Here is a 57,671-nt window from a genome sequence, read left to right as displayed (position 1 = left end):
TTGGAAAACCATTTAATTTAGTGTCTAACAATGGTTCAAAAATACAATCCGACCCTGTTGTAATGTTAGGTGACAGGATGCTGAATGGAGCTGCTCATGTTGGGCTTGGTGGCGCCGCAATGTTCCCTTTAACTAACTCAGTACTGGATACCACTCTAAACATTAGCGTACGAAATAACGGACTTAAGTCTGCCGAAGTATACACTGGCACACTTAATCTTGTTATTGAAACGGCTGCTTAATTTAGTAAAAATATCATAGTTTCCTTATTTTTTACACATACAGTCAGGGGGTAAACTCCTGGCTGCATGCTCCTTTGAATCAAAAATATAACGTAATGGTATAGCTATAACCATAAAAATACATTGGTCAAATGGAAGGAGCATCTCGCCATAGTTAACAGTGGAATGGAATCCTATGACAGATAATTCAATAATTAATAAGGCCACTTTACTTTTGTTATTACTGGCTACAATTACTTCAGCACCGGCAGAAGAGATAACGATCGAACACTTAGTGCCTGCCGGTTTTTCCGCGGCGGAAGAAAACGACACACTACAATTATTGGGCATATTAGAGGGTAAAACATTACCCCGCCCATTTTTTTTCTCGGAAAAAAAACAGCAGTTAAGTTTTGATCAACAACAATATCGCAATAACCACATTGATGAAAAATCAATTATTTTATTAGAAAACATTTTACCCCAAATACCTTATTTGCAATGCAAGAATGGCTGCGATTATATCTTATCTAACCATCGCGTCACCGTAGATAAGGTCAATAATGTAGTAACGATAACCAATAACAGCAACCGTTATTTAATGCCCGTCACTACTTGGGGATTGGTCCATAATCAATCCTTTGACCTGCGTATGACCGCAGAAAATTACCGCGCTATTTCAGGCCGTGGGCAAGGATATATTGGTCTACCCTTGCAATCTTTTGGCTTTGCCAATTGGTTTTATAACACCACCCGTTCAAAGAGCAACTATCACACCACACATCAGGCTCAATATCAGCAGCAAACTCAAATGGGTATCGATAGTTGGTACTTGCAAAAGAACTTCCAGGCACTCTACCTACGGGCAGGTAGACAAAATAATCTGGATAACAGTGCTGGCAGCATTCATACCCTGATTAACCCTGCTTTAGACCAATTCGTGACGCTGGGCAGCCAAAGTTATTTAGCTATTGATAAGCCCTCCGCGGGCAGCTTAGTGCTATATGCCACCAGCGATGGCGATTTCGAAATCTATCGCGATAACCAACTTATCCGCCGAATCCCTGCTCAACTGGGCCGTAATGAAATTGATTACAACCAACTTCCCGGCGGCTATTACAACGTTGAGATCCGGTTAGTCGACCGTACAGGGAAAGTCGTCAGTCAGGAAAGCCAAACCATCAGTAATATCAGCACTCAAACCAATAATGGCTGGTTCCTGACTATGGGTAAAGGAATGGCGCGTAACCGTAGCTCTCCCCACCTGATGCAGTTTGGTCGCAGTATGAACCTGCAAAGCGTGCAAACGAATATCACGCTACTCAAAGATAGCGCTAGCCACTGGGCAGCAGAAGGGAGTATTTCGCGCCCCTACATTTTTTCTGATCTCGATCTTACCCCAACTCTGGGCGTGATGTCTGGCGAAAAACGTGATGGAGGCTATCTGCGCATCGCCGGTGGAAGTACCGCCCTGGGATATGCAGCGGTATCGCGCTATCAAACGCCAGATGTGTCTATATATGCACCAAACGCGGGTAGCACATCAGCTTCTTATAGTCGCCAATTGGGGCCAGTCCAACTTAGCTATCAATTCAATCAATTTAACACCAGCCAGCAACATCGTATCCAAGGCCGCTGGGATTGGCGTCGGCCACAATACAACCTTGCACTGTCCCTGGGTGTACAAAAAGGTGGGCAATGGAGCAACCAAAATAATTACGGTGTATTTTTGAATACCACGCTCTCATTTATCAAAAGCAGTGCCAGTATCAACAGTGCCTATGATCAGCAGCAGTTAGTTACCAGTGCCAGTTATCAAAAAGAGTTTAACGATAACTATGGCACCAGCACCTTGGGTGTTGATGGCAGTACCAGTGGGAAAACGTCCAGTATCGGCAGCTTTGCTTATCGCAGTGGCAGCCGTGGTGATGTATCGGCACGAATGGGAGTTGATAACAAGATAGCCAATGGCAGCATCAGTTATAGCGGCATGCTGGCTATCAGCCCGCAAGGTATGGCATTAGGTCGCAGCAGCTACAGCGGAACCGCATTACTGATAGAGACACCGGACTTGGCTGGCACGCCATATAGCTTCAATGCGGAAGGCCATCCGATAACCGGCGCGGGTACTTACGCTATACCGATTCCACGGTATCAGGACCGTTTCTTTGTGCAAACACATACCGAACGCAATGATCTGGATATGAATATTCAGCTACCCGTCAATATTGCTCGCGCCCATCCTGGGCAAGTATTTTCCAGTAAGGCCGATATCACATTGAACCTGCTTTACAGCGGTTTCCTCAAGGATGAGCACGGACAACCTGTTAGCGGGGTTATTCAGGAAACTGGTGATACCGTCCACCCCAATGGACTATTTTCTATTCACTCTCGTGCCAAGCTGAAAAATATTCAGGTTCAAAACAACTTAGCCCGTTACCGCTGCAATATGAGCCAGCAACGCGATCATATTTATCTTTGTCACTTGGATTAATACCAACAGGAATTGTTATGAAATATGCTTATTTACTCTTCACTCTCGCCTTCTTGTTGGCGCCGATTACCGCTACTTATGCGCAGTTAGTGGCTATCCCTACCCGTACCACAGTGGAATCACTGGACCAACACCGGACAATCCAGGTCTATAACAGCGGTGATAAGCCACTGTATCTGGATATCACACTACAACGAGTAGATAACCCCGGGGTGCATCCTGAACAGAAAACACTGATAAGTGATATCTCGCAGCCTGAAATGATTTTTAACCCCAACCGGATTACTTTAGGACCGAAACAGAAGCGTGATATTAAACTATTGCCCTTAAAATCTCCGACGCAGGAAACGCTGTATCGGCTGTATATCAACCCGGTAGTCGATATCAAAGCGGTCGGTCAGCATGAGGACAAAAGCAAAATCCATGCTCCTATGACCATCAGTATTGGTTATGGTGTGTTGATTCATCATGTGCCCCCTTTAACTGCACAGGTTCGTCACTGGCAGCATCAATGCTTGCCGGGCGGTCATCTCATGCTTACCTCCAGCGGCACAGTTCATAGCAAATTTGAGCAACTGAACTCCGGCGACAAGACAGATAGCCTGAATCTATATCCCGGAACCCCCATCACCCTGTCAACCAAACAACTCAGCGGTAAGGTAGATAATGAAACGTTTACTGTTCATTGCGGCTAGCCTCCTGCCGCCCTCGGTTTTCAGTGCCATAGATATTCAGCCACATGTGCTGGAAATAGAGCAGGAAAGTACGGTGGTGACAGTAACTAATTACGGTTTAGACCCTGAGTACGTGACAGTTCAACTGTACCAGCTTAATAACCCAGGCGAGTCGCCAGAACAAGAATCACTAACCTCGGTAGGCGAACAGCGACATCCCGCACTGTTTGCATTCCCAGCAAAACTGACTCTGGGACCAAAACAGAGTGGGAGAATATTTCTTAAAGCACTTAGCACGCCGGATAAAGAGCAGGTATATCGACTCGCAGTAGCACCGGTTAATAACCTGCAAGTTACCGGTGGCCATACTGCCGTGTTGGGGGTGCAGTTAAGTTATATGGGATTGGTCAGGCATCTGGCTGCATCACCGCAACCCCAGTGGGCACACCGCTGTCTTGACGGGGGGATAGTGTTGGAGAATACCGGTAACACCCGCCTACAGTGGCGTCAGTTGAAAACCCAGGAACAGGATATAGAGGACTTTAATCTCTATCCCGACCAGCATCGGCAGCTGGCGGTCAGTGATGTACGAGGAATGATCGAGGATAAGCCCTTCAACTTGCGATGTATCGCAGGGTAAAGATAAGGAACATTATGAATATCATAAAAATCGTCGCCCTATCCCTATTACTCCCCTCACAGGCAAGGGCAGATTCAATTCCTCTGGGGAATATCGATGTCAGATTAGAAGTGACAGCACACCCCAGGATCGAGGTTGAAAAGCCACAAGGGGGTTGGTATAGCAGTATAAAACTGGAAAGTAGCCCCGAAAATCACTTGCTGTATCAAAAGGAACTCCCAGTAGTCGTCAAGCTACGCAGGCAAGAAGGATTTCGAATTTCGGTGAAAAATCCACTGATACTGACTCGTCACTCTACTGTATTGACGGGAGCAGATCAGGCATTCTCCCCCGCGCAAGTGCGCTGGGGCACGGATCGCGCCAACCTGCGCGTGTTATCAGCCATCCCTGAGACATTCAACATAACCCAGGGTAGAACCCGCCAAACCAGTACCGACTATATATTACATATTTCAGCATTAGCGCCCAGTGGGCCAAATTCCGCAGGGAAATATCACGGGCAGCTAACATTAATATTTGAAACGAATAGCTGAAATAAATAACTGATAGTCATGGAGAGATAATCAAGTGAATGTTAAATACAGACTATTCCTTATGGGGCTATTATTGCTAATAATTCAGCCTATAGCTATGGCAAACCTCTATTTTTATCCCTACACCCAACAATACTCTAATTGCAAAATCAAACTAAACGCTGATGACAGCGTGGAGGTTTATTTTCGGGCGATGCTGAAAGATTTATATTCCTCATCAGGAACAATGGTAAATGGAAAACATATATTAGCCTGGGGAAAATTACTAAATATCCCAACTGATGAGATGAAAAATATCGGGTTACCTAACCGGCGTGCGCTCCTGTCACTTTATTTCTATAAAGCTGATGGCTCACGAGATTTCAGTATTCAATTTAATGATATCACTAATCTTTCGCTCAATGGCGAAGCGCCCTCAGATTCGAATGATAATACTCAGGAAATACTGTTCAACCGTGATCTCAAATCATCACCCTTTGACAAGAAGTATTACTATGTTTCATTCAAAGTTGCCGCACATGTCCTCAAGGATATCAGAATCGGTGCAACTGTAGGTGGTGCGATCCATTACAAAGGGCAATATCACTCATTGATGTCATCTACTGGCGTTTCCTTTGGTCAGAATGGCAAACAATGCACACTCTTTAATCCTCAGGCGAACGTGGCACCAGAAGCCTTTAAAATTGATCCTAAATTCCGTATGGACGCGAAAACATGGCAATTGAAGTCTTTCGATTTAGATGAATTACTTGAGAAAATTGGGCGCAGCGCTAAAGGGAAAAGCGTACACGCGCCATTGATTAATCCAGCAGGTAACCGTTTTTGTATCCGCTATCGCGCCACCGGGATTCAACGGACGCGTTATATGATTAGCGCCACCAACCGAAATGGATTAGCAGCAAACACTGCACATTTTCAGTTAAAGGAAGCTGAGAGTGATAAGACCATCGGTTATACCGTGGAATTTCAAAACCAAGCAGGTAATACGAAAAACTTTTTACTGCCAAAAGAGAAAAAGTTTATTCAGTTGAGAAATGATAATAACGGTGAGATGTGCTGGTCACCACGCATACGGCTTTATAATACCAAGACAACCGATAAAGGAAGTTATAGCGATACACTCAATTTCACTATTACACCACAGGCATGATGCCGAACAGCTAGAAGATAGCTTTATGATTAGCTAATAACTAAGGCCCGGAAACGGGCCTTCATAGATAATGAAAAACGACGATTTAACCGCCCAGATAAGCTGAACGCACGGCTTCATTAGCTAACAACGCAGCCCCCGTGTCTTCCAGAACAATACGACCATTCTCTAGTACATACCCACGATCTGCTAACTTCAAAGCCTGATTCGCATTCTGCTCAACGAGGAAAATAGTCATCCCTTCTTCTCGTAATTGTTGAATAGTATCAAATATTTGCAGAATAATTATCGGTGCTAATCCTAATGAAGGTTCATCCAGTAACAGTAATTTTGGCTGGCTCATCAGGGCACGGCCTATCGCCAACATCTGTTGCTCGCCACCAGACATGGTTCCTGCTCGCTGAGCCCGACGTTCAAATAATCGCGGGAACAAGTCGTAAACCCGTTCAATACGTTGCTGATATTGCTGACGATCAGCGAAAAATCCCCCCATCGCCAGATTTTCTTCAACCGTCATTCGGGAAAATACCCGTCGGCCTTCAGGAACAATCGCAATCGCCTCACGCATAATGCGTGCGGTCTGCCAATCCGTAATATTCTGCTCACCAAAAACAATACTGCCCTCGGTCGCACGCGGCTCACCACACAATGTCCCCAACAGTGTGGTTTTACCCGCACCGTTAGCACCAATCAGTGTAACGATCTCACCTTGTTGAATATGCAGGCTAACCTGATGCAATGCCTGAATTTTGCCGTAATGGGCAGAAACGTTATTAAATGACAACATGTTATGTTTATGCCTCGCCCACTTTTTATTTACCCAAAAATACTTTTACTTAAAAATAAGTTATTCGCCCAAATAGGCCCGGATCACATCTGGGTTATTACGGATTTCGCTGGGTGTGCCTTGTGCTAACGGCGTTCCCTGATTGACCACATAAATGCGATCAGAAATTCCCATCACCAGTTTCATATCATGTTCGATTAACAATACCGAGACTTGGTGTTGGTCACGTAACTCCATAATCAACTGATTCAGTTCATCAGTCTCTTTGGGGTTCAATCCCGCAGCGGGCTCATCTAACATCAATAGCTCAGGCCGAGTCACCATGCAGCGGGCAATTTCCAGACGACGCTGCTGGCCATAGGCCAAATTCCCCGCCTGTCGGTTTGCCAGCTCTAATAGGCCGACACGCTCCAACCAAGTGGCTGCACGCTCCAACGCGTCGGCCTCTGCTCGCCGAAAACCGGGGGTTTTCAGCAAACCGGCAAAAACCCCACTTTTAAGGTGCTGATGCTGAGCCACCAGCAGGTTCTCTACCACCGTCATTTCACGGAACAGACGCACATGCTGGAAAGTACGAATCACCCCCATTCGGGCAATCATCTGGCCGGGTAGCCCTTCAAGATGACGATCACGTAACTTAATCGTGCCGCCGGTCGGGCGGTAAAAACCGGTTAGGCAGTTAAAAATTGTGGTCTTACCTGCCCCATTAGGGCCAATCAGCGAGACAATCTCACCCTGATTGAGGGTCAGACCCACATTGTTCACCGCCAGTAACCCACCAAAACGCATGGACAGCCCTTCAACTGCTAACAAAGGTTGCGTATTCATATCTGCTCCCCTTTTTTAGCTTTTATCTCTGCGACTTTTAGCTTTAGCTGTGGCCGTTTCATTGGCAGCAACCCTTGTGGACGCCAAATCATCATCAGTACCATCAATGCACCTAACAGCAACATACTGTAAGCATTGAGGTCACGCATTAATTCCCGCGAAACCACCAGCAATACCGCCGCCAGGATGACCGCGAACTGCGACCCCATGCCACCTAACACCACAATCGCTAGCACGAAAGCCGATTCAACAAAGGTGAAGGATTCAGGACTAACGAAACCCTGTCGGGCGGCAAACAAAGTACCGGCAAAACCAGCAAACGCGGCACTGATAGTAAATGCAGTCAGCTTGATTTTGGTTGGGCTAAGGCCCAATGAGCGGCAGGCGATTTCATCTTCACGCAATGCTTCCCATGCTCGGCCCAGCGGCATACGCAGCAGTCGATTGATCACAAACAAGGTCAGGATCACTAATAACAACGCCACCATATACAAGAAAATGATACGGTCACTAGGATCATAAGTCAGGCCAAAGAAGTTGTGGAAAGTATCCCAACCGCCATCCTTCGCAGTGCGGCTGAACTCTAAACCAAACAGTGTTGGTTTTGGAATTTGGCTAATCCCATTCGGCCCACCAGTGATTTCCGTATTATTGAGCAGCAAAATACGCACAATTTCACCGAAACCCAAAGTGACAATCGCCAGGTAATCCCCCCGCAAGCGTAATACCGGGAAGCCCAACAAGAAGCCAGACAGTGCTGCGACTATGCCAGCCAGCGGTAAACTCTCCCAAAAACCTAAACCGTAATAGTGATTCAACAGCGCATAGGTATAGGCACCAATGGCATAGAATCCACCGTAGCCTAGTACCAACAGGCCAGACAGCCCCACGACAACGTTCAATCCCAACCCCAACATGACATAAATCAACGTCAGGGTCGCAATATCCACTGAACCTCTGGAGACCAGGAACGGCCAGGCGATTGCGGCGATAATAATTGCTGCGGCTAATAGTTTTTGACGGGGGGTGGTGCCATCAAAACTAGGCAATACCCATGCCGGACCAGAGACTTTTTTAATACCTTGCTGGATGTACGGGCGCACCAGTTGGAAGAAAAACACCACGATACAACCCGCGCCAATCCACAGCCAGCGGACTTCTGCCGCCCCTTGCACAATGAGTTTGGTGCCGTCTAACTGCAACTGCAAACCCATTACAAACGAGGCGAGGACGAAGAGCACAAAACTGGAAATAATGGCATTAACAAAGTTGAGTTGTTTCATACTTTTTCAACCTCTGGACGGCCTAAGATCCCAGTAGGCATAACAAGCAGCACCACAATCAGCAATGCGAATGAAACTGCATCTTTGTATTCAGTGCTTAGATAAGCAGAAGTTAATGCTTCAGCCACACCCAGAATCAAGCCACCGATCATCGCGCCAGGAATACTACCAATGCCACCTAATACGGCTGCGGTGAAGGCTTTCATACCGGCCATAAAACCAATATATGGGTTGATAACCCCATAGAACTGGCCAAGTAATACCCCTGCCACGGCGGCCATCAATGCCCCGATAACAAAGGTCAGCGAGATAACCCGGTCAGTATTAATACCCAGCAGGCTCGCCATTTTTAAGTCTTCAGCACAGGCACGGCAGGCACGCCCCATACGGGAATAGCGGATAAATAAGGTTAATGCCAGCATCGCCAAGAAAGTAACTACCCAGATGGTCAGTTGCATGGTGCTTATGGTCGCGGCAAACCCATTGGTTTCTGCCAAAGTCCATTGCCCGGTAACCAAACTCGGTAGTGCTAAATCCCGTGAGCCTTGCGTCAAGCTGACGTAGTTTTGCAGGAAGATTGACATCCCAATCGCCGAGATCAGTGCAATCAAACGCTTGGAGCTACGAACCGGCTTATAGGCCACCCGTTCAATACTCCAGCCATAAGCACTGGCGATCACGATAGAGACGAGAAAAGCAGAGCCGATCAATAACCAGCTAGCGTCGATCCCCATCATCATCAATGCGGCGATCACGATAAACGAAACGTAGCTGCCGATCATATACACTTCGCCGTGAGCAAAGTTGATCATGCCGATAATGCCGTACACCATGGTATAACCAATGGCGATCAGCGCATACGTGCTGCCCAACGTAACACCGTTGAACATCTGTTGCAGAAAATAAAGAAACTGCTCTGACATACCCTAACCCTTTGATTCACTTGCCTGGCTGCCCTAGCCAACTGCGCCAAATCTACTGTGTGCAGAGAGGAAAATCCCCCCGAAACATGGGGGGATGCAGTTGGTAAAAGGGGCCGGGTTGCTGCGGGAGCAACCCTACAACTTGATGATTCTAATATTATTGTTATTTGACCGCAGTTGAAGAACCATCTGCGTGCCATTCAAAAATACCGAATTCAAACCCTTTCAAATCGCCTTTTTCATCCCAACTCAATGGCCCCATCACTGTTTCAACCGGCTTACCAGTTTTCAGATCTTTGACCAAATCAGCCGGCTCTTGGCTGCCGCTACGTTCCATTGCCGTGGTTAGCGATTGCAATGCAGCATAGGTTGTCCAAACAAACGGACCGGTTGGGTCAAGTTTCTTCGCTTTCAGCGCATCAACAATAGGCTGGTTAGTTGGCACCTGATCATAACGTTTCGGTAATGTCACCAGCATGCCTTCAGAAGCGTCACCAGCGATATTAGATAGTGAGGAGTTACCAACACCCTCTGGCCCCATAAAGCGAGCTGTCAGACCTGCTTGCTTCGCCTGACGCAGGATCTGACCCATCTCTGGGTAGTAACCACCAAAGTAGACGAAATCGACATTCTCTTTCTTCAGACGAGCCACCAACGTAGAGAAATCTTTATCACCCGCGGTCACGCCTTCAAACAGCACCACTTCGGTACCTTGCTTTTTCAAGCTGTCACGTACAGAACGCGCCAAGCCTTCACCGTACTGCTGCTTATCATGTACCACTGCAATACGTTTAGGCTTAATAGTCTCAATGATATATTTGGCAGCGGTTGGGCCTTGATCAGAATCCAAACCGGTGGTGCGCATGATCATTTTGTAACCACGCGTGGTCAGATCGGCATTGGTTGCAGCAGGAGTGATCATAATCACGCCTTCATCTTCATAAATGTCTGAGGCAGGCTGAGTTGAAGAAGAGCACAGATGGCCGATAACATAACGAATACCGTCGTTAATGACTTTGTTGGCAACGGCGACAGCTTGTTTCGGGTCGCAGGCATCATCGTATTCCACGCCAACCAGTTTATCGCCTTTGATTCCACCTTTGGCATTGATATCAGCAATAGCCTGACGTGCGCCGGTAAATTCCATGTCACCATATTGGGCAACCGGGCCTGACATCGCGCCAACAATGGCGACTTTAATGTCTTTAGCCAGTACAGAGTGGCTCATCACCATTGCTATACACCCAGCCAGCAACACTTTACCTTTTGTTAATTTCATCCGCGAATTCCCCATCTGTCATTGTGAACGTGCTTGTTGTGTCGGTCTTAACGTTTTATCGAATGTAACGTTTTATTCATAAGTAATAATGATTTAGTCTCAAAAGTAATAGATTTTTCTAATAAGACTTTATTTTTCATGTCATTAAACAGGAGTTTTATGCTGTAAATCAACTAAGACAAGCAGAAACAAGCGGTGTAAACAGCATAAAATTAGGATTAAATTGAATGGGTTTTACTCAAATGATAGTGGGTTGTGCTGGTTATGTGATCTTTTACTCCGGTAAAACTCGGAAAATGCAGTAGCGAAAAAACATTTTCCGCCGTGAACGTACAGAAAAACTTACACAACGCTCTGGTCTGTGATCTAGTACAATAAACCACAGCCCCATTACCCTTACTTTTTTGTGGTCTCTCGACGATGAAACTGACTATTGAACGATTAACAACCCTTACTCATCAGGATCTTATCGATTTAGCGAAGATCTGGCCTGAACAACAGCCAACGCTCTGGCAGCAGTGGATTAACGATGGTAAGCCGCTGTTTGGCGCGCGTTTTAACGAGCGTCTATTAGGTGCAGTCAAAATCACGGTGAATGGTCAGCAGGCTGAGTTTCAGGATTTGTATGTCAGAGAGGTGACTCGTCGCCGTGGCGTGGGATTATATTTGATTGAAGAAACGCAGCGTCAGTTACCGACAGTACAGCACTGGCAACTTAAGGATGAGCAGGTTATAGCCGAACAACATGAGGCGATGGATGGTTTTATGCACGCCTGTGGTTTTAGCCGTGGCACACAAGGCTGGCACAAATAGCCAGTATCAATAAAATAGCGATCTCAGCTCATTTGATTTTGCTAGATAAAACGGGTTTTGCTAAATAAATTTTGTTGATGGAGAGTGCCAAAAAAGCAAAAGGGCGACATTAATAAATAATATCGCCCTTCATGTTACGCCATATCCCGTTTATAGCTAACATCGCAGTAGTGTTTAACTGCAATGCTAATGGTTTTGGGTATATGTATTAGGCTTCAATCGCCATGCGTAATTTTTTCATCGCGTTCTTTTCAAGCTGACGCACACGTTCAGCAGATACACCGTACTGATCGGCCAGCTCCTGCAACGTTGACTTGTTGTCATCGTCCAACCAACGGGCGCGAATAATATGCTGGCTCCGCTCGTCCAATCCTTCCAACGCATAAGACAGTTTATCTGCCGCATGGTTATCCCAGTTATCCTCTTCAATGCCATCAGCAAAATCAGAGGTTTTATCCTGTAAATACAGGACCGGCGCCATAGATTGGCCATCACGTGCTTCGTCATCTGGAGATGGATCAAATGTCATATCCTGTGCGGACATGCGTGATTCCATCTCGCGAACATCTTTACTGGTCACACCCAGTTCTTTGGCAACCAGCTCGACTTCATCCTGATTAAACCAACCCAGACGCTGCTTGGTTTTACGCAGGTTGAAGAACAATTTACGCTGAGCTTTAGTGGTTGCGACTTTGACAATTCGCCAGTTACGCAGAACATATTCGTGAATTTCTGCTTTGATCCAATGTACCGCAAAGGACACCAGACGTACCCCGACTTCAGGGTTAAAACGGCGAACTGCTTTCATCAAGCCAATATTACCTTCCTGAATAAGGTCAGCCTGCGGCAAACCATACCCGGAATAGTTGCGGGCAACATGAGCGACAAAGCGCAGGTGAGACAGGATAAGCTGTTTAGCCGCTCCCAGATCGCCCTGGTAATGCAGCCGTTCAGCCAGCTCCCGTTCTTCCTCTGCGGTCAGCATCGGATAGGCGTTGGCGGCCCGAATATAGGCTTCCAGACTACCTTGGGGTACTAAGGCTAAAGTTTGCATTTCTTTGGTCATTCAAAACCCTCTCATTGCATGTTTAGTGCAGTTTTGTCTCAGCGCAGATATTTTAGCATCTGCTTAAACAGATTCAAGCGCTGGGCACATTATCATTTCACTGTGTTGTTGGACTGGTTATTGCCGTAAAAGTTCATACCAGATCACACTTTTTGACTCTGGATCTTAGCAGATAACCGGTCAAGCGGATCAGGAAGTGTAGATGGAATTCACTACAGCAAACACCTCTTTCCCTGCTTTAGTTCAACACCGCAGGGAAAGAGTATAACAAACATTCTTTACTGCGGTGTAAATCGACGTAAATGTTGGACCGTTGCCAGCCACGCTGCAATCCAGCCGATCATGGCAGAGATCAATACCAGCAACAGGCACTCATCCCAGCTCAAGCCATGTAAGGTAAATTGGGTACCGAACACCGCTGCCACCTGCGTAACCACCGAGCCAAGCTTCCATACCAGCCCTTCTGATAGGATCAGAGATAACACCGCACCACCAAATCCCAGCATTGCCCCGCCGTTCAGGAACGGTCGCAGAATGAACCCATCCGTTGCACCAATCAACTTCATAACATTGATAGTATCGCGGCGGCTAAAGATACTCAGACGCACACTGTTACCAATTACCAGGAACACGGCAACCACCATCAAAACACCAATCATGGCCGCGACCTGCCCGACCAGGCCTGTCAGCGCGGCCAAACGGGCAAACCAGCTATCATCCATGCGGACTTCAGCCACCCCTTCCACCTTACTAACCCGATCACGCAGGGTATCCAGCGTCCCTGAGCTTTGGAAATCCAATTTAGGGGTGATGATGGCAACCGCGGGCAGCGGATTTTCTTCCAGCATATCCAGCGCTCCACCAAAACCGGACCAGTTGCGGAACTCACCCATCGCTTCTTCCCGCGACAGATAATTAACCTTCTCCACACCTGCTTCCGCTTTCAACGTAGTCACCACGTTCTCAGCTGCGTTATCGTCCAGTGCTTTATCTAAATAGACCGTCAGTTGTGGGGTTGGATACCATTGATCTGCCGCCTGACTGACGTTCTTCCACACGATATAGCATACGCTTGGCAGTGTTAACGAAATGGCAATCACCATCACCGTTAACAGTGTCGCCAGTGGTTGGCGCATCATATCGGCAATGGCATTAACCCACGAATAGCGCCACTGTTCACGCCAACCGCCTTTTAGCGCTTTGGTTTTTGCTTTCTGTGCGTTATTCGCCATGATGCGCTCCTAACATCCGCCCCTGACTCAATGTCAGAATCGGGTAGCGCCGCCGGGCAATCAACGACGTATCGTGGGTTGCCATCAACACGGTAACGCCCACACGGTTAAATTCTTCAAACAAACGCAAAATACCTTCGGATAATGCATCGTCCAGGTTACCCGTCGGTTCATCAGCCAGTAATACTGCCGGTTTATTCACTACCGCCCGAGCAATGCCTACACGCTGTTGCTCACCGCCGGAAAGTTGAATTGGGAAGTTTTTCGCCTTATCCAACAACCCTACTTTATCCAGAGCTGCGGATACTCTGCGGCGAATATCTTCAGTGCTGGCACCAGCAATAATCAATGGCATAGCGACATTGTCATATACCGTTCTGTCCAACAACAGGTGATGATCCTGGAAGATCATCCCGATCTGGCGACGCAGGAAAGGTACTTCTCGGTTTTTCAAGCGACTGATATCGTGACCACCAAACCATATATGACCGGCACTGGGGCGCTCGATACCACAAATCAGTTTCAGCAGGGTGCTTTTCCCTGCACCGGAATGGCCGGTCAGAAACGCCATTTCCGCTGGGCGCAGATGAAAATCGACCCCTTGGAGCGCCTGTCGTCCGCCCAGATAAGCTTTACTGACCTGTTCAAAGCGAATCATCCGTATTAGTCCTCTCGGGCAAAAAGAGCCTCAATAAAATCGTCAGCCTTAAATGGCCGCAAATCTTCTATACCTTCCCCAACACCGATATAACGGATTGGGATTCCGAACTGATCTGCGATGGCAAAAATCACCCCGCCCTTGGCGGTACCATCCAGTTTAGTCAGGGTAATTCCGGTCAGACCGACTGCTTCATTAAACAGTTTCGCCTGACTCACCGCATTTTGTCCGGTACTGGCATCTAACGTCAGCATAACCTCATGGGGGGCGTCGCCGTCCAGCTTTTTCATCACTCGGACAATCTTCTTCAACTCTTCCATCAGGTGGGCTTTATTTTGTAAACGCCCGGCAGTGTCCGCCAGCAGCACATCAATACCTCGGGCTTTCGCTGCCTGAATAGCATCGAAAATCACCGAAGCAGAGTCTGCACCGGTATGCTGTGCCACCACGGCAATCTTGTTACGATCCCCCCAAACTTGCAGTTGTTCTACCGCAGCCGCGCGGAAAGTATCACCCGCCGCCAGCATGACAGATTTACCTTCAGCCTGGAATTGGCGTGCCAGTTTCCCGATGGTGGTAGTTTTCCCCACACCATTAACGCCAACCATTAGGATAACAAAGGGATTTTTGCCACTGACATCCAATGGCTTGTCTACTTTAGACAGAATTTCAGACATTTCCTCTTTAAGCTTGCCATATAACGCTTCGGCATCTTTTAGCTGCTTACGACTGGCATGTTCGGTTAGAGAGGTAATAATTTTACGGGTAGTTTCGACGCCAACGTCGGCGATCAGGAGCTGTTCTTCTAATTCTTCAAACAGATCGTCGTCGATTTTCTTACCACTGAACAGCCCCATAAAACCGGAGCCAAGATTCTGCTTGGTTTTAAGTAAGCTGCGTTTTAAACGAGCAAAAAAACCTTCTTTGGTTGGGCGTTCTTGTTCCTGAACCGCTACCGGCACAATTTCGTTTACCGCTTCAAGCTCTGTTTGTGACTCAAATTCTTCTTCAATTACTGCTGTTTCGCCGCTAACCTCGACCCACGGTTCTTCCACAATAGCTTGTGGCGCAGAGACATCGAGAACCAGGTTATCTTCTGTCAATGGCAGTTCTGGCGCACTGACGGTGCCTTCATCCCATTGAGCAACATTATCGTCTTCATTCTCATGTTGTGAGAAATGATGTTGTAAATACTGAGGATCAGAAGAGAAATCTATCGGTTCCTCAACTCCTTGCGCTGTAGGGTCTACATCCAGCTCAGGCAGAATTTCAGCCGCGGCTTCACTGACAACGGCGCTATCCCATTCACCCGGTGCGGCAGTGACATGCTCTTCTAGCTCAACAGGCGGATGCTCAGATACTATCTCAATCTGTTTCTCACTGATGGCTTGCTCTTCAGCATGCTCAGCAACACCTTCTTTTTCAGTAGCCAATGGCTCTGTTGGTTGTTCTTCATTCTGACGGCCAAGGCCCAGCCAGGAAAAAAAACCACGTTTTTTTTCTTTTGCCATTTGCGACTACACTCCTCGCGGTTTAATCATGGCTTTACCCTTATGACTTCGGGTTTGCATAAATAAGATAATAGTTTGCAAGTCTATCACTTTCCCCTGAACAGCAACACGCGCACGATGCTGGTTTCTATTGTGAATTCAGTCAACAAAGGTTTAACGTTTCCCCCACACAGCAGTCGTAGGTAGAATAGCGATTAACTCTTTTATTCAGCGCTGCAATACTGGCTCAACTTTCAAGCAAAGCAATCTATGGCAAAACGACCTACAACACGATCGACAACCCAACGGCCTAGCGCAAAACCGGCAGCACATCAGGCAGCGGGGCAGATCCGCATCATTGGTGGCAAATGGCGAGGCCGTAAATTGCCCGTGCCTGATAGCCCAGGGCTACGCCCAACCACTGACCGGGTCAGAGAGACACTGTTTAACTGGCTGGCACCGATGATTCAGGGTGCCCGGTGTCTGGATTGCTTTGCGGGCAGCGGCGCATTGGGGCTGGAAGCGCTATCCCGTTATGCCGGTGCAGCCATATTATTAGAAGCCGATCGGCATGTCGCCAAGCAACTTGGCAGCAATCTGGCATTATTGAGTGCCAAGAATGGTCAAGTAGTGAATACCAATTCTTTGCAGTGGCTGGCTCAACCGGGGCAGCCTTTTGATCTGGTATTCCTTGATCCCCCTTTCCGTAAAGGCTTGTTAGCTGAAACCATCACACTGCTGGAGCAATATAACTGGCTGGCAGAACAGGCTTGGATTTACGTTGAAGCAGAGGCTGAAAGTGCCGCTGCGGATGTTCCCGGCAGTTGGCAGTTACATCGCGAGAAAATTGCCGGTCAAGTGGCCTATCGTCTCTATATTCGTAATGAACAGACTCACCAACACGCTGTATCAGCGGAAGAACTGGAGCAACACCATGTGGATTAATCTCGGCCGGTTATTGATGTTAGGGGTATGGTTTTTCTTACTGCTAAACCTGTTCCAACCCTTCCCTAAACCATTGAGATACTTTATTAATGTCGCCATGATATTTATGGTTTTGATGCATGGTTTGCAACTGGTTCTACTCAAATCCACACAACCTAAAGATCAACCGATCAGTGGCTTACAGCAACTTAAAATCTTTGTGTTCGGTGTCTTTGAATTACTGGCCTGGCAAAAGAAGCAACCATCACTGCCTAAAAAATAAACTTATCTGCCGCCTGCAACTTCAAGTCTATTGGATATACCTTGGTTGTAGCGGCAAATTGTTGATTGCAGGCTGACTTATTTGGCGACAGATTTAGTCGGGGACTGACGTCGGGGTAAAACCAATATAGCGGGAGCCTTGTAAACGTAACGTTCCCTGTGCGCCTTGTACAATAGTATTGTACGCCTGCTGTGGCAGTATCATTTTGATTTCACGGTTACTTTTCACCTCAATACTACTGATAAGCGGCTGGAAAGTAACTTCATAGCGTTTTTCTTCTGCAACAATTTCTTCGCGCTGCCGTGAGCGACGATTGGGCGCTAATACTTCTCGTTTATTAATGACTTCAACGTGTAAATTGCGCACCAGCGCTCGGTCATTTTCTGTATCCTGCCGTTTTTTTTGCCAATACTGACGGGTCGCCAATACGGCTATCAGTACCACCACAGCAATCAATAATAACGGAGGTTTATTCATACACTATCCATCAGGACTTATTGCCCGGCAGATAGGGGAAACTCATCACATTACTGCCCAATTCAGAGATCCGAGCGCTGCCCTTTTCCGTTACGGCATCGATACGAATCACCGAATGAAGAGGAATATAGCTGCGGTTAACACCTGAAAATTCTGTTTTCAGTTTTTCAGTTGAAGGGTCCACCAGCAATGTTGATTGACTATCAAAGACAAAATCAGCAATTTCAATAAACCCAAACAAGTTACTCGGGCCTACCTCACGGACATAGAGCTGATAATTCTTACCGTTATTTATAAATTGAATACGATAAAGCAATTGTTCATTGGCCATGGCGCTACTGCCTCTATCCCTTGATTTAGCGAAAGGAAATTGGCCTTAACATAACATGTGGACCAAACAACACCAAGATCTCCGCTGGCGGATGGTGCCGCTAAATCTGATTATGCGGACTGTTACGCATTAAGTGGCACAAATCATGCAAATCACAATAGCGTCGCTATCGCTCTTGGCTTCCATCCCTTACACTTGATGAATGTATACTCGGAGTCATTAGCATTACGGATTATCATTACAACACAGGTACTTTCACTGAAACCTGCATAGAAAAAAGGATAAATAATGAGCTGGCCATTCCTTGCCGTATTTTTTTCTGGTTGGTTGTTTGTTGATGCAACTTACCGAGGCCCACGCTGGCAGCGTTGGGTATTCAAACCTGTCACCCTGTTACTTTTACTGTTACTTGCCTGGCAAGCACCTATTCTTGGTCCTGTCGGCTATCTCATTGTCTTGGGCTTACTTGCGACTCTGGTAGCTGATGCATTATTACTGCTACCCAGTGAGCGCTTACTTTATGCTCTGGGCGCATTCTTCCTTTCCCATTTACTCTATACCATCAGTTTTGCCAGCCAGATGACATTCACGCTGTTCTGGCCTCTTCCGTTGGTTTTGATCGTGATTGGCGCATTACTGATAGCCACTATCTGGACACGGCTGGAAGATATGCGCTGGCCAGTGATCGCTTTCGTTGGCATGACGTTACTGATGGTCTGGATGGCGGGCGAGCAATACTTTGCCCGCAGTACAGATTTAAGCTTCTCTCTGCTGGCGGGTACGGTGTTACTGCTGGTTTCGCATAGCATTTGGCTACTGAATCGCTATCGTTTTTCATTCCGGGCTTCAGATGCAATTGTCGCTGGCTGCTACTTTGTCGGGCATTTCCTGATTGTCCGGTCGCTGTATTTGTAATTAAATCAGTACCGCAATACGTTTTTAGCCGTTTGAGCTGCGTGCTCCACCAAAGGGGCACGCATTTCAATGCGCTGGATACGCTCACTTTAGTCATACCCTGCCATGTAGCAAAAATCCCATTTAGCAATTACTCTCATTTCCCTCTTGACTCTGGAGTTGACTCCAAGGTGTAGAGTGCTGCAATACCTGTTACATGCTTTCCAGGAGGCACCATGCATTCACATTCTGAACATCAGCATCCAACGGATACACACAACAACTGTGGCTGTGGTCACACTCATGCCAAACAACAAACCGGTTGCAGCAGCCAGAAAACAACCAGTGCCAGCAATGACAGCCCAGACTCAGTGAGTGAACACTCACATAATGATGGGGGTTGCTGTAGTCAGGGCCAAAGTGATGAGGGTGATGACGAAAGTGACATACTCGCGCCAGCGGTACCTTCAGATAGCCAGCGCTTCAGTTGGCAGGTCAAAGGGATGGACTGCCCAAGCTGTGCCCGAAAAATTGAAAATGCCGTCAGTAATCTGGTCGGGATTGAAAATGTAAAAGTCCTCTTTGCCACAGAAAAATTAGTGGTTGATGCACGCACAGATATTCGCCCTCAAGTCGTGAATGCAGTCACTCAGGCTGGATTCACTCTGGTCGATACCCAATCAAGCGCAGGAAGTAAAGCCGCCGCGCCAGAATCACGCCTGCGCGAATACTTACCTATCGCATTATTAACCACACTGATGCTTATCAGTTGGGGGATCTCGTTATTCAGCCTTGAACTAAGTGAGTTTGCCTTCACTGCAACCACCATTGTCGGGCTGATCCCGATCACCGCCAAAGCCTGGAAGCTTATCCGCTCTGGGACTCCCTTCGCCATTGAAACCTTGATGAGCGTGGCAGCTATCGGGGCGATGTTTATTGGCGCAACCGCTGAAGCGGCCATGGTATTACTGCTGTTTATGGTCGGCGAACTGCTCGAATCTTATGCCGCAAACCGTGCACGCCGTGGGGTAACTGCCCTGATGGCACTGGTGCCAGAAGAGGCACTGTTGTTAAAAGACGGTGAGCGTAGGCAGGTTCCTGTCGCCAGTTTGCGCCCCGGCGATATCATCGAAATCTCGCCCGGTGGCCGCTTACCCGCAGATGCCGAATTAATGACCCCTTTTGCCAGTTTCGATGAAAGCGCCCTCACCGGAGAATCTATCCCTGTTGAGCGTCAGCAAGGCGAAAAAGTTGCGGCCGGGAGCTTATCGGTCGATCGCGCCACTGAAATGCGAGTTATCTCAGAACCGGGCAATAATGCTATTGACCGTATTCTGCAACTAATTGAATTAGCAGAAGAACGCCGTGCACCCATTGAGCGTTTCATTGACCGCTTCAGTCGTATTTATACGCCAGCGATCATGCTGCTTTCAGCGCTGGTCATGTTAGTACCGCCTTTGGCTTTCGCCGAACCTTGGGAAACCTGGCTGTACCGCGGCCTGACACTATTACTGATAGGTTGCCCATGTGCGTTGGTTATCTCCACACCTGCGGCAATTACATCTGCATTAGCGGCGGCAACCCGCCGTGGTGCATTGATCAAAGGGGGAGCAGCACTGGAGCAGTTGGGCCGAATTCAAACGGTTGCCTTTGACAAAACCGGCACCCTGACCGAGGGCAAACCTAAAGTTACCGATATTCTGCCTATATCCGGTGTGAGTGAAACCCGCCTGTTAGCATTGGCCGCCGCCGTTGAAGCTGGTTCCCACCATCCGTTAGCGATCGCTATTATGCAACGCGCACAGCAAAACACCCCAATATTGCCACTGGCGAGTGAGCGTCGAGCTCTGGCGGGGGTGGGCGTTGAAGGTGTGGTTAATGGTCTGACGGTGCGCGTCAGCGCCCCCAGTAAGTTGCCCCCACAGTTATTGACTGCTGAGTGGCAAACACAGCTCGACCAGTTGGAAAGCAGCGGTAAAACAGCCGTCGCCGTGCTGGAAGATGAAACGCTAATTGGTTTATTGGCATTACGTGACACGTTACGAACTGATGCCAGACAAGCCATTGATGCGCTGAAGAAGTTAGGTATTCAGGGGGTGATGCTCACTGGCGATAATCCACGAGCCGCAGCGGCAATTGCCGGTGAATTGGGGATTGATTACCGCGCCGGATTACTGCCCGCCGATAAAGTGCAAGCGGTTATGGCATTGAATGCGGCACAACCTACGGTGATGGTCGGTGATGGCATCAATGATGCTCCGGCGATGAAAGCAGCCAGTATTGGTATTGCCATGGGCAGTGGCACCGATGTGGCATTGGAAACAGCCGATGCCGCGTTGACCCACAACCGGTTAACCGGATTAGCAGAAATTATTCTGTTATCACGGGCGGCCAACGCCAATATCCGCCAGAACATTACTATCGCACTGGGCCTAAAGGGAATCTTCCTGGTTACCACACTACTGGGGTTAACCGGTCTCTGGTTGGCAGTATTAGCAGATTCCGGTGCTACCGCCTTAGTAACAGCCAATGCGTTACGGCTACTGCGCAAGCGGGATGTTTGAATCAAGCATCGGTTCTGATAATTGGGGCAGAGGCGGGTGTTACTGCGCTTTTGCCCCTTTCTTGACCAAATACCGATACGGCGTCTGCCCGGTATCTTGTGCCAACAACTGATGGTCCATAAAACGGCAAAAACCAGGAATATCGCGGGTGGTGGCAGGGTCGTCAGCAATAATCAGTAGAGTTTGGCCATCTTCCATGTGCCGGACCGTTTTTCGCACCATCATCACCGGCTCAGGGCAGCGCAGGCCCAGTGCATCAAGTGTTTTGTCTGGATTGGCAAAAATATCGGTCATGGTGAGTCTCTTGTTGGTCGTTATGGGTTTGCTAGCAGTATAAAGATAAAATATAAGCCTGTGTGCGAAGGCGGATAGTTTACCCCGTCGATTTTTAGGCGCAAGCGACGCTAACGTTTGCGTTAAAATTAGCCATTGCATTCGTTGCGCAAACGCGTATTATGCCGCCGCGTCGCAGAAATTGCGGCACATTCTGTTTGGGTTCCCTCACCCCAATAACCAAAAAGGTCACATTTATGTTTTCGTTTACTGCCCAACAGCGGATGACCGCTTTGGTATGGCTGTCGCTATTCCATATTGTCATCATTACCTCCAGCAACTACCTGGTGCAATTACCGATCGCTATCTTCGGTTTTCATACCACCTGGGGCGCTTTTACTTTTCCGTTTATCTTCCTTGCCACTGACCTGACTGTGCGGATTTTTGGTGCTCCTTTGGCGCGCCGGATCATTCTGTCGGTTATGGTGCCAGCGTTGCTGATTTCATATCTGATTTCAGCCCTGTTTTATCAGGGGAGTTGGCAGGGGTTACCGGCATTAACCAGCTTTAATTTGGTGGTAGCCCGTATCGCGATTGCCAGCTTTATGGCCTATGTACTCGGCCAGATTCTGGATGTTCAGGTATTTAACCGCCTGCGTCAGCGCAGTGCCTGGTGGGTTGCCCCTACTGCTGCCATGTTCTTTGGCAATATCAGTGACACCATGGCGTTCTTCTTTATTGCGTTCTATCGCAGTACTGACCCATTTATGGCTGCAAACTGGGTAGAAATCGCTTTAGTGGATTATAGCTTTAAGCTACTGATCTGCATGTTGTTCTTCCTACCCGCCTATGGCGTGATGCTCAATGTATTGCTGAAATATTTTGCCCGACAAACCGAACAGCAAGCACTAAAGCAGGCTACTGCCACTGAACAATAGATTGCTTTTAGCGTCTGAATAAGGTGCGATAAGGCTATACCCAGATTAGTTGGCGTTGCAGGGGTGTCACTAACCCCCTGTAAGTTCAAGTAACAAGGGGATATTAATCATCAATAAAGGGATTCCCATGCATAAAATAACCAAATTTCTTGCTGTCGGTCTGTTGGTTGCAGGATTAAGTGCTTGTGATGGCAACAGCAATAGTAACGTGGGCCAACCGGTCAGCCTGCTGGAAGGCAAAGTGGCCTTCAGCTTGCCGGCAGACTTGTCTGATCAAAGCGGAAAGATGGGCAATCAAGCGAATAACATGCACGTTTACGCCAATAAAACCGGCGATAAAGCAGTTATCGTGATTTTAGGTGATAACACCAATGAAGAACTGGAAGTGCTGACAACGCGTTTAGCAGACCAGCAACGCGCCCGTGATGCTAACCTGCAAGTCGTCACCAATAAAGCCATTAAAATTGACGGACAACCGTTCCAGCAGTTAGATAGCATTATTACCAGTGGCGGCCAGAAAGCCTATTCGTCCGTGTTGATGGGTAAAGTCGATAACCATTTGATGACAATACAAATTACGCTGCCCGCAGATAATCAGCAGCAAGCTCAGACTGAAGCCGAATCGATTATTAGCACGCTCAAGCTAAAATAGTATTCCTTAACAGAGCGCGGCTCATCAGCGCTCTGCCTGCATTATCCTATTCCAAAATTAAGCTAAAGCCTGTGCCAATAAAGTGATGGGATGTTCGCATTTTTTGCTGGTCGACATTTCAATCTGCCACTTACAGGTTTCGCAATCGGTAATCACCAAATCAACCCCACTCTCCTCGATTTGCTGGAACAGTGAGGCACCAATCCCTTGCGATGTTGCGTAGTTCTCTGATTTAAAACCATAAGTTCCGGCAATCCCGCAACACTGCGAATCCAATACCACCAGCTCAATACCAGGGATACGCTGTAGCAAAGCCAGGGTATAGGCCGTCCAGCCCATTTTCTCCATATGGCAAGGTGTGTGATAGGCAATACGCAACGGCGTATTGTTTGCCGAGAACAGCGCTTTCAACGGTAAGTCGCGGCCCTGATCCAATAAGCGGTAGAGATAGCGTGTCGCCAACTCCACTTTGTCGCGCACGGGGGCAGTATCAACATCTAACAAGTGTGGATACTCATCACGCAAGGTAAAGGTGCAACTTGATGAAGTTGCCACTACCGGGATATCCCGCCCGATAACCGCATCAGTCAGTGATTCCAGATTCACCCGTGCCTGTTTTTTCGCCTGCTCAATAAATCCATTAGCAATCAGTGGTACGCCACAGCATTTTTCCCGTTTAAGTAATTGAACGCCAATGTTCATCGCATTGAATACACTGACTAAATCTTTACCTAACTGGGGATGATTGTAATTTACGAAGCAACCATGGAAAAATGCCACTTGTTCGCTATATTGCTGCTGTTTTTCAGCCTGTTTACGATACCAGCGGCGAAAGGTACCAAACGAGTATTTTGGTAATTCACGCCGATGATCAATTTTCAGTGCTTTATCCAACAAGGCACGCACCGGTTTCAAACCGGTGACCGCATTCACTACCGGTGCAAACGGTGTTGAGAGGGTGCCCATGATATCGGTATGACTGAGGATCGCATCGCGCAGTTTGGGTTTATTGCTGCTGTAACTGGCTTTCGCACGTTGGATGATGTCGCCGATTTTAACATCGGACGGGCATGCCACTTCGCAACGTTTACAGTTCGTGCAATATTTCAATGCATCGTCATACAGTGCCGGATCTTTCAAACGTAATCGCTCACCATCAGGGCCAGCCTGCTTCGGCCCCGGATAAAGCGGGTTAACCTTGGCGACCGGGCAATAAGTGGTGCAAACCGTGCACTTAATACAACTTTCAAAACTGTTATCCCGTGCCAAGTGTTTATCCTGCGGCAAATGTTGATTCTGAGAAAAAGTGTTGCTGTCTCCGTTCTGCGGTAACCACGTCATAATGTCACCTCCATTGCGTTGACAATCTGCTCTGCAACAAACAGTGCGCTGGTTAGTGAAACCCCTGCGCCACAGCCTTGTTGCAACGGATCGTATCCCCCCAGTACCGCACCGATAACATGTAGATTATCCAGTGCAATACCCCCACGTAGCGCCCGTAACCGGTTATCAGTGTTAACCCCAAATTGCAGATAAGGCTGGGGCGCAAACATATTGCTGCGGCTCCAGTCGGCACGGTTCGGTAGCGATAAAATATCCAGATCCAGTATCGGTTCGTAAACATGCTCAAAAGTGGCCACTAACCCATTGCTGAAGAAGCTACCGCTGGCCAGCACCATCTGGGCGGCACGCAACGGAATATCGCCATGGTTACGGCTATAAAGCCCGGTAATCCGGTCCCCCACCAGCTCAGCACGTAATACCGCATCACCGGGCATGATAATGCCCCCCAATTGCTGGAAGCGATGGCGCAGAGCCTGATGTAATCGCATACCAAGTAACGACGGTGGTAGCGTCGGCAGCAGTTGAATGGGTTTCCCGACCGCGGCTCGCAATGCTTCCAGTGGCGCAGACACATCCAGCCCGATACAAGCTGGCAGTAAAATCATTTCTGCTGCTGATGACAGACGGGATAACTCATCCGCCAGCGGTTGCAGGTTTTCTGGTAAATCCAGCACACGAGCAATATTGACCGCACGAAATTCGCTAGGGTTATCCCGCAGACGATCAAGCGCCGGTAAATGCAGATAATCTGGCGTCGCATCAACACCCTGCTCTTGTAAGGCGCTGGCAACCATTTGTGGTTGGAAATCGAGGAAACCTTCAATACCAATTACCGCGACTTTTTGCCACGGCAGCGGGCCTTCCAATGGCGCAACCGGGATATCCGCCGGGCTGAGCCAGGTTGGTCGGCAACTGCCCAACGGCGTAAGCCGCAGATGGTTCTTCGCCGCGCTGCCCACCAATTTCAGGCCGCACCGCTGTAACAGGGATTCAGCTTCTTGTGCTAATTCACCCACTTGTGCCACTTGCCCCATCTTGCTATAGGGGTGTTCAGGCGCTAATTCAGCCAAGGTCGCAAGTGCGGATAACGGCTGGCTGACTGCCTGCCCATCCGGTAGTTTTGCCAATAGATCCAAAGAGCCGGAGGAAAAGTGCAGCGCATTTTGCCCGGCGCTGACAATCGCACAATATTTGCCTTGCTCAGCCAGGCGGATACCGCACGCCAGACCAGCCAAGCCACCACCGATGATAATGACATCAAATTTCATCGTGTTTCTCCTGAACGTTGGCCGCAGACGGGGTGTCATCCAGACCACACAGCCCTTGATAGACCCAATGCGTAAATTCACTCTCCCGCAAAGCATCACCCCAAGCTATCGGGCGCACACCTTTCCAACGCTCATTAAGAAATTGCACCAGCTGTTCACGGGATTGCTGCGGCGTGGTCACTTTAAAGCGGCTGAGTAAACCCGCGGCCCGGCAGGCACAGAGTTCACCCTGACAGGTCCCCATGCCAACACGGGTACGACGACGTAAATCCAGTAGGTTATTGACCGATAGCGATTCAATCGCATAGCGCACTTCGCCGGCAGTCACTGCCTCGCATTCGCACACCAGGCTGTTATCCAGACGGTTTCCGGCCAATAGTTGTGTTGCGCGATCCCCATGGCGATAAACCGCTGAGCCACGAATACTGGCAGGCAGAGAAATGACTTTGCTAAGAGTTTGCTCCGCTGATTGCTGTGAACCGGGTAGTGGCGCTTGGGCGGTGGTACAGGCTGCGGTAATACCTAATTTTTCACACACTTTATCTGTTGCCCACTCAGCCATCAGACGGTAGGTCATCAGTTTGCCACCGGTAATGGTGATAAAACCTTCCAGACCATCGCGGTTAGCATGATCCAGTAACACAATGCCACGGCTGACATTACGCCCCGACGGGTCATCATCACTGGCAACCAGCGGCCTGACACCGGCGTAAGCACGTAAGATGCGCGTTTGCGCCAACTGGGGTGAAAGTTTTGATCCTTCGCGGATTAAGGTATCCACCTCTTGTGCCGTTACTACCATATTATCGATTTGATCGTATTCAATATGGGTTGAGGTCGTCCCGATCAATGAAATGGTGTCGCCCGGAACCAAAATGTCAGCATCAGCCGGTTTACGACAGCGGTTGATCACCATGTTGTTGATCCGATGGCCCAAGATCAACAGAGCACCTTTTGCCGGAAACATGCGGATACGAAGATCAGCATATTCAGCAATATGTTGCCCCCAGATCCCCGCAGCATTGACCACTATTTGTGCATGAATATCATACTGGCGCTGATTCTTATGATCGAAAACGCGCACGCCGCTCACCCTATCACCGTGGCGTAGCAAGCCAATAACTTCGTGATAAGTCAGTACATTCGCACCGTGCTCACGCGCATCCAACATATTCGCGGCAGTTAAACGGAAGGGATCGACGGTACCATCTGGCACGCGGACGGCAGCAATCAACGTCGGATTAGCAGCCGGCTCCAGCCGTAAGGCCAGCTTTGGATCAATGGCTTCGGCCTCGATACCGGCGTCCTGGCAGCGCGCGATAAATTGCTGCTGATATTCCAGCGAGTCTTCCGGCAACGTGATAAACAGGCCATCCGTTTGCTCAATACAATGGCGTGCAATACGTTTCAGAATACGGTTTTCTTCAATACATTCGCGGGCAGATTCGCCATCAGTTACCGCATAGCGTGCGCCGCTGTGTAGCAAGCCATGGTTACGGCCAGTCGCACCAGTGGCAATGTCATGCCTCTCCAAGAGCGTACAGGCTAAACCACGGCGAGCGCAGTCACGGGCAATCCCGGCGCCGGTCGCACCACCACCAATGATGATGACATCCGTTTCTGTGTAAGGAGAACTGTTCGTCATGAAGGACCCCACATTATCAGACAGCCGCCTGGCGGCTAATTATGCGTCTATTGGGCCACAATCTTTAAGGTTATTGTTTGATAAGGAACAAAAACGAACGAAAAACGAAAGCAATGTGGTGTTTAAAAACCATGATTGTGATCAAAGTCACAGGTAATTTGTCATTGTGGGTTTCAAAATGTTAACCAATCGCTCAAAATTGCCGCCGCTTTCATATAACTGTAACAAATGAGCCATCACTCACAGATAAGTTATGCGAATTTATCTAGCATGGCGCTCGTTATGGAACATAAACGACAGCAAGTTAGCCGTTTAACTACCGGGTAGATACCAGGCTATACCGGGGTCAAAAACTACAAAAAAGCCATCGGAGGCACTCATGTTGAGTATTTTTAAGCCCGCGCCGCATCAGGCCCGGCTTCCAGCAGAACAGATTGATCCCACCTACCGCCGCCTACGCTGGCAAATCTTTATGGGCATCTTTTTCGGTTACGCCGCTTACTATCTGGTGCGTAAAAACTTTACTCTCGCCATGCCGTATTTGATCGAACAAGGGTTCTCTCGCGGGGATCTGGGGTTCGCGTTATCGGGTATTTCTATTGCCTACGGTTTCTCAAAATTCATCATGGGTTCGGTTTCTGACCGGTCTAACCCACGGGTATTCCTCTCTGCCGGTTTGATTCTCGCCGCCGCCGTGATGCTGTTTATGGGCTTTGTGCCTTGGGCAACATCCAGTATCGCCGTGATGTTCGTGCTGCTGTTCTTATGTGGCTGGTTCCAGGGTATGGGTTGGCCGCCATGTGGCCGTACCATGGTGCACTGGTGGTCGAAGAAGGAACGCGGCAGTATCGTGTCAGTCTGGAACTGCGCCCATAACGTCGGTGGTGGCTTACCACCATTACTGTTCCTGCTGGGGATGGCGTGGTTTAACGACTGGAAAGCCGCACTCTACATGCCTGCTTTTGGTGCCATTCTGGTGGCATTGATTGTCTTTGGTCTGATGCGTGATACCCCTCAATCCGTGGGCTTGCCCCCGATTGAAGAGTACAAAAACGACTATCCAGATGACTACAGCGAAGAAGCAGAAGAAGAACTGACTGCTAAACAGATCTTCATGCAATACATATTGCCCAACAAACTGCTGTGGTATATCGCGATTGCTAACGTTTTTGTTTATTTACTGCGTTACGGCATCCTCGACTGGTCACCGACCTACCTGAAAGAAGTGAAACACTTCGCACTGGATAAATCCTCATGGGCTTATTTCCTGTATGAATACGCTGGTATTCCAGGGACGCTGTTGTGCGGTTGGATGTCCGACAAAGTGTTTAGAGGTAACCGCGGGGCTACCGGTGTGTTCTTTATGACTCTGGTGACTATCGCTACCATCATTTACTGGCTGAACCCGGTCGGTAACCCAGGTATCGATATGGCCTGTATGATCACCATCGGCTTCCTGATCTATGGCCCGGTAATGTTGATTGGCTTACATGCGCTTGAATTAGCACCGAAAAAAGCAGCAGGGACCGCCGCGGGCTTCACCGGCTTGTTCGGTTATCTGGGCGGCTCGGTAGCAGCGAGTGCCATCGTCGGTTATACCGTGGACTACTTCGGTTGGGACGGCGGCTTTATGGTCATGATCGGCGGCAGTATCTTGGCTGTTCTGTTACTGATCGTTGTGATGTTTAGTGAGAAAAAGCATCACGCAGAGCTGGCTAGAAAACAGGGCTTATAAGTTCATCTAGTTACGTTTTTTCAGGCTGTGTCGTTATTGATGGATTTATAGCGACATAGCCTTTTTCATACCCTGAGATTGATAAATGGAGCACTATCAATGCAAACCCACATCAAAACCCTGTTGGCGAGTATTATTCTGGCATCCTCAGTTACCGGTATGGCGCAGGCCGCCGAGCAGTCATCAGTAGTCACCAAACCGTCGGCAAGCAAAGTTGTCATCGCACACCGTGGTGCCAGTGGTTATCTGCCGGAGCATTCACTGCCCGCTAAAGCCATGGCCTACGCGCAAGGTGCGGATTATCTTGAACAAGATTTGGTGATGACCAAAGATAATGAGTTGGTGGTTCTGCACGACCATTATCTGGATCGCGTGACCGATGTGGCTGAGCGCTTCCCCGATCGCGCACGCAAAGATGGCCGCTATTACGCCATTGACTTTACGCTACCAGAAATTAAATCACTGAAATTTACCGAAGGCTTTGATATTGATAAAGACGGTAAGAAAGTGCAGAGCTATCCGGGCCGTTTCCCGATGGGCAAATCTGACTTCCGTGTACATACCTTCCAGGAGGAGATTGAATTTGTTCAAGGTTTGAATCATTCGACCGGTAAAAACGTTGGGATTTACCCAGAAATAAAAGCACCGTGGTTCCATAAACAAGAAGGGAAAGACATCTCAACCAAGGTGTTGGAAGTACTGAAACAGTACGGTTACACCACCAAGGGCGATAAAGTTTATCTGCAATGCTTTGATGCCAATGAATTAAAGCGCATCAAAAACGAGCTGGAACCGAAGATGGGTATGGACCTAAAACTGGTCCAACTGGTGGCTTATACCGACTGGAATGAAACCTACGAACAGAAGCCTGATGGCAAATGGGTCAATTACAGTTACGACTGGATGTTCAAGCCAGGAGCGATGAAGCAAGTAGCACAGTATGCCGATGGCATCGGCCCTGACTACCATATGCTGGTGGTTGAAACCTCTACGCCGGATAACATCAAGCTGACCAATATGGTCAAAGATGCGCATGCCAACAATATGATGGTTCACCCATACACCATCCGTGCGGATAAGCTGCCGAAATACGCGACTAACGTCAATCAGCTATTCGATATTATCTACAATCAAGCACAGGTTGACGGGGTGTTTACTGACTTCCCGGATCAAGGTGTGCAGTTCCTGCAAAAACAGGGGCAACACCAGTAAGTTGATGCTCTGAGATAACGGAATAAACCAGTGGCGCAATTATGTTTAATGCGCCACTTTTTCGTTTACGGCAAGTTGCATTTACTTGAGTAAATCAGTTACTTATCTGTGCCTAAAAACATCTTACGCAAATAGTGTGGAACAGCATCATCGGCGTTTGAACCTATCACTTCCAGATTCGGTAACATGTCTTTTAGCCGTTGATGCGCATCACGCATGATGCAGCCTTTGCCAGACATCGACAGCATTTCCAGGTCATTCATACCATCACCAAAAGCGATACATTCTTTCAGTGAATAACCGATAATTTTGGCAACTTGATCTAGCGCATGCCCCTTAGAGACACCGCCGCCCATCACTTCCAGACAGGTTGGGAAAGAAAAACTGACATTAACTCGATCGCCCCAACGTGCATTGATGGCTTCTTCTAAAATCAACAACTTGTCATGATCTTCACAGGTGAAGTAAACCTTACACACACCATCGGTTGGCAGTAATGCAGGTTCAAATACCTGATAATTAAATACCGACTCACGGAAAAATTCTTTCTGTGCCGGGCTTTCACGGTTCATAAACCATTCGTCGTTCAGATAGACGTTGGTCAGGATATCCGGGTTATGGTGCTCAATATTGTACAGATCACGCGCAATATCTGCATCAAGGTTATGACTAAAAATCAGCTCTCCCGCCGTGTTGTGCACCCGTGCGCCGTTGGAGGTAATCATAAAGGCACTGATTTCCAAGCTATCGCGGATTTGTGCCACATCGATATGATGGCGACCAGTGGCAAACACAAAATGCACGTCGCGCTGCGTCAGCAACTTGAGTGTTTCTTTGGTATATGGCGTTAAAAGATGATCAGGTGATAGCAGGGTGCCATCTAAATCGGAAGCAACAACATGATACATAGCGGTATGTTCTAACCTCTGGTGGCGTCGGAGCCATAATGGCCGACTGATGATTGATGTTGCGCGAAAAAGCGCAATATGGCGCTCAGCGCCTCGGCACGAAGCTGGTCCCGCTCGAACAGGATCTCATGGCGTGCACCTTGAACTCTCTTAGGTTGCCCCCCTTCGCAAGGGTGTCCTGCCAAAGTCATTGCCTGAGAAAAAGCATCATGAGCCGGGTTATGTACTACCCGATCCTCACTGGCTTGTAATAATAGAACCGGCGTGGTTATCTTTTCTGCTTGCGCGATGATTTGCTCGCCCACCAGCAGACTTTCTCGGATCCAATGATAGGTTGGCCCACCAAGACGTATTTCCGGTGTATCCGCATATTGGCGTAAATAGCGGCGATATCGCTCACGGCTATGGGTTAACACATTGACCAGATAGGGCAGTGGCCGCCACTGGCCGGTACCAATAGCATAATAGTCGCGCAGCGTTTGATACCTTTCGGCCCAGTCGACAATCCGGTGAGCCAGCCAGCCGGGCATCGGTAAGTGGATACCAAACATCGGAGCACATAATGCTACCGCATTAAACACATCCGGTTCTCTGGCCAGATAACGCGTGAGAATTGCCCCCCCCATTGAATGAGCCAGGGCAAATCGCTGCTGATAATGGCTATCAGTTATTTCGCGCTGCACTAACTGCGCAAAATCCTCAATATAATCATCAAACTTAATCACATGACCACGGTTACCATCCTCAAGCAAGCGACCCGACCGCCCTTGCCCACGATGATCCAGCACTATCACATCATAGCCTTGCTGAAACAGATCATAAGCCACTTCAGGATATTTAACGTAACTTTCAATGCGGCCGGGCACCACCACCACCACTCGAGTGTGTTGTGGTGCACGAAAGCGGACATAGCGAATCGGAATATCATCGACGCCGATAAACTCATCCTCATCTCGCTGTTGCCAAAAATCTAACAGCGGCCCATTAACAAAAGCAGCAAACTGCTCTTCACGCGTTAACCAACTATTGTCTAACGGCATAGCGTGGCTCGATATAGCATGACCTTGTAAATCATGACTGATGACATCCTTTGACCGGAATTGCTCAATGTTCAATACACCTGATATTCTGGTAAACCCAGTCGTTCTGTGAGCCATAGCACAACTATTAGCAATAGAGTATTGTGGCATAAATTTATGCATTCAGGGAGCTTTGCCGATGACCTTAGACTGGTGGTTAACCTATCTACTGACCACATTGATCCTCAGCCTGTCCCCTGGTTCTGGGGCCATTAACACCATGAGCACCGCCATCAGCCACGGTACGCGCGGGGTTGTAGCCTCAATTTGCGGACTGCAATTGGGATTAGCCGTGCACATTGTATTAGTTGGCGTGGGGTTGGGTGCACTGATTTCACAATCCTTGCTGGCATTTGAAATACTAAAATGGCTTGGTGCGGCTTACTTAATCTGGCTTGGGATTCAGCAATGGCGCGCTGCCGGTGCGCTGGATCTGCATGCGCTAGCCAACAGTATGCCGCGGCGAAAACTGTTTAAACGCGCGGTGTTTGTTAACCTTACCAACCCAAAAAGCATCGTTTTTCTGGCGGCATTATTCCCACAATTTGTGCTGCCACATCAACCGCAAGTGGCGCAATATCTGATTCTCGGCACCACCAGCGTGGTGGTTGATATTATTGTGATGATTGGTTACGCCACCCTTGCCACCCGAATTGCTGGCTGGATTAAATCACCACAACAAATGAAATTACTGAACCGGATATTTGGTGGCTTATTTATGCTGGTAGGCGCGTTATTGGCAACCGCCAGAAAAGTGTAATGCTAATTCAAACAAATGATTACCCAACCGGCATCATCTGCCAGTTGGGGCATTAATTAGCGCGATAAGATCAAATGGATACCAAAACCGGCAAACAGTACTCCCGCCAGCCCATCAATCCATTTTGATAAACGCTGATAGCCACGGCGCATCACCGGCAAGGCAAATACGCAGGCGACAATAGTGAACCAGACGAAGGTTTCACCAACAATCAGCACGAACAAGCCCCAGCGCGCACCCGCACTGACGTCATCGCCGACAAACAGTGAGAACACACTGCCAAAATAGATAACGGCTTTCGGGTTCGACAGATTAGTCAGGAAGCCGCGCAGGAAGGTCCGACCACGGGCGGGTAGTGCAACTTGAACCTCCCCCTCGCTACCATGACGTTTGGCTCGGGCAGATTTCAGCAGTTGCCACCCCATCCAGCACAGATATAGCCCACCACCGACCATAATAATCTGATGTAACCACGCCATTTTCTGCAAGATAAGGTTCAACCCCATCAGCGCCACACCAGCCCAGATAACAATTCCCAGCGAGATCCCGACCACCCCCATCATCGCCTCACGGCGCGAACGGCTGGCGGCGGTTTGCGAGACAAAAAAGAAATCCGGCCCTGGGCTCATTAATGCAACCAGATGGACCAGCGCAACGGTAAGGAATAGCATCAACATGATAGATTCTCATATACCCTGCGAACCGAAAATCGCAGGGGCGTTAGCGAAAGGCGACTGGTTAGTCGTCGTTGTTGTCTACATGGTCGCGGATCATCGCCATAAACGGCGCGCCAAAACGCTCCAGTTTGCGTTGCCCAACACCATTGACGCTCAACAGCTCGCTGGCAGTAATCGGCATCTGTTCCGCCATCTCCAGCAAGGTAGCATCGTTAAACACCACATAAGGCGGAATATTGCCTTCGTCAGCGATAGATTTACGCAACTTGCGCAATTTGGCGAACAACTTGCGATCATAATTGCCGCCATAAGATTTTTGATTAGCGCTACTGCGCACTTTCAGGCTCTGAATACGCGGCACTGCCAATTGTAACGGCAATTCAGCACGCAGAATCGGGCGAGCGGCCTCAGTCAGTTGTAACGCTGAAAACATTGCGATATTTTGGCTCAGCAACCCGAGATGGATAAGCTGGCGCAATATACTGACCCAGTGTTCGTGGCTTTGTTCGCGGCCAATCCCATACACTGATAACTTGTCATGACCCATTTCACGGATACGCTGGTTATTCGCCCCGCGCAGCACCTCGACAATATACCCCAGACCAAACCGCTGTCCGACACGATAAACACACGAGAGGGCTTTTTGTGCATCAGCCAGCCCATCGTAGCGCTTCGGCGGATCGAGGCAAATATCACAGTTACCACACGACTGCTGTTTACCCTCACCAAAATAGTTGAGCAGCACCAGACGACGACAAGTCTGCGCCTCGGCAAAAGCGCCCATAGCATTTAATTTATGCCGTTCAATATCTTGCTGTGCCCCTGCAGGTTTCTCTTCTAGACAGCGACGTAACCACGCCATATCCGCCGGATCGTACAGCAACACGGCTTCAGCAGGCAGGCCATCACGTCCGGCACGGCCGGTTTCCTGATAATAAGACTCGATAGTGCGCGGAATATCAAAATGCACCACAAAGCGGACGTTGGGTTTGTTAATCCCCATACCAAAGGCCACGGTCGCGACCACCACTTGCAGATCATCGCGCTGGAATGCTTCCTGCACCTGCCCCCGACGCTCGTTATCCAGCCCGGCATGGTAGGCCGCCACACTTAAGCCACGGCTCTGCAAACGGGCGGTGGTGTCTTCCACTTTTGCCCGGCTGTTACAATAGATAATGCCACTTTTGCCACGTTGGTCTTGCACAAAACGCCATAATTGATCGAGCGGTTTGAACTTCTCTACCAAGGTGTAACGGATATTGGGGCGGTCAAAACTGCTAACTTGAATCAGTGGCTGATCCAGATTAAGCAGACGAACAATATCCCCCCGCGTCGCGTCATCCGCCGTGGCAGTGAGCGCAATAACCGGTAAATCAGGGAAACGTTGCTTTAACTGGCCTAGAGCACGATATTCCGGGCGGAAATCATGACCCCATTGAGAAATACAGTGCGCCTCATCCACCGCCAATAAAGCCGGCCGCCACTGATACAATTGATCGAGGAAACTCTCCATGACCAAGCGTTCTGGGGCAATATACAACAGCTTAATCTGACCGCTACGGCAACCGTCCATCACGGCTAACTGTTGTTCACGTGTTTGCGATGAGTTTAAGCACCCCGCACCAACGCCGTAAGCCAGCAGTTGGTCGACCTGATCCTTCATGAGCGAGATCAACGGAGAGACTACCAGCGTCAACCCATCCGTCACCAGTGCCGGAATCTGATAACACAAGGACTTACCACCACCGGTAGGCATCACTACCAGACAGTCTTGCCCTGATAGGGTGGCGTTGATAATTTCCTGTTGTCCGGGCCGGAATTGCTGATAGCCGAAAGTATCTCGCAATACCTGCACTGCCAGTAATTCCCTATTTATCACTGCTGCGGTCGACACACTCTTCCCCAACTATAAGATCTGCACAGGCCGGTTAACCGGCCTGTGTCTGAAACTTTTCTAACGCCGGATGACGTTAAAGGACATCGTTTAACATGATACCCACACCCACCCGTGTTTGCCTAAAGTTATAGTCAATCATTGACTCACCATAGCCACTGAACACTTGGGTATAGAAACGAACATGCTTGGTGATAGGATAGCTCCAGCCCATTTCTGCGCCGCCATAACCGGTATTCCAGTTATAATGGCCATCCACGCTGAATACACTGTCACCCAAGGCATAACCGACTTTCAGACGATAATAACCCATGTATTTATTGATATCCGGGTTGTCATCTTTCTCGTCGCTTTCTGGCAGACGATACCAAGGCTTCAAGTCAATTTCTAAATTGCCACGCTGTGCCATCACACGGGTGTAAACACGGTCCCAGCTACGTGAGGTTGGATCCGCTTTACCGTTAGACTGGTGGTTATAACCAAACTCTACTTCACGGAAAGTCCAGCCCGCCAACTCGTAATCAGTTGCCCATGCCAGGAACAGTTGCGGTTCATAGTTTGTTTCGCGGAATGGCGAGGACTCATCACTATTGGATGCCTGCCACCAAGAACGTTGAGTATAAGAAGCACCCAGTAATGAGTTATCACCGGCAATACCACGCCAAATAGGGAAACCTAAACTCAGTTGGAATTTAACTTCATCTCTCTTGGCATTTTCAGCCCAATCATAAGAGCTAATAGCATCTTTATTGATATTACTGGTATAGGTATATAACAGATAGTTTGTTTCATATGGATAAAGCAGAAACGGATTATCGTGATCCTGCAACATTGCCGCAATAATACTACCACGCACCTCAGGTGCATCATGAATCTTCTCAACCGTTGCAGCTTCTGCCTGTGCCAACGTTGGCACCAGTAACAGCGCTATCAGTATCCGCCAAAATCTTCCCATTATTCCCCCATCACCTTACGGATTATTTCTATTTGTAATGAAAACAGCTCATTCTACACACAAATGTTATCTGAGATTAGTGTTGTTTATATTTATGGCTTAACGGCTGGAAAACAACAAAGCAGAAGCATAAAATAAACAATTCGTTAACTTACACTATGATTGCTTATCGGCAACCAAGAAGAGAATAGGGAAAAATGCCAGCAACAACTTTAACGTTAGAGGATGCTCGCCGCATGATTGGCGAAGTATTTGTGTATCACATGCCATTTAACCGTGAGCTTGGTCTGCGATTAACCCGTTTCGAGCAAGATTACGCCGAGATTGCTTTCGATAATAATGACAAGTTAGTTGGCAATATTGCACAACAAATTTTGCATGGTGGCGTTATTGCCGCAGTGCTGGATGTGGCTGCCGGACTGGTGTGCGTTGGGAATAGCCTGGTACGCCATGAACCGCTCATTAAAGAACAATTGCAAATATATCTGGCTAAAATGGGCACTATCGATCTGCGTGTTGACTATCTACGCCCCGGCCGCGGCAAACATTTTATTGCCAGCAGCAGTATTTTGCGCAGTGGCAATAAAGTGTCGGTTGCCCGGGTTGAGCTGCATAATGAAAGCCAAATGCACATCGCTAGCGCAACGGCAACTTATCTGGTTGGCTGATTTACCCGTCAGCGGTGATGATTCGTAACGCGAAGTTAAGTACACTCACCGCATCTCCTTTCTTGTCCCGAGCTACACCATGGATAAACAACGAACCCGTCAGGGCATTTTATTTGCTCTGGCAGCCTATTTTATTTGGGGTATTGCCCCAGCTTATTTCAAGCTCATCCAGCAGGTGCCGGCTGATGAAATTTTGACTCATCGGATTATCTGGTCATTTTTCTTTATGTTGATCCTGCTAACTGTTAGCCGCAATTGGCCACAGGTACGCAGTGCCTGTAGAAACGGCAAACGCCTGTTATTGCTAGCAGTTACTGCTGTGTTGATTGCCAGTAACTGGCTGTTGTTTATCTGGGCGGTAAACCACAATCATATGCTGGAAGCCAGTTTGGGCTATTTCATTAACCCGCTAGTAAATGTGTTATTCGGCATGTTGTTTCTGGGTGAGCGTTTTCGTCGCATGCAGTGGGTTGCGGTGGCATTAGCGTTCGGCGGGGTATTGATTCAATTATGGCAGTTTGGCTCGCTACCGATAATCGCCCTGGGACTCGCGATAAGCTTTGCTTTATACGGTCTGATTCGTAAAAAACTCGGGATAGATGCCCAAACCGGCATGCTGGTGGAAACTATGTGGCTATTGCCGATAGCAGCGGTGTATCTGTTCTTTATTGCCGATAGCCCAACCAGCCACATGAGCACCAATGCGTGGTCGCTTAACCTGTTATTGGCAGCAGCCGGGGTGATTACCACTATCCCGCTACTGTTCTTCACCGCCGCCGCCACTCGCTTAAAACTATCGACATTGGGCTTTTTCCAATACCTCGGGCCAACGTTGATGTTTATTCTGGCGGTAACCTTCTACGGCGAAACCATTGGCAACGATAAAATGGTGACTTTCGCCTTTATCTGGGCGGCACTGTTGCTGTTCACATTGGATGCGCTCTACACCCAACGTAAGCGCCGCGCCTAGATATCAAGCCGACAAAACATGCCCGGTTACTCATCGAGTTATGATATTGATAACCAAAGAACTTGAAGTTGCAGGTAGGCTGCCAGTGAACTCATCCCGATGAGCTTACACAGTCAAGTGATTCGGGTGCGTGAACGCAGCTAACACCCCTGCAGCTTCAAGGGCGAAGGTTAGGTTAGAGCCAGTTCTTGCGCTTGAAATAGAGATACGGTGCTAAACCCGCGATAATCATCAAACTGATCGCGCCCGGATAGCCAAATGACCAGCGCAATTCCGGCATAAACTCAAAGTTCATCCCGTAGCTGGATGCCACCAGTGTTGGCGGCAGGAACACCACCGATACCACCGAGAAGATCTTGATAATCCGGTTCTGCTCGATATTGATAAAGCCCATTGCTGCCTGCATCAGGAAGTTAACCTTCTGGAACAGGGATTCATTGTGTGGCAATAGGGATTCGATATCGCGCAATACCTCACGGGCTTGCTCCAGTTGACCACTCGGCAAGCGGGCTTTACGTACCAGGAAATTCAGTGCTCGCTGGGTATCCATCAGACACAAGCGCACTTTCCAGCCGATATCTTCCTGTTCCGCTAAGGTAGACAACGCGGCGTCATATTCATCACCTTGCTGCCCTTCCATAATGACGCGACTTAAGGCTTCCAAATCGCTATAAATGTTTTCGATTTCATCGGCTAGCTGCTCAATTTTGGTTTCGAACAGATCCAGCAACAGCTCATAGGCATTGCCATCAACCAGTGTTTGGTTACGCGCCCGCATCCGATATAAACGAAAAGCCGGTAACTCGCGCTCACGCAGGGTATACAGGCGACCATCACGGATGGTAAATGCCACGGTTGAGTTACCCGCATGGTCTTCAGCATCTTCATAATAGAAGAAGGAGTGGATATGCAGGCCATCCTCATCTTCAAAGAAGCGAGCGGAAGCCTCGATGTCGTCCAACTCTGGCCGGGTCGCCAGGCTTTGCCCTAACTCAGACTGGACGCGTTCGCGCTCCCCTTCTTCCGGTTCAACTAAGTCGACCCAAATTGATGAGGTCAGATCATCTGACTCATCTGATTCATCCAGCTCCAAACGGGATAAGCGATTGTTACTTAATTTAAATGCGCTCAGCATGTGCCAAAACTCCCTTGCGGTGATGGATAGGGATAACGCATTGAAGCACAGAAACAGCGAGGTATTGAGAAATACTCTATGTTTCAGACCATAAGGAGATCTGACTCACAGCGACGGCTTAGCGGGGCCGCTGACAACCACGAAGGCTATCAGCAAATATGAGGATAGCCTTAGAAGTTGCACCATATGAACAGGTTATTGAGCCAGTATCTACTGGGTGTGTCCAAGGCGAATGTCCTCATCAAGAATAGTGCGCGCATGTTACGCCGAGAAGAAAAAGACTGTCAACCGGTTAAAAGTAGTTAATAGCTGAGCTTTATTTTTAGTTGTTACGGACACAACAGGCGATAACACATCTTGGCGGCAGCTATCTGGCATGAACTGGCTAAAAAGCAAAAAAAAACCGAAGCCAACATCGACTTCGGTTTTGTGTATCCTGCATCTTCATTTAGCCAAAAACCGGCAAAATTCACAAAACAGGCTTTCCCTTTGGTATTGGCAAAATATCAACGCTTTATATTTTTAAACTGTTTGGTGGTGTCCGTTAGTGCAATTTCAGTCGGCAGACGTTCCATCGAACTGGCACCATAAAAACCGTCACATTGCGGGCAGTTATCCATAATGTATTGGGCATCTTCTGGTGAGGAAATTGGCCCACCGTGGCACAGCACAATGATATCTTCACGTACCGCTTTTGCCGCCGCAGCCCAGTCATTAATCAGAGGCACACAGTCCGCCAGTTTCAGTGCCGTGTCCGCACCGATGTTACCGCCAGTCGTCAGCCCCATATGTGGCACAATAATGTCAGCACCCGCTTGTGTCATGGCAACCGCATCGGCGGCACTGAAAACATAAGGGGTGGTCAGTAAATCTTTTTCGTGAGCCAGGCGGATCATATCCACTTCCAAGCCATAACCCATGCCGGTCTCTTCCAGATTGGCACGGAAGTTACCGTCAATTAACCCAACGGTTGGGAAGTTCTGCACGCCAGAAAAACCCAATGCTTTCAATTGGTCCAAAAAGTGATCGAACTGACAGAATGGGTCAGTACCATTCACTCCCGCCAGCACTGGCGTATTTTTGACTACCGGCAGCACTTCTTTGGCCATATCGACCACGATTTCATTGGCATTCCCGTAGGCCAGCAAACCTGCCAGCGACCCACGCCCCGCCATACGATAGCGGCCTGAGTTATAGATAACGATAAGATCAATTCCACCAGCCTCTTCACATTTAGCTGACAGCCCTGTGCCCGCACCGCCACCGATAATCGGCTCACGGCGGGCAATCATTTCCCGAAATTTGGCTAAAATGGCCTGGCGTTGAAATTTTGGCATATGTTTCTCCACGAATAAAATGGCCCTAATGGGATGGGCTCTTTGTTATTTCTTTAAAGTTTTCTACTGCGGCCTGGGCAAATTCTGGGTCATTGATGTTGAACGGATAGTGCACCAAGCGGCGTTTATCAGTTTGAATGACGGTCTCTTCCAGCGTATCAATAAAGGCTTTCAACGCTTTTTCATCCCAGAATTGCTGGCCCGGCGCATCCAATGCTGAGAATCCGCCGGCTGGAATTAAGAAGCGCACTTCACCCTGACAACGATTGAGCTTTTCACCAATCCAGCGTGCCATTTGAATATTCTCTTGCTCGGTGGTGCGCATCAGTGTCACTTGGGCGTTATGTTTATAGAACAAGCGATCGGTATATTTAGCCGGAATAGTTGCCGGGCTGCCGAAGTTGACCATATCCAATGCACCGCAAGAGCCGACATACGGGATGTTGCTGTGAGCAATAGCATCGAAGCGTTCCGGCCCACAGGCCAATACCCCGTCAAATAACAGGTCGCAGACCTCGGTGGTGGTCAGATCAAGTGCCCCCGCCAGCAAGCCACTTTCGGCCAGTTTTTCCATGGCTTTGCCGCCGCTACCTGTGGCGTGGAATACCAAACAGTCATATTCGTCTGATAATGCGGCACTGACGGCCTGAATACAGGGAGTTGTCACACCAAACATGGTCAAGCCCAGCGCCGGTTTATCATCAACCAGTAACTCTTCTTTGGCGAAATAGACTGCTCCGGCAATCTGGTGAGCCGCATTACTCAGTACACGACGAGAAATACGGTTAAGCCCGGCAATATCGGTGACGGAATACATCATGGCGATATCACTGGCACCGATGTAACCTGAAACATCACCAGAAGCCATGGTAGATACCATCAATTTAGGAATACCAATCGGTAAGCTTTGCATCGCCGGTGTAATCAGCGCGGTGCCGCCGGAACCTCCCAGACCTAATAACGCGGCCACATCATCACGGCTGGCAATAAAACGCTCAAAAGCGACGGCCATTGCACTTATCGCCCGCCCCCTATCACCACAGAACACCGCCTGACGCCCATCGGGGTGATAGCCCGCTACTGTCTCGGCAGAGATATCTGCGCCACTGGCTCGTTGGCCTTCTTTAGTCGATAAATCCACCGTGACCGTTGTTAGCCCGGTTGCTTTAATCAATTCACTGACATACGTCAGCTCTTCGCCTTTGGTATCTGTGGTAGTCGCGATAAAAATATGACGAGGCATCTGAACATCCTTCTATGAATGCGCGTGTAGCTCACTTCTTTTTATTGGAAGTTTATTTTCTACTTACAGCCGAACAACGAAGCGAGTTGGTTAAGATAGAATCATATTGAGACTAGAGTATCATTTTCGCAAAGGGTACTGCTGTTTTTTGAGACTGGAGTCTCAAAATTAGTTTGCAGGTGAAATGCATTCATGGCGATTTGTGCGGTCGGTTTGTTATAGTGAGCGCAGATACTCGTTATTGACCATGGAGTGACCGTGCATAATCAGGATAAACAGGAGCGCGCCTCTCCATCACTGACCACCATCAAAGCCAGAACCCGGCGGTTACTGATCGATACAGCGATGTCGATGTATGAACAAGGGACATTTCCGTCGATAACAGACGTAGCAAATGCGGCGCAACTCTCGCGCGCTACGGCTTATCGTTATTTCCCGACGTAAAGTGCGTTGGTTTCTGCCATGGTCGATGAAAGCCTTGGGCCGATATTGGCATGGCAGCCTACCCAACCAGATGCCCGGCAACGCATTGCGGAACTGCTCTCTTTTGCTTATCCACGCATGTTGCAACACGAAGGTGTACTTCGTGCCGCGCTGCATCTGTCATTGCAACAATGGGCGGCTGACCGCAGCAATCCTAACAGTGAAGAGAAGTTGGTGCGTGGTAACCGTAAGCGGTTATTGAAGCTGGCTGTCGAGCCGCTGGAAGGGAAGTTGTCACCGGAGGCCTTGCAACGGGTGATCTATGCTTTCTCGTTAATCTATGGCTCAGAAGTGTTTATGGTGCTGAAAGATATTTGGCATTTGGATGATGCGGGTATTCAAGATGTGACGCAGTGGATGGGGAAAGCGATTTTGTTGCAGGCTGAAACCGATGCCAGGCAAGCGCCTCAGGATGAGAGCCGCTAATGCCGCGGCTACATTAATTACCCAAAGTCATCGGCGTTGCAGCAAGGCAGCAAATGAACGCATCCCGATGAGCTTACACAGTCAAGTGATTCGGGTAAGTGAGTGCCGCTAACGCCGCTGCGGCGTCAAGACCGCAGGGTAAATTTATACAGCCTCTAATCGGGCGTAAGCCGCGACCAACCACTTAATCCCCTCTCCGGGGAAAGCGATTTGCAACCGGCTGTGTTCGCCGCTACCTTCCAGATTAACCACGGTACCTTCACCAAATTTAGGGTGACGCACCCGTTGACCCAGTGAGAAACCACTGTCATTTTCATTCATCGGCGTCCCCATATTGCGGTGGTTAACCGGGCGAGAAACCGTTGCACGTAGCCGTACTTCTTCGACGCATTCCTGCGGCAGTTCGCCGATAAAGCGGGATGGCCGATGATTCACCTCTTTGCCGTACAGACGGCGGCTCTCTGCATAGCAAAGAGTCAGTTTCTGCATCGCGCGGGTGACCCCAACATAGGCCAGTCGGCGCTCTTCTTCCAAGCGGCCACCTTCATCCAGTGACATCTGGCTCGGGAACATCCCCTCTTCCATACCCACAATGAACACCTGTGGGAACTCCAAGCCTTTCGCGGAATGGAGAGTCATTAATTGCACTGCATCCTGATAAGCATCGGCCTGCCCCTCTCCCGCTTCCAGCGCCGCATGAGACAAAAATGCCTGTAGTGGCATCAGATCCTGATCTTCATCCTGATAACTGTATTGGCGGGTCGCATTGACCAACTCTTCAAGGTTCTCAACGCGCGCCTGACCTTTTTCACCTTTTTCTTGTTCGTACATCGACCACAAACCGGAATCACGAATCACCCGGTCACTTTGGACATGCAACGGCATATCCGCCGTTTCATGAGCCAGGGAGTCGACCAGCTCAACAAACCGTTGCAGTGCAGAGGCTGCGCGGCCTGCCAGCACTTTTTCCTGCAACATGGCACGGGTTGATTGCCACAGCGTTAGCTGACGGTCACGGGCGGTTTGGCGCACCACATCTAAGGTACGATCGCCAATACCGCGAGTAGGTGTATTGACCACTCGCTCAAAAGCAGCATCATCATTACGGTTGGAAATTAGCCGCAAATAAGCCAGTGCATCTTTAATCTCCTGACGGTCGAAGAAGCGCTGACCGCCATAAATACGGTACGGCATCGCGGTCTGCAATAGTGCTTCTTCCAAAACGCGCGATTGGGCGTTGCTACGATACAAGATGGCACAATCATTCAGAGCACCACCGTTGTCCTGCCAGGCTTTGATGCGGTTAACCACAAAGCGCGCCTCATCCAGTTCGTTAAAGGCGCAATAGAGTGAGATCGGTTCGCCTTCGGCACCGTCCGTCCACAGATTTTTCCCCATGCGGCCATCATTATTGGCAATCAGGGTATTTGCTGCCGTCAAAATATTGCTGGTAGAACGGTAATTCTGCTCCAACCGGATGGTTTCAGCGCCGGGGAAATCTTTCAAAAAGCGCTGGATATTTTCCACCTGCGCCCCACGCCAGCCATAGATTGATTGGTCATCGTCACCGACAATCATCACATTAGAACGGTCGCCTGCCAGCAGACGAATCCAGGCGTATTGGATATTGTTAGTATCCTGAAACTCATCCACCAAAATGTTGGTGAAGCGTTCACGATAATGATTAAGAATATGGGGTTTGTTTAGCCACAATTCGTGTGCTCGCAGCAACAGCTCGGCAAAATCCACCAGACCGGCGCGGTCACAAGCTTCCTGATACGCCTGATAGATACGCAGCCAGGTGGCTTCAACCGGATTGCCATAGCTCTCAATATGCTGTGGTCGTAATCCTTCGTCTTTTTTGCCGTTGATGTACCACATCGCCTGACGCGGTGGCCATTGTTTATCATCTAAATTCAGTGCTTTAACCAACCGCTTTAATAACCGTAGCTGGTCGTCGCTGTCGAGAATCTGAAAATCCTGCGGCAAGTTGGCATCCATATGGTGAGCGCGCAGCAAGCGGTGCGCCAACCCATGGAAAGTCCCAATCCACATTCCGCCCTGACTGGTGCCAATCAAGTGTTCAATACGGTGGCGCATTTCGGCCGCCGCTTTATTGGTGAACGTCACTGCGATAATTGAGTACGGAGACGCATTTTCTACTGATAACAACCAGGCAATGCGATGAACCAGCACCCGGGTTTTGCCACTGCCTGCACCGGCCAGGACCAACAGGTTGCAGCGTGGCGCAGCCACGGCTTCGCGTTGTTTTTCATTCAGGCTGTCGAGCAGATCAGAAACGTCCATAGGCACCGTTTATCGGGTAAGGGAAAATAGCGAAATCGCCGAGTATTCGGGTATTTTGCCACCATTCCACTGTGAATTTATACAGATTTATTGCAGGGGATTATAGCAATGCTGTCAGGGAAGCCAACTGAGAAATCTCAATATGTGGCAATAAGCGGCTATCACTGGCCGTCATCAGGTTCTGCTGACGGTCATTAATCCAGCAAGCCTGCATACCGCAACGTAGCGAGCCGGCGACATCGGTAGTCAAATCATCACCCACATGCAGAATCTGTTTGAGTGGGATATCCAGATGGTTTGCCGCTTTATGGTACATATCGCGAAAAGGCTTGGCACGGCCATGGGGGCCGGAACGCAGCACAAACTGGAAGTATCGATCCAGACCACAGGCTTTAGGATCGGCATTGCCATTGGTGATAGCCACCAGCGGATAATGCTCCGCCAGCGCGCTCAAAGTGTCATGGGTGGCCGCTGGCACATAAATACGGCTACGCCATAGGGCAAAATTCTCCATGGCTGCATCAGCGCCACATTGCGCCTCAGACTTACTTAAGCCATGACGTATCAGGCCCAGTTCAATCGCATGCCAACGCCACTGGGTAACATCGTGGTAGATGCCTGGGTCCTGCGCCAGCAATTCAGCGCGAAAACGGTGAAAATCAGCGGCCTGTAACTGCGCCAGATTGGGATGATACTGCTGTAAGAATGCCACCGACTCTTGTTCAGTGCGGGTAATCACTGGCCGATTATCATACAGGGTGTCATCCAAATCGAAGCTAATGGCGGAAATACTCTCGAGTGGGCGATAAAAATGCATCAGGATTTGCCTCGTTTGGCGCGTGGATGAGCAGCATCATACACTGTCGCCAGATGTTGAAAGTCGAGATGAGTATAAATTTGTGTGGTCGTCAGATTGGCGTGGCCCAGTAGCTCCTGCACCGCGCGCAAATCACCACTGGATTCCAACATGTGAGTGGCGAAAGAGTGGCGCAATTTGTGTGGGTGAATATGGCTGCTGACACCTTGCTTTACACCCCATTCGGCAAAGCGTTTTTGCACATTGCGCGCTGAAATTCGCTTACCGGTATTGGCTAAAAAGATAGCATCGTCAACAGGTTCAAATAACTCGCGCAGTTCCAGCCAATGCTCTAACCAGGTCACTGCGGTCCTGCCAATCGGTACTTTACGCTCTTTACTGCCTTTCCCCATCACCCAGACTTCACCGCTGGCTAAATCTACGTGTTTGCAGTTCATGCCAACCAGTTCGGATAGACGCAAACCCGCGCCATACATCACTTCCAGCATCGCCCGATCACGGACCGCCAAGGGATCATTGAGGTCGATATCCAACAGTTTATCGACCTCATCGACATCGATGTTTTTTGGCAGATGGCGGCCTGAACGCGGTGTACTCACCCCTTTTGCGGGGTTGGCCTGCAATACGCCCTGACTCACCAGCCAATCAAGAAAGCTGCGCAAAGCTGAGAGGCGCAGCGCAAGGCTTGAGGAATGTAAACCGGCACGTTTACTGCGAGAAACCAGTGACCGCACCTGAGCCGCGTCAAGCTGCTGCCAGTGCGCCAGGCCCATTTGCTCGCCCATTTCCATGAGTGCCTGTAGCTGGCGTCGATAACTGGTAATAGTCAGTGGACTGAGCTGACGCTCAACTTTGAGATAACGCAAGAAAGCCTCTACCTGCGGGGCAAGTGAGGCACTGAATTCGGTCATACCGGCTCTATCCAACGCTCCAGCAGGCTCGGCAATAACGTCGATAACTGATTCAGCATCACGGTACCCATGCCCTGCTGATAATGTTGCGTATCACGGCTGCTGAAGATAATGACACCTAGATCGCCATCTTTGCCCAGTAACGAGAGTGCGACCGACCCTACCTGCTTGGCCTGAGGCAATAACAACAGCAGTTCCGGCCCGTTCAAACCGCCCAGATAATGGTTATCGCTCCCCAAACGCTGAATACGTAGTGGCTCGAAGGCGTGACGGGCAAGTGCCAAATGGGTGAAATCAGACGGCGCACCAATATGCCAGCGGTCACTGAATAAGCGCACATTAGCACCTGCCAAGCCGAAGTCGCGTGCCCAGCGCTGCAAGCGATTAAGCATATCTTGCAAGCTGCTGGCCGCAGCCAAATTGCTTTGTAGTTGCAGCAAGCGATTAAACAACACTTCATTCAAGCCCGCCTGCTCCATTAGCAAGGTGATCTCTTCTTCCAACTGACCAATCTGATTACGTTGTCGCCCTAGCTGCCACTCCACCAGCGAGACACTGCCGCGAACAGGATGAGGAATATGCATCTGTTCGACCAGACGGGCATTGCGGATAAAAAAGTCAGGGTTTTGCAATAAGTACTGCATGACAGCATCGTCGTCCAACTCGATGCCAGCTAACGCCTGCTCCTCATAACTTTTCATTTAATACCCGCCATAATGAATATTTATACCCTAAATAATTCGAGTTGCATGAAGGCGGCCAACACACATGCAGCTTGAAGTACGACGGGTATACTATAAATGAATGAAGCCATCATACACATGTGTTGCCGGCCCGGTCATATACAGTGGGTGGCCCGGCCCTTTCCAACTGATATGCAAGCTGCCACCTGGCAGTTCAACATGAACCTCTTCAGCCAACAACTCTTGCTGGATCCCCACCGCCACTGCTGCACAAGCACCGCTACCACAGGCTTGCGTTTCGCCAGCACCGCGCTCATACACCCGTAAGTGTATATGCTCGCGGCTAACCACCTGCATAAAACCAATATTAGCCCGTTCGGGGAAGCGCTCATGGCTTTCCAATACTGGACCCAGCAAGGCAACATTAGCAACCGAAACATCATCAACCTGCATCACACAGTGAGGATTGCCCATTGATACCACGCCGCACAACACCGTATGTTCCGCCGCGCGTAAAATGTAGGTTTTCTCTGCTTTAGTTGCTCTGAAAGGCACCGTTTGCGGGTCAAAATTGGGTTCGCCCATATTGACACAAACCAGCTCGTCTTCAGTAACACTCAATATCATGCGGCCAGTTTGGGTACTCACACTGATATCACGTTTATTGGTCAACCCTTTCAACCGAACAAACCGGGCAAAACAACGTGCACCATTGCCACACTGAGAAACTTCGCTGCCATCGGCATTAAAAATACGGTAGTGAAAATCCAGCTCAGGATCATAAGGCGGTTCAACCACCAGCATCTGATCAAAGCCCACGCCAGTGTGCCGGTCTGCTAATCGACGAATTAACTCCGGCGAAAAGTAAACATTTTGGGTAACTGCATCGACAACCATAAAGTCGTTGCCAAGACCGTGCATTTTGGAGAACTGCATTTCATACTCCGCTGACTTTCATTTACCGGCTAAATTTGGCACGGGCAAATTAAATACTGACTCAATCTGGCTGCGATAAAAATAATTACTGCGGCCCGGCAATAGATTTTGTCTGGTTGGTACCTGACAGGTCCTGCTGGTTTCGCTCTACCTGACCACTATCCGGTTGCGCGGTTTCTACTTTTGGTTTGTCAGCGGGTGGAAAATATAACGGGCCTTTCAAGCCACAACCCGCCAGTGCGAATACCATCATCGCAGCCAGCGGCCAACATAATTCTTTTTTCATTTTTAACGCCTGTAAATTGTTTTAGCACCTATTATACCCAAAGAATCTGGCGTTGCAGGTTGGCCGCAAACGAATCCCAATGCGCTTACATCGGTAATTGATTCGGGTGAGTGCACACTGCTAACCCCTGCGGCTTCAAGTATGAAGGGTATAATCGCATTAATACTTGTGATTCATGCGTTCATGCTCTCTATAATCGCAGGTGGATCATGAAAAGCAATAGGAATCGAATATGAACGATAGCGAGTTTCATCAGTTAGCCGATCAATTGATGCTTTACATTGAAGAGACACTGGATGGTTTTAGCGGCGATAGTGATGTCGATTATGAAACCAATGGCGGGGTGATGACCCTGACATTCGAAAATGGCAGTAAGATTGTTATCAACCGCCAAGAGCCACTGCATCAGGTATGGTTGGCGACTAAAGCAGGTGGTTACCATTTCAATTATCGTGAAGGCCACTGGTATTGCTCACGCAGCGGCGAAGAGTTCTTCGCCAAATTATCGCAAGCGGCTAGCGCGCAGGCGGGTGAAGAGGTGAGTTTTATCTAGTCGCATGCGGCTTCAAGGACACAAGTCATTCCCCAAAGTCATTGGAGTTGCAGGTAGGCAGCCAGCAAACGCATCCTGATGAGCTGACTCAAGTCAGTGATTCGGGTAAGAGCGTGCAGCTAACACCCCTGCGGCTTCAAGGACACAAGTCATTCCCCAAAGTCATTGGAGTTGCAGGTAGGCAGCCAGCAAACGCATCCCGATGAGCTGACTCAAGTCAGTGATTCGGGTAAGAGCGCGCAGCTAACACCCCTGCGGCTTCAAGGACACAGGGGAAATTAATGTAACTGCAACTGCTGCGCAGGCTGGCTTGGCTCTTTGTCGACGATATATAGATGGGATAACGTGTTGCTGCGAAAAGGGATCACTTGGGTACGGCCATCTAATTGCACAATTTGGTAGAACTGCGGCAGGTTGAAGTTAATAAAGCTGGAGCCGTAGGTAAAACGGTCGTGAGACGATGAATAAAAACGGCTGACATCTCGCACCAACTCCTCTTTACTGCCCTCGCAGTGGTGATAAACCTCAACGCGGTTTGATTCATCCAAAATATAAATGTTAAAGCCTTTTTCATCTGCGGTGCCTTCGAAGAAGAACTGAATGATCCCTTCGCTGGCAAAACCGTCCACCACTGGCGGCAGATGAATTTGATCGGTTTCTACCTGAATCGATAACCCATGCAGTTTGTTATTAGAAATCGCACCGTAAAATTCGACCGCATTTTCCAATTTTTGAACGGAAACACTCAGGCGTTCAAAGAACAAACCCCAGGTCTGGCCGGAAACTCGTACCGCTTTAAAACGGCCCGGTTCCTGACGGGTACTGGATAAGCGCAACTCAATACACTCGGAAACCAACTGCTGAATGCGGGTACGAATCAAACCACGTAAATGCTGGCTGTAACAGAACACATCCACTGACTCCGGCGGCGCCGCATCCTGATGCATTTTGCCTAAAATGGTTTTCAATGCTTCCAACACCGCCTGCTCACCACTGAAATGCAAGGTTCGCACTTCATTCCAGGAGTTGCGGTACAGCAAATCGATACTGCCCACCAGACACTGCTGCTGCTCGCCAAAACTGAATACATCCAGTTTACGGAAATCAAAATGCACCACCTGATTGCGGAAAGCCGCTGTCGGGTCATGCTCTAAATTGACGATAATCGCCAAATGGCGAATCTCACACGGGCTATAGAGTGCTTTAGGTGTCGGTGCAGGCAAGCGCAACGGGAAGTGGTGAGAGATATCCGTCACCAATTCTTGCAATTTCACCGTATCGCACAGATTGGCGCTTTTAATATGTAGCCGTGTCTTGCTGGTCAACAGGCCGTTGAAATAGGCCCAGGACACCAGTTTGTTCAGGTAACGGTTATATTCCAGCGGCTGGTGACTCACAATCGCATCCATAGAGGGCGCTTGATTATATAAGTACCAACCCGCGCGGTTAGCACGGCCTGCCGGAACATGAATGAAAGTCAGATGTTCTTCCGATAAATCCGGTGAAATTTGCGGGTTAACCAGCGTCACTTTGCCAGGTAAAGCTTCAAATGCCGCGTACAGTTTACGGGTCAAAACGCCGATATCCTGCGGACTGGCACTGACACTCAGATTGTTGCGCCGCGCGAAACGGATCAAATTGCGATAACTCTGCATCATCGCATCCAACAGTTCGTTATGCGCTTCACGTACCCGCTCAATCTTCCAGTTAGCACGGTTATCCAGCACCGCCAAACTCTCGTCACTCCAGCCCCATTCACTGACCAGTTGGCTGAGAATTTCACGCCGCCAGCCGACACTCGCCGGGCTACGGGACAGTTTTTCGCACACTTTCAGATAGAAACAACGCCGCACCAAATTCAGACGGGTGGTGTCATTGATTTGGGTCAGATAGCGAGTGACGCGATCAAGCATCATGCAATAAGCATCAAGACCGAAAGCCACAATTTCACCGGCATGCAGGCGCTGTTTGATCTCCATCGCCAGCAATTGAGAATTGGGGTATTCCCACGAATACGCTTCCAGCAATAAGGTTTTCAGCACCGCCTTATAGGGCGAATCGATACTTTTATACAATTGCCACAAACTGGCACCGAAATACTCTTCGGCTGACAGGGTGCTCAAACCGCCCAAATCCAGCCACTCATTCGGTGTTAATACGCCCTGCGCATAGAGCGACAGTACGTAATCGTCATAATTATTTTCTTCTTCGACCGGAACCATATTCCACAGAATACGTTTCCCTGCCAGGCGAACCGCGCTGCGGTAAAACTCATCCAGCAATAATATGTGTTGGGTTGAACCGCAATCTTCGCCCCCCAAGCTGCCACTGGCATTATGGCGGAAACGGTTTTCATCTATCAGGAAGAAGCTGACTTCAACACCCATTGATGCAGCCCATTTTTCCAGCAGACTGCATTTTTGTTGCAAACGGTTACGCTCTTCAGAATCGAGCCAGGCCTGATGGCACACCCAAACATCAAGATCTGAAGTATGGCATTGCCCAATGGAGGAAGTGCTACCCATAGAATAGACGCCGGTAATCGGCAGTTCGCCGCCGACACTCTGTTGCAAAGGTTCGCCCCACTTGGCTTCAACCTCAGACAGATAATCCTGTTGCGTTTCATTGGACGTAAAAAGGCAGACGCCATGGGGAACGTTACCATCAAGGTAACCCGGCATCAGTGGATGATGATAATGTAGTAGGGTCGGTAGCAGACTGTAGACCTTTTGGAAGGCTGGCCCCATAGCCGCCAAGGCGCGATCGACTCGTAATTGGTTGATCGCATCCAGTCGCTGTTTCAGTGTCTCGATGTAGAGGTACAAGACGTCTCGCCTGGTTATTCCGGTGCTTAGAATTGTTCCGGTGCTTAGAAAAAAACCCGCGTCCCAGATTCGTTTATTACTTTTTTTGACTTTCAGCGAAAAATGTACTTTTTGTTGTACTGACCAAAAAACATTTTGTTTGAAGACATTTTGTTTGAATAACAATTAACGAATTATTGCTGGAAACGTGATCAATCTAACACCTTGCCGATTGACCGTAAAGCTATCCCTACAATTGTAATGTCTATCTATACCTTTCTTAGCTGACATTCACAGGTAGGTTGGCTGATAACGACGCCGTGGTATTAGGGAAGAAGTTATCCCGCCATGTATTTGTTACAATAGCTGCTTTCTTGTGCTCTTATCCGTCGTCTTCATGTGGCTATCGCACTGACAGCATTCACTGGTCAATGATAGGATGGGCCGCAAAATATAAAACGGTAACAAGCAATGTTAGACAAAATTATTCGAATTGCCACGCGACAAAGCCCGCTCGCCTTATGGCAAGCACATTATGTTCAACATTTACTGCAAGCCAATCATCCCGGCTTGCAGGTTGAGTTGGTCCCAATGGTTACCCGTGGGGACATCATTCTGGATACCCCACTGGCAAAAGTCGGTGGTAAAGGCTTGTTCGTCAAAGAGTTAGAGCTGGCCCTACTGGAAGATCGCGCGGATATCGCCGTCCACTCCATGAAAGATGTGCCCATCGCCTTCCCTGAGGGCTTGGGTCTGGTCACCATTTGTGAACGCGATGATCCACGTGATGCTTTTGTAGCGCCACATTTTGCTCATCTCGATGATTTACCTGCGGGCAGCATCGTCGGCACCTCCAGCCTGCGTCGCCAGTGCCAATTGCGCGAGCGTCGCCCGGACCTGATTATCCGCGACCTGCGGGGTAATGTAGGCACTCGCCTTGCCAAGCTTGATAACGGCGATTACCACGCGATTATACTGGCGGTTGCGGGCCTCAATCGCCTGGGGCTGGCATCGCGGATTCGCTACGCCATGCCCGCCGAGGAGTCGTTACCGGCTGTCGGTCAGGGTGCCGTCGGCATTGAATGCCGCCTGGATGACGATTTTACCCGCCAACTGCTGGCACCACTCAATCATCGTGCCACCGAGCTGCGAGTATGTGCCGAGCGAGCCATGAACACCCGTCTCGAAGGAGGCTGTCAGGTGCCGATCGGCAGCTATGCTGAGTTAGAAGGCAACACGCTGTGGCTCCGTGGATTAGTCGGTGCGCCGGATGGCAGTGAGATCATTCGCGGTGAGCGCCGAGGACCGGCGGAGAATGCAGAGCAAATGGGGATTGAGCTGGCCGATGAGTTACTATCACGTGGTGCGCGCGCAATATTGGCCGATGTTTATCAGGATACCCCCCCACTATGACCATTTTGGTAACCCGTCCATCTCCTGCTGGAGAGCAGTTAGTCAGTCGCCTGCGTGCGCTGGGCCGGGTTGCCTATCATGCGCCATTGATTGATTTCTCTCCGGGGGTAGATCTGCCTAAACTACCGGCATTGCTCCAAGAGATGCAAGCTGGTGATCTGGTATTTGCGTTATCACAGAATGCTATCCGCTACGCTAACCCACTGTTAAAAAGAAATAACCTGTTATGGCCAGCACAGTTATCTTATTATGCTATTGGCCGTACCACCGCATTGGCATTGCATACTGCCAGCCGTTTGCATGTCACCTTCCCCCCGATGGGGGAGACCAGCGAGATGCTGTTATCATTACCAGACCTGCAAACACTGTCCGGTAAAAAGGTGTTGTTACTGCGCGGTAATGGCGGGCGGGAACTGCTAGGCGAAAGTCTGGCACAGCGAGGAGCGGCAATTACCTACTGTGAATGTTATCAACGCAGCCCCATCTTTTATGATGGCAGTGAGCAAAGTGCGCATTGGCAACGTGCGGGGGTCAATATTCTGGTAGTGACCAGCGGCGAAATGTTACAACAGATCTATACTTTAGTTCCTGATTACTATCGTTCTTCGTGGCTGCTACGCTGCCGCCTGGTTGTAGTGAGTGAGCGTTTGGCTGCCCTGGCCGCCCAAATGGGCTGGCGTGATACCCGGGTGGCAGAAAATGCGGATAATGACGCGCTGATCCGCGCGCTACAAGACTTTCAATAAACCTGAAACCTGACTATGGGATGCCCAATATGACGGAACAAAATACCCCATCCGCACCAGTGGAAGAGACAACCACTGCGGTTGAGAGGCACCAACAGCCAGAACCTGAAGGCCGCCGGGAGAAACGAACCGGCCCAATTCTGGGTGCCATTGCTATTGCATTGGCTATCGCGCTGGGTGCCGGGCTTTATTATCACGGACAGCAGCAGGCTCAGTTACAAGATGTGGCGAATATCGCGCTACAAGAACAGTTGGCTGAACTAAAACAGAGCCAATTGCAGGAAAAACAGCAGCTTGAGTCATTACTACAACAGCAAGGCAAAGCGCTGGAAGCAGCAGATCGTCAGCAAACCTCGCTGATCCGCCAACTTAACGAATTACAGGAAAAAGTCGCCACTATTTCGGGTAGCGATGCCAAAACATGGCTACTGGCACAGGCGGATTTTCTGGTGAAAATGGCTGGGCGCAAACTGTGGAGTGATCAGGATGTCGCCACCGCAGCGACTTTACTGAAAAGTGCCGATGCCAGTCTGGCTGACATGAATGACCCAAGTCTTATCGACGTACGCCGCGCACTCACCGAGGACATCAGTACCCTTTCAGCGGTAAGCCAGGTGGATTTTGACGGCATTATCCTCAAACTAAATCAGCTGTCGAATCAGGTGGATAATCTACGTTTGGCTGATAACAATACCGATGATTCGCCGATGGATGCCGATAGCGATGAGCTATCCAGTTCATTAGCCGAATGGCGTCAGAATCTAACCAAAAGCTGGCACAGCTTTATGTCTGATTTTATTACTATCCGCCGCCGTGATAGCAGCGCAGAGCCACTGCTGGCACCGAATCAGGATGTTTATTTACGCGAGAATATTCGCTCCCGCTTGCTGGTCGCGGCTCAGGCAGTCCCTCGCCATCAAGACGAAGTGTACAAACAGTCACTGGAGACTATCTCCACTTGGGTTCGCGCTTATTTCGATGTGAATGACCCGAGCACCAAAGCTTTTCTGGATGAGCTAGAGAGCCTGAGTCAACAGTCAATCTCAATGGACGTACCTGATCAATTGAAGAGCCAGCCAATGCTGGAAAAATTGATGCAAACCCGGGTTCGTAACTTACTGGCACAACCGCCAGTTGCCGCTCAGGGGGAATAAGTATGCTGCGAGTTTTACTGTTATTCCTTATCCTGACCGCCGGCATCGTCCTCGGCCCCATGTTGGCTGGGCACCAAGGCTATGTATTGATTCAAACTGACAACTATAACGTTGAGACCAGCGTGACCGGTCTGGTGATTATATTGGTGCTGGTATTGGTCGCGTTCCTTATCATTGAATGGATACTGCGCCGTATTTTCCGCACCGGTGCCCGTACCCGTGGTTGGTTTATGGGCCGCAAACGCACCCGCGCTCGTAAGCAAACCAAAGCTGCATTGATCAAACTAGCCGAAGGGGATTTCAAGCAGGTTGAAAAGTTGCTCACCCGTAATGCCGATCATGCTGAACAACCGATGGTAAACTACCTGCTGGCTGCGGAAGCTGCCCAACAGCGTGGCGATGAATTCCGTACCAATCAATATCTGGAACGAGCAGCAGAAGTTGCTGATACAGATCAGTTGCCGGTAGATATCACCCGAGTGCGCATTCAACTGGCGCAAGGCCACGTTCATGCGGCCCGCCATGGAGTGGATCGTTTATTGGATCAAGCCCCACGTCACCCAGAAGTGCTGCGTCTGGCTGAACAGGCTTTCCTGCGTACCGGTGCTTACAGTTCATTGCTGGAAATTTTACCCGCGATGAGCAAAGTGCAGGTCCATACACCAGAAGAAATCGCCGCATTGGAGCAGCAAGCTTATATTGGCATGATGAATCAATGTATGGCGGAAGAAGGCAGTGATGGTCTGAAACGCTGGTGGAAAGATCAAAGCCGAAAAGTCCGCAATGAGATCCCGCTGCAAGTCGCACTGGCAGAACACCTAATTGAGTGTGACGATCATGATGTCGCCCAGCAAATCATTCTGGATGGCCTGAAGCGTCAGTATGATGAGCGCTTAGTACTCCTGATCCCACGCTTAAAATCAGGTAACCCAGAGCCGCTGGAGAAAGCATTGCGCCAGCACATCAAGCAACATGGCGCGACCCCGCTACTTAATAGCACCTTGGGCCAACTCATGCTAAAACACGGTGAATGGGAGAAGGCCCACGAAGCCTTTAAAGCAGCGCTTGAGCAGCGTCCAGACGGTTATGACTATGCATGGTTAGCTGATGCCCTGGATAAACTGCATCGCCCTGAAGATGCAGCGCAGGCGCGTCGTGAGGGGCTACTGTTGACCTTGCGGCAGAATGGGGAATCGCTCTGACCATTAGCAAAACAGCAATCTAAAGGCTCCTACGGGGCCTTTTTTCTGCTCCTGATTCGGGGGACAAATCTGTCGGGAGCAGATTTGAACGCTGCCTGCAGCGGCCTCAACGAAGCGAGGCCCACGGATGGACCGAGTAACTAGCGCAGCTAACAACCCTGCGGCTTCAAGTAGCAAAGAGTACCCAAAGTAATTGGAGTTGCAGGTAGGCAGCCAGCAAACTCATCCCGATGAGCTGACTCAAGTCAGTGACTCGGGGAACAAATCTGTCGGGAGCAGATTTGAACGCTGCTTGCAGCGGCCTCAACGAGGCGAGGCCCACGGATGGGCCGAGTAACTAGCGCAGCTAACAACCCTGCGGCTTCAAGTACGAAGGGTATGCAAAAAAAAACGCTTGCCGGAAAGGCAAGCGTCTAAAATTTTCAGGTCTACAGACAACAATGTCGGCGCCTCACTCAACGTTATGCCCGGTATGTGATGAAGATATTCGACATCGTTTACATGGACAATAGGCACCCTAAAATCGGCTCTGCATCATCTCTGGGTTTATGAAGCTAATTTGGCTATAACACCACGCTATCATAATAAGTGAGATGAGCATCTACAGGGTAGATATTGCACTTAGCGTGCCAACTCCATCTAACCGAGAGCAATTTCATCTAATTACCCGCGAGTAAGCGTTTAATCAACTGATAAATAATAAATTTATTTTC

At 49.2% G+C, this 57,671-nt stretch carries 53 protein-coding genes and 1 pseudogene (1 of these 54 running past the window's edge); 24 read left to right on the top strand and 30 right to left on the bottom strand.

The features are described 5' to 3' along the window. The 6 genes from V2A85_RS02790 to V2A85_RS02765 all read left to right on the top strand — a co-directional run. A protein-coding gene (locus tag V2A85_RS02790) for a CS1 type fimbrial major subunit (protein ID WP_420070860.1) crosses the window boundary here: on the top strand, positions 1 to 242 show its 3' portion. It extends 340 nt beyond the left edge of the window; the window shows 242 of its 582 coding nt (coding positions 341–582); its start codon lies off the left edge, out of view; its stop codon occupies positions 240 to 242. A 175-nt stretch (positions 243 to 417) separates the two neighbouring features. Then, positions 418 to 2,715 carry a TcfC E-set like domain-containing protein gene (locus V2A85_RS02785; protein WP_372560045.1) on the top strand — a complete coding sequence of 766 codons (2,298 nt, stop codon included), beginning with the start codon at positions 418 to 420 and terminating at the stop codon, positions 2,713 to 2,715. Between the two features lie 17 nt (positions 2,716 to 2,732). Further along, positions 2,733 to 3,410: a pilus assembly protein gene (locus tag V2A85_RS02780; RefSeq protein ID WP_372560046.1), complete on the top strand. Its 678-nt coding sequence runs from the start codon at positions 2,733 to 2,735 to the stop codon at positions 3,408 to 3,410. Then, on the top strand, positions 3,382 to 4,029 hold the full coding sequence (locus tag V2A85_RS02775; RefSeq protein WP_372560047.1) for a hypothetical protein: 648 nt from the start codon (positions 3,382 to 3,384) through the stop codon (positions 4,027 to 4,029). Before V2A85_RS02780 ends, V2A85_RS02775 begins: the two co-directional genes overlap by 29 nt. Before the next feature lie 14 nt (positions 4,030 to 4,043). Continuing rightward, entirely contained in the window at positions 4,044 to 4,562 is a 519-nt protein-coding gene (locus V2A85_RS02770; protein WP_420070859.1) for a fimbrial protein, read from the top strand. A gap of 34 nt (positions 4,563 to 4,596) precedes the next feature. Further along, a complete protein-coding gene (locus V2A85_RS02765) occupies positions 4,597 to 5,712 on the top strand; it encodes a hypothetical protein (RefSeq protein ID WP_420070858.1) in 1,116 nt (371 codons plus the stop codon). An 85-nt stretch (positions 5,713 to 5,797) separates the two neighbouring features. Here the strand turns inward: V2A85_RS02765 and livF are convergent, their stop codons facing one another. The 5 genes from livF to V2A85_RS02740 form a co-directional block, all read right to left on the bottom strand. Continuing rightward, positions 5,798 to 6,499, bottom strand: a complete 702-nt coding sequence (gene livF, locus V2A85_RS02760; RefSeq protein ID WP_083161973.1) for a high-affinity branched-chain amino acid ABC transporter ATP-binding protein LivF — start codon at positions 6,497 to 6,499, stop codon at positions 5,798 to 5,800. A 60-nt stretch (positions 6,500 to 6,559) separates the two neighbouring features. Then, positions 6,560 to 7,327, bottom strand: coding sequence for a high-affinity branched-chain amino acid ABC transporter ATP-binding protein LivG (livG, locus tag V2A85_RS02755; RefSeq protein ID WP_083161971.1), 768 nt, complete (start codon positions 7,325 to 7,327; stop codon positions 6,560 to 6,562). Next, on the bottom strand, positions 7,324 to 8,610 hold the full coding sequence (locus V2A85_RS02750; protein ID WP_372560050.1) for a high-affinity branched-chain amino acid ABC transporter permease LivM: 1,287 nt from the start codon (positions 8,608 to 8,610) through the stop codon (positions 7,324 to 7,326). The genes livG and V2A85_RS02750 overlap by 4 nt, the downstream gene beginning before the upstream one ends. Further along, on the bottom strand, positions 8,607 to 9,533 hold the full coding sequence (gene livH / locus V2A85_RS02745; protein ID WP_083161967.1) for a high-affinity branched-chain amino acid ABC transporter permease LivH: 927 nt from the start codon (positions 9,531 to 9,533) through the stop codon (positions 8,607 to 8,609). Before livH ends, V2A85_RS02750 begins: the two co-directional genes overlap by 4 nt. 163 nt (positions 9,534 to 9,696) lie before the next feature. After that, complete coding sequence (locus V2A85_RS02740; protein ID WP_420070857.1) at positions 9,697 to 10,812, bottom strand: branched-chain amino acid ABC transporter substrate-binding protein; 1,116 nt, start codon at positions 10,810 to 10,812, stop codon at positions 9,697 to 9,699. Positions 10,813 to 11,232: 420 nt separating this feature from the next. On the opposite strand from V2A85_RS02740, the gene panM reads away from it, so the two are divergent. Then, positions 11,233 to 11,625: an aspartate 1-decarboxylase autocleavage activator PanM gene (panM, locus tag V2A85_RS02735; RefSeq protein ID WP_083161963.1), complete on the top strand. Its 393-nt coding sequence runs from the start codon at positions 11,233 to 11,235 to the stop codon at positions 11,623 to 11,625. A 208-nt stretch (positions 11,626 to 11,833) separates the two neighbouring features. On the opposite strand, the gene rpoH is transcribed toward panM, so the two are convergent. The 4 genes from rpoH to ftsY all read right to left on the bottom strand — a co-directional run bounded on the left by rpoH (position 11,834) and on the right by ftsY (position 16,092). Next, a complete protein-coding gene (gene rpoH / locus V2A85_RS02730) occupies positions 11,834 to 12,691 on the bottom strand; it encodes an RNA polymerase sigma factor RpoH (RefSeq protein ID WP_004391342.1) in 858 nt (285 codons plus the stop codon). 278 nt (positions 12,692 to 12,969) lie between these two features. Next, positions 12,970 to 13,923: a permease-like cell division protein FtsX gene (gene ftsX / locus V2A85_RS02725; protein ID WP_083161961.1), complete on the bottom strand. Its 954-nt coding sequence runs from the start codon at positions 13,921 to 13,923 to the stop codon at positions 12,970 to 12,972. Next, complete coding sequence (gene ftsE / locus V2A85_RS02720; protein ID WP_019213191.1) at positions 13,913 to 14,581, bottom strand: cell division ATP-binding protein FtsE; 669 nt, start codon at positions 14,579 to 14,581, stop codon at positions 13,913 to 13,915. Before ftsE ends, ftsX begins: the two co-directional genes overlap by 11 nt. 5 nt (positions 14,582 to 14,586) lie before the next feature. Next, positions 14,587 to 16,092 carry a signal recognition particle-docking protein FtsY gene (ftsY, locus tag V2A85_RS02715; protein WP_420070856.1) on the bottom strand — a complete coding sequence of 502 codons (1,506 nt, stop codon included), beginning with the start codon at positions 16,090 to 16,092 and terminating at the stop codon, positions 14,587 to 14,589. A 249-nt stretch (positions 16,093 to 16,341) separates the two neighbouring features. On the opposite strand from ftsY, the gene rsmD reads away from it, so the two are divergent. Both rsmD and V2A85_RS02705 read left to right on the top strand, forming a co-directional pair. Continuing rightward, positions 16,342 to 17,016 (top strand): 16S rRNA (guanine(966)-N(2))-methyltransferase, encoded by a 675-nt coding sequence (rsmD, locus tag V2A85_RS02710; protein WP_420070855.1) that lies wholly within the window; start codon positions 16,342 to 16,344, stop codon positions 17,014 to 17,016. Continuing rightward, positions 17,006 to 17,278 (top strand): DUF1145 family protein, encoded by a 273-nt coding sequence (locus V2A85_RS02705; RefSeq protein WP_032906890.1) that lies wholly within the window; start codon positions 17,006 to 17,008, stop codon positions 17,276 to 17,278. The genes rsmD and V2A85_RS02705 overlap by 11 nt, the downstream gene beginning before the upstream one ends. 93 nt (positions 17,279 to 17,371) lie before the next feature. Here the strand turns inward: V2A85_RS02705 and V2A85_RS02700 are convergent, their stop codons facing one another. Together V2A85_RS02700 and V2A85_RS02695 are read right to left on the bottom strand one after the other, a co-directional pair. Then, positions 17,372 to 17,755 carry a DUF2500 domain-containing protein gene (locus V2A85_RS02700; RefSeq protein WP_420070854.1) on the bottom strand — a complete coding sequence of 128 codons (384 nt, stop codon included), beginning with the start codon at positions 17,753 to 17,755 and terminating at the stop codon, positions 17,372 to 17,374. Positions 17,756 to 17,765: 10 nt separating this feature from the next. Next, a complete protein-coding gene (locus V2A85_RS02695) occupies positions 17,766 to 18,086 on the bottom strand; it encodes a DUF1820 family protein (protein WP_083161953.1) in 321 nt (106 codons plus the stop codon). A 288-nt stretch (positions 18,087 to 18,374) separates the two neighbouring features. Between V2A85_RS02695 and V2A85_RS02690 the strand changes: the two genes are divergently transcribed. Together V2A85_RS02690 and V2A85_RS02685 are read left to right on the top strand one after the other, a co-directional pair. Beyond that, a complete protein-coding gene (locus V2A85_RS02690) occupies positions 18,375 to 19,001 on the top strand; it encodes a lysoplasmalogenase (RefSeq protein WP_083161950.1) in 627 nt (208 codons plus the stop codon). A gap of 215 nt (positions 19,002 to 19,216) precedes the next feature. Then, the gene (locus V2A85_RS02685; protein WP_420070853.1) at positions 19,217 to 21,544 is read left to right on the top strand and encodes a zinc/cadmium/mercury/lead-transporting ATPase; all 2,328 of its coding nucleotides are present in this window, start codon (positions 19,217 to 19,219) and stop codon (positions 21,542 to 21,544) included. Positions 21,545 to 21,583: 39 nt separating this feature from the next. Here V2A85_RS02685 and tusA read toward each other — a convergent pair whose 3' ends face one another. Then, on the bottom strand, positions 21,584 to 21,838 hold the full coding sequence (tusA, locus tag V2A85_RS02680; RefSeq protein ID WP_372560055.1) for a sulfurtransferase TusA: 255 nt from the start codon (positions 21,836 to 21,838) through the stop codon (positions 21,584 to 21,586). 236 nt (positions 21,839 to 22,074) lie between these two features. On the opposite strand from tusA, the gene V2A85_RS02675 reads away from it, so the two are divergent. Then, complete coding sequence (locus V2A85_RS02675; protein WP_372560056.1) at positions 22,075 to 22,755, top strand: 7-cyano-7-deazaguanine/7-aminomethyl-7-deazaguanine transporter; 681 nt, start codon at positions 22,075 to 22,077, stop codon at positions 22,753 to 22,755. Between the two features lie 127 nt (positions 22,756 to 22,882). Next, on the top strand, positions 22,883 to 23,407 hold the full coding sequence (locus V2A85_RS02670; protein ID WP_083161941.1) for a DcrB family lipoprotein: 525 nt from the start codon (positions 22,883 to 22,885) through the stop codon (positions 23,405 to 23,407). A 57-nt stretch (positions 23,408 to 23,464) separates the two neighbouring features. On the opposite strand, the gene glpC is transcribed toward V2A85_RS02670, so the two are convergent. The 3 genes from glpC to glpA are packed head-to-tail and all read right to left on the bottom strand — an operon-like array spanning position 23,465 to position 27,664. Then, positions 23,465 to 24,748, bottom strand: coding sequence for an anaerobic glycerol-3-phosphate dehydrogenase subunit GlpC (glpC, locus tag V2A85_RS02665; protein ID WP_372560057.1), 1,284 nt, complete (start codon positions 24,746 to 24,748; stop codon positions 23,465 to 23,467). Then, positions 24,745 to 26,019 (bottom strand): glycerol-3-phosphate dehydrogenase subunit GlpB, encoded by a 1,275-nt coding sequence (glpB, locus tag V2A85_RS02660; RefSeq protein WP_372560058.1) that lies wholly within the window; start codon positions 26,017 to 26,019, stop codon positions 24,745 to 24,747. The genes glpC and glpB overlap by 4 nt, the downstream gene beginning before the upstream one ends. Further along, complete coding sequence (gene glpA, locus V2A85_RS02655; RefSeq protein WP_372560059.1) at positions 26,009 to 27,664, bottom strand: anaerobic glycerol-3-phosphate dehydrogenase subunit A; 1,656 nt, start codon at positions 27,662 to 27,664, stop codon at positions 26,009 to 26,011. The genes glpB and glpA overlap by 11 nt, the downstream gene beginning before the upstream one ends. A 379-nt stretch (positions 27,665 to 28,043) precedes the next feature. Between glpA and glpT the strand changes: the two genes are divergently transcribed. Both glpT and glpQ read left to right on the top strand, forming a co-directional pair. Next, positions 28,044 to 29,399: a glycerol-3-phosphate transporter gene (glpT, locus tag V2A85_RS02650; RefSeq protein WP_005187993.1), complete on the top strand. Its 1,356-nt coding sequence runs from the start codon at positions 28,044 to 28,046 to the stop codon at positions 29,397 to 29,399. Positions 29,400 to 29,498: 99 nt separating this feature from the next. Next, the gene (gene glpQ, locus V2A85_RS02645) at positions 29,499 to 30,611 is read left to right on the top strand and encodes a glycerophosphodiester phosphodiesterase (protein ID WP_372560060.1); all 1,113 of its coding nucleotides are present in this window, start codon (positions 29,499 to 29,501) and stop codon (positions 30,609 to 30,611) included. 98 nt (positions 30,612 to 30,709) lie between these two features. Here the strand turns inward: glpQ and yigL are convergent, their stop codons facing one another. After that, complete coding sequence (yigL, locus tag V2A85_RS02640) at positions 30,710 to 31,519, bottom strand: sugar/pyridoxal phosphate phosphatase YigL (protein ID WP_372560061.1); 810 nt, start codon at positions 31,517 to 31,519, stop codon at positions 30,710 to 30,712. An 11-nt stretch (positions 31,520 to 31,530) separates the two neighbouring features. Beyond that, positions 31,531 to 32,559: a lysophospholipase L2 gene (gene pldB, locus V2A85_RS02635; RefSeq protein ID WP_372560667.1), complete on the bottom strand. Its 1,029-nt coding sequence runs from the start codon at positions 32,557 to 32,559 to the stop codon at positions 31,531 to 31,533. Between the two features lie 178 nt (positions 32,560 to 32,737). Here pldB and rhtB point away from each other — a divergent pair, with 178 nt between their 5' ends. Next, positions 32,738 to 33,358 (top strand): homoserine/homoserine lactone efflux protein, encoded by a 621-nt coding sequence (gene rhtB / locus V2A85_RS02630; RefSeq protein WP_005188003.1) that lies wholly within the window; start codon positions 32,738 to 32,740, stop codon positions 33,356 to 33,358. 56 nt (positions 33,359 to 33,414) lie between these two features. On the opposite strand, the gene rhtC is transcribed toward rhtB, so the two are convergent. From rhtC to pldA, 3 genes are all read right to left on the bottom strand, one after another. Next, positions 33,415 to 34,035, bottom strand: a complete 621-nt coding sequence (rhtC, locus tag V2A85_RS02625) for a threonine export protein RhtC (protein WP_372560063.1) — start codon at positions 34,033 to 34,035, stop codon at positions 33,415 to 33,417. Positions 34,036 to 34,096: 61 nt separating this feature from the next. Beyond that, a complete protein-coding gene (recQ, locus tag V2A85_RS02620; protein ID WP_372560064.1) occupies positions 34,097 to 35,929 on the bottom strand; it encodes an ATP-dependent DNA helicase RecQ in 1,833 nt (610 codons plus the stop codon). A gap of 76 nt (positions 35,930 to 36,005) precedes the next feature. Continuing rightward, entirely contained in the window at positions 36,006 to 36,884 is an 879-nt protein-coding gene (pldA, locus tag V2A85_RS02615) for a phospholipase A (RefSeq protein WP_083161924.1), read from the bottom strand. Between the two features lie 197 nt (positions 36,885 to 37,081). On the opposite strand from pldA, the gene V2A85_RS02610 reads away from it, so the two are divergent. Both V2A85_RS02610 and rarD read left to right on the top strand, forming a co-directional pair. Then, entirely contained in the window at positions 37,082 to 37,552 is a 471-nt protein-coding gene (locus V2A85_RS02610) for a thioesterase family protein (RefSeq protein ID WP_372560065.1), read from the top strand. Between the two features lie 79 nt (positions 37,553 to 37,631). Further along, complete coding sequence (rarD, locus tag V2A85_RS02605; protein ID WP_083161919.1) at positions 37,632 to 38,522, top strand: EamA family transporter RarD; 891 nt, start codon at positions 37,632 to 37,634, stop codon at positions 38,520 to 38,522. 175 nt (positions 38,523 to 38,697) lie between these two features. On the opposite strand, the gene corA is transcribed toward rarD, so the two are convergent. From corA to V2A85_RS02590, 3 genes are all read right to left on the bottom strand, one after another. Then, a complete protein-coding gene (gene corA, locus V2A85_RS02600) occupies positions 38,698 to 39,657 on the bottom strand; it encodes a magnesium/cobalt transporter CorA (protein ID WP_005188027.1) in 960 nt (319 codons plus the stop codon). Between the two features lie 506 nt (positions 39,658 to 40,163). After that, positions 40,164 to 40,994 carry a phosphoenolpyruvate hydrolase family protein gene (locus tag V2A85_RS02595; protein WP_083161917.1) on the bottom strand — a complete coding sequence of 277 codons (831 nt, stop codon included), beginning with the start codon at positions 40,992 to 40,994 and terminating at the stop codon, positions 40,164 to 40,166. Between the two features lie 25 nt (positions 40,995 to 41,019). Next, positions 41,020 to 42,237 (bottom strand): Tm-1-like ATP-binding domain-containing protein, encoded by a 1,218-nt coding sequence (locus V2A85_RS02590; protein WP_420070852.1) that lies wholly within the window; start codon positions 42,235 to 42,237, stop codon positions 41,020 to 41,022. Between the two features lie 258 nt (positions 42,238 to 42,495). Here V2A85_RS02590 and V2A85_RS02585 point away from each other — a divergent pair. After that, positions 42,496 to 43,146: pseudogene (locus tag V2A85_RS02585) on the top strand (TetR/AcrR family transcriptional regulator). 144 nt (positions 43,147 to 43,290) lie between these two features. Here the strand turns inward: V2A85_RS02585 and uvrD are convergent. From uvrD to lptM, 6 genes are all read right to left on the bottom strand, one after another. Further along, on the bottom strand, positions 43,291 to 45,453 hold the full coding sequence (gene uvrD / locus V2A85_RS02580; protein WP_420070851.1) for a DNA helicase II: 2,163 nt from the start codon (positions 45,451 to 45,453) through the stop codon (positions 43,291 to 43,293). A gap of 100 nt (positions 45,454 to 45,553) precedes the next feature. Continuing rightward, on the bottom strand, positions 45,554 to 46,270 hold the full coding sequence (gene yigB, locus V2A85_RS02575; protein ID WP_420070850.1) for a 5-amino-6-(5-phospho-D-ribitylamino)uracil phosphatase YigB: 717 nt from the start codon (positions 46,268 to 46,270) through the stop codon (positions 45,554 to 45,556). Then, on the bottom strand, positions 46,270 to 47,181 hold the full coding sequence (xerC, locus tag V2A85_RS02570; protein WP_372560069.1) for a tyrosine recombinase XerC: 912 nt from the start codon (positions 47,179 to 47,181) through the stop codon (positions 46,270 to 46,272). Before xerC ends, yigB begins: the two co-directional genes overlap by 1 nt. Next, positions 47,178 to 47,882 carry a DUF484 domain-containing protein gene (locus V2A85_RS02565; RefSeq protein ID WP_083161909.1) on the bottom strand — a complete coding sequence of 235 codons (705 nt, stop codon included), beginning with the start codon at positions 47,880 to 47,882 and terminating at the stop codon, positions 47,178 to 47,180. The genes xerC and V2A85_RS02565 overlap by 4 nt, the downstream gene beginning before the upstream one ends. A gap of 93 nt (positions 47,883 to 47,975) precedes the next feature. After that, on the bottom strand, positions 47,976 to 48,800 hold the full coding sequence (dapF, locus tag V2A85_RS02560; protein WP_372560070.1) for a diaminopimelate epimerase: 825 nt from the start codon (positions 48,798 to 48,800) through the stop codon (positions 47,976 to 47,978). An 85-nt stretch (positions 48,801 to 48,885) separates the two neighbouring features. Then, entirely contained in the window at positions 48,886 to 49,086 is a 201-nt protein-coding gene (gene lptM, locus V2A85_RS02555) for an LPS translocon maturation chaperone LptM (protein WP_083161905.1), read from the bottom strand. Positions 49,087 to 49,318: 232 nt separating this feature from the next. Between lptM and cyaY the strand changes: the two genes are divergently transcribed. After that, positions 49,319 to 49,639, top strand: a complete 321-nt coding sequence (gene cyaY / locus V2A85_RS02550; RefSeq protein ID WP_083161903.1) for an iron donor protein CyaY — start codon at positions 49,319 to 49,321, stop codon at positions 49,637 to 49,639. Between the two features lie 278 nt (positions 49,640 to 49,917). Here the strand turns inward: cyaY and V2A85_RS02545 are convergent, their stop codons facing one another. Continuing rightward, positions 49,918 to 52,464, bottom strand: coding sequence for a class I adenylate cyclase (locus V2A85_RS02545; RefSeq protein WP_372560072.1), 2,547 nt, complete (start codon positions 52,462 to 52,464; stop codon positions 49,918 to 49,920). Positions 52,465 to 52,914: 450 nt separating this feature from the next. On the opposite strand from V2A85_RS02545, the gene hemC reads away from it, so the two are divergent. Genes hemC through hemY form a run of 4 tightly spaced genes read left to right on the top strand, consistent with a single transcriptional unit; the run spans position 52,915 to position 56,958 of the window. Further along, a complete protein-coding gene (gene hemC, locus V2A85_RS02540) occupies positions 52,915 to 53,856 on the top strand; it encodes a hydroxymethylbilane synthase (RefSeq protein WP_372560073.1) in 942 nt (313 codons plus the stop codon). Next, positions 53,853 to 54,602 carry a uroporphyrinogen-III synthase gene (gene hemD, locus V2A85_RS02535; RefSeq protein WP_372560074.1) on the top strand — a complete coding sequence of 250 codons (750 nt, stop codon included), beginning with the start codon at positions 53,853 to 53,855 and terminating at the stop codon, positions 54,600 to 54,602. The genes hemC and hemD overlap by 4 nt, the downstream gene beginning before the upstream one ends. Positions 54,603 to 54,631: 29 nt before the next feature. Next, positions 54,632 to 55,756 (top strand): uroporphyrinogen-III C-methyltransferase, encoded by a 1,125-nt coding sequence (hemX, locus tag V2A85_RS02530; protein ID WP_083161894.1) that lies wholly within the window; start codon positions 54,632 to 54,634, stop codon positions 55,754 to 55,756. A 2-nt stretch (positions 55,757 to 55,758) separates the two neighbouring features. Next, positions 55,759 to 56,958: a protoheme IX biogenesis protein HemY gene (hemY, locus tag V2A85_RS02525; protein ID WP_083161892.1), complete on the top strand. Its 1,200-nt coding sequence runs from the start codon at positions 55,759 to 55,761 to the stop codon at positions 56,956 to 56,958. Positions 56,959 to 57,671 lie beyond the last annotated feature (713 nt).

The sequence above is a fragment of the Yersinia sp. 1252 StPb PI genome (assembly GCF_048593885.1).
In the GTDB taxonomy this organism is placed as follows: domain Bacteria; phylum Pseudomonadota; class Gammaproteobacteria; order Enterobacterales; family Enterobacteriaceae; genus Yersinia; species Yersinia enterocolitica_E.
The sequence above is the reverse complement of the archived record's forward strand: the minus strand, read 5'-3'. Positions and strand labels throughout refer to the sequence as shown.

Bases quoted from the DNA above. Each gene is read 5' to 3' on its own strand.
- rarD (WP_083161919.1), top strand. From the start codon at position 37,632: ATGGATAAACAACGAACCCGTCAGGGCATTTTATTTGCTCTGGCAGCC.
- ftsX (WP_083161961.1), bottom strand. From the start codon at position 13,923: ATGGCGAATAACGCACAGAAAGCAAAAACCAAAGCGCTAAAAGGCGGT.
- rpoH (WP_004391342.1), bottom strand. From the start codon at position 12,691: ATGACCAAAGAAATGCAAACTTTAGCCTTAGTACCCCAAGGTAGTCTG.
- panM (WP_083161963.1), top strand. From the start codon at position 11,233: ATGAAACTGACTATTGAACGATTAACAACCCTTACTCATCAGGATCTT.
- livG (WP_083161971.1), bottom strand. From the start codon at position 7,327: ATGAATACGCAACCTTTGTTAGCAGTTGAAGGGCTGTCCATGCGTTTT.
- hemC (WP_372560073.1), top strand. From the start codon at position 52,915: ATGTTAGACAAAATTATTCGAATTGCCACGCGACAAAGCCCGCTCGCC.
- V2A85_RS02740 (WP_420070857.1), bottom strand. From the start codon at position 10,812: ATGAAATTAACAAAAGGTAAAGTGTTGCTGGCTGGGTGTATAGCAATG.
- V2A85_RS02750 (WP_372560050.1), bottom strand. From the start codon at position 8,610: ATGAAACAACTCAACTTTGTTAATGCCATTATTTCCAGTTTTGTGCTC.
- V2A85_RS02695 (WP_083161953.1), bottom strand. From the start codon at position 18,086: ATGGCCAATGAACAATTGCTTTATCGTATTCAATTTATAAATAACGGT.
- V2A85_RS02780 (WP_372560046.1), top strand. From the start codon at position 2,733: ATGAAATATGCTTATTTACTCTTCACTCTCGCCTTCTTGTTGGCGCCG.
- pldB (WP_372560667.1), bottom strand. From the start codon at position 32,559: ATGCCGTTAGACAATAGTTGGTTAACGCGTGAAGAGCAGTTTGCTGCT.
- V2A85_RS02705 (WP_032906890.1), top strand. From the start codon at position 17,006: ATGTGGATTAATCTCGGCCGGTTATTGATGTTAGGGGTATGGTTTTTC.
- dapF (WP_372560070.1), bottom strand. From the start codon at position 48,800: ATGCAGTTCTCCAAAATGCACGGTCTTGGCAACGACTTTATGGTTGTC.
- corA (WP_005188027.1), bottom strand. From the start codon at position 39,657: ATGCTGAGCGCATTTAAATTAAGTAACAATCGCTTATCCCGTTTGGAG.
- lptM (WP_083161905.1), bottom strand. From the start codon at position 49,086: ATGAAAAAAGAATTATGTTGGCCGCTGGCTGCGATGATGGTATTCGCA.
- livF (WP_083161973.1), bottom strand. From the start codon at position 6,499: ATGTTGTCATTTAATAACGTTTCTGCCCATTACGGCAAAATTCAGGCA.
- glpT (WP_005187993.1), top strand. From the start codon at position 28,044: ATGTTGAGTATTTTTAAGCCCGCGCCGCATCAGGCCCGGCTTCCAGCA.
- ftsE (WP_019213191.1), bottom strand. From the start codon at position 14,581: ATGATTCGCTTTGAACAGGTCAGTAAAGCTTATCTGGGCGGACGACAG.
- xerC (WP_372560069.1), bottom strand. From the start codon at position 47,181: ATGACCGAATTCAGTGCCTCACTTGCCCCGCAGGTAGAGGCTTTCTTG.
- V2A85_RS02700 (WP_420070854.1), bottom strand. From the start codon at position 17,755: ATGAATAAACCTCCGTTATTATTGATTGCTGTGGTGGTACTGATAGCC.
- yigB (WP_420070850.1), bottom strand. From the start codon at position 46,270: ATGCATTTTTATCGCCCACTCGAGAGTATTTCCGCCATTAGCTTCGAT.
- V2A85_RS02690 (WP_083161950.1), top strand. From the start codon at position 18,375: ATGAGCTGGCCATTCCTTGCCGTATTTTTTTCTGGTTGGTTGTTTGTT.
- glpQ (WP_372560060.1), top strand. From the start codon at position 29,499: ATGCAAACCCACATCAAAACCCTGTTGGCGAGTATTATTCTGGCATCC.
- rsmD (WP_420070855.1), top strand. From the start codon at position 16,342: ATGGCAAAACGACCTACAACACGATCGACAACCCAACGGCCTAGCGCA.
- V2A85_RS02565 (WP_083161909.1), bottom strand. From the start codon at position 47,882: ATGAAAAGTTATGAGGAGCAGGCGTTAGCTGGCATCGAGTTGGACGAC.
- pldA (WP_083161924.1), bottom strand. From the start codon at position 36,884: ATGGGAAGATTTTGGCGGATACTGATAGCGCTGTTACTGGTGCCAACG.
- hemD (WP_372560074.1), top strand. From the start codon at position 53,853: ATGACCATTTTGGTAACCCGTCCATCTCCTGCTGGAGAGCAGTTAGTC.
- V2A85_RS02770 (WP_420070859.1), top strand. From the start codon at position 4,044: ATGAATATCATAAAAATCGTCGCCCTATCCCTATTACTCCCCTCACAG.
- tusA (WP_372560055.1), bottom strand. From the start codon at position 21,838: ATGACCGATATTTTTGCCAATCCAGACAAAACACTTGATGCACTGGGC.
- V2A85_RS02685 (WP_420070853.1), top strand. From the start codon at position 19,217: ATGCATTCACATTCTGAACATCAGCATCCAACGGATACACACAACAAC.
- V2A85_RS02785 (WP_372560045.1), top strand. From the start codon at position 418: ATGACAGATAATTCAATAATTAATAAGGCCACTTTACTTTTGTTATTA.
- V2A85_RS02590 (WP_420070852.1), bottom strand. From the start codon at position 42,237: ATGCCTCGTCATATTTTTATCGCGACTACCACAGATACCAAAGGCGAA.
- ftsY (WP_420070856.1), bottom strand. From the start codon at position 16,092: ATGGCAAAAGAAAAAAAACGTGGTTTTTTTTCCTGGCTGGGCCTTGGC.
- yigL (WP_372560061.1), bottom strand. From the start codon at position 31,519: ATGTATCATGTTGTTGCTTCCGATTTAGATGGCACCCTGCTATCACCT.
- livH (WP_083161967.1), bottom strand. From the start codon at position 9,533: ATGTCAGAGCAGTTTCTTTATTTTCTGCAACAGATGTTCAACGGTGTT.
- hemX (WP_083161894.1), top strand. From the start codon at position 54,632: ATGACGGAACAAAATACCCCATCCGCACCAGTGGAAGAGACAACCACT.
- cyaY (WP_083161903.1), top strand. From the start codon at position 49,319: ATGAACGATAGCGAGTTTCATCAGTTAGCCGATCAATTGATGCTTTAC.
- glpC (WP_372560057.1), bottom strand. From the start codon at position 24,748: ATGACGTGGTTACCGCAGAACGGAGACAGCAACACTTTTTCTCAGAAT.
- V2A85_RS02675 (WP_372560056.1), top strand. From the start codon at position 22,075: ATGTTTTCGTTTACTGCCCAACAGCGGATGACCGCTTTGGTATGGCTG.
- rhtC (WP_372560063.1), bottom strand. From the start codon at position 34,035: ATGTTGATGCTATTCCTTACCGTTGCGCTGGTCCATCTGGTTGCATTA.
- glpA (WP_372560059.1), bottom strand. From the start codon at position 27,664: ATGACGAACAGTTCTCCTTACACAGAAACGGATGTCATCATCATTGGT.
- V2A85_RS02670 (WP_083161941.1), top strand. From the start codon at position 22,883: ATGCATAAAATAACCAAATTTCTTGCTGTCGGTCTGTTGGTTGCAGGA.
- uvrD (WP_420070851.1), bottom strand. From the start codon at position 45,453: ATGGACGTTTCTGATCTGCTCGACAGCCTGAATGAAAAACAACGCGAA.
- V2A85_RS02610 (WP_372560065.1), top strand. From the start codon at position 37,082: ATGCCAGCAACAACTTTAACGTTAGAGGATGCTCGCCGCATGATTGGC.
- hemY (WP_083161892.1), top strand. From the start codon at position 55,759: ATGCTGCGAGTTTTACTGTTATTCCTTATCCTGACCGCCGGCATCGTC.
- V2A85_RS02775 (WP_372560047.1), top strand. From the start codon at position 3,382: ATGAAACGTTTACTGTTCATTGCGGCTAGCCTCCTGCCGCCCTCGGTT.
- glpB (WP_372560058.1), bottom strand. From the start codon at position 26,019: ATGAAATTTGATGTCATTATCATCGGTGGTGGCTTGGCTGGTCTGGCG.
- rhtB (WP_005188003.1), top strand. From the start codon at position 32,738: ATGACCTTAGACTGGTGGTTAACCTATCTACTGACCACATTGATCCTC.
- V2A85_RS02595 (WP_083161917.1), bottom strand. From the start codon at position 40,994: ATGCCAAAATTTCAACGCCAGGCCATTTTAGCCAAATTTCGGGAAATG.